The organism is Nonomuraea sp. ATR24 (assembly GCF_041950485.1).
Classification (GTDB): domain Bacteria; phylum Actinomycetota; class Actinomycetes; order Streptosporangiales; family Streptosporangiaceae; genus Nonomuraea; species Nonomuraea ceibae.
Genome location: NZ_JBGNUU010000021.1, coordinates 54,540 through 109,976, shown reverse-complemented (window position 1 = coordinate 109,976; position 55,437 = coordinate 54,540). Strand labels below are relative to the sequence as shown.

General features: G+C 73.5%; 54 protein-coding genes and 1 pseudogene (2 of these 55 running past the window's edge). 24 read left to right on the top strand and 31 right to left on the bottom strand.

The annotated features are described in order from the left end of the window. On the top strand, positions 1-1,063 hold the 3' portion of the coding sequence (locus ACBI99_RS36800; RefSeq protein ID WP_357585914.1) for a SpoIIE family protein phosphatase. 656 nt of this gene lie to the left of the window's left edge; only the last 1,063 of its 1,719 coding nucleotides appear in the window; the start codon falls outside the window, past its left edge; its stop codon occupies positions 1,061-1,063. An 89-nt stretch (positions 1,064-1,152) separates the two neighbouring features. Further along, positions 1,153-1,692: a DUF892 family protein gene (locus ACBI99_RS36795; RefSeq protein WP_219503665.1), complete on the top strand. Its 540-nt coding sequence runs from the start codon at positions 1,153-1,155 to the stop codon at positions 1,690-1,692. Between the two features lie 10 nt (positions 1,693-1,702). On the opposite strand, the gene ACBI99_RS36790 is transcribed toward ACBI99_RS36795, so the two are convergent. Beyond that, the gene (locus ACBI99_RS36790) at positions 1,703-2,320 is read right to left on the bottom strand and encodes a TetR/AcrR family transcriptional regulator (RefSeq protein WP_375074582.1); all 618 of its coding nucleotides are present in this window, start codon (positions 2,318-2,320) and stop codon (positions 1,703-1,705) included. A 109-nt stretch (positions 2,321-2,429) separates the two neighbouring features. Between ACBI99_RS36790 and ACBI99_RS36785 the strand changes: the two genes are divergently transcribed. Further along, on the top strand, positions 2,430-3,032 hold the full coding sequence (locus ACBI99_RS36785) for an NAD(P)H-dependent oxidoreductase (RefSeq protein WP_357585910.1): 603 nt from the start codon (positions 2,430-2,432) through the stop codon (positions 3,030-3,032). Positions 3,033-3,140: 108 nt separating this feature from the next. After that, positions 3,141-3,407, top strand: a pseudogene (locus ACBI99_RS36780) (LLM class flavin-dependent oxidoreductase); the annotation flags it as partial. A gap of 108 nt (positions 3,408-3,515) precedes the next feature. Here the strand turns inward: ACBI99_RS36780 and ACBI99_RS36775 are convergent. From ACBI99_RS36775 to ACBI99_RS36765, 3 genes are all read right to left on the bottom strand, one after another. Beyond that, complete coding sequence (locus ACBI99_RS36775) at positions 3,516-4,304, bottom strand: hypothetical protein (RefSeq protein WP_375074581.1); 789 nt, start codon at positions 4,302-4,304, stop codon at positions 3,516-3,518. 127 nt (positions 4,305-4,431) lie between these two features. Further along, a complete protein-coding gene (locus tag ACBI99_RS36770) occupies positions 4,432-5,004 on the bottom strand; it encodes a DUF6461 domain-containing protein (RefSeq protein ID WP_375074580.1) in 573 nt (190 codons plus the stop codon). A 39-nt stretch (positions 5,005-5,043) separates the two neighbouring features. Then, complete coding sequence (locus ACBI99_RS36765) at positions 5,044-6,303, bottom strand: 5'-nucleotidase C-terminal domain-containing protein (RefSeq protein WP_375074579.1); 1,260 nt, start codon at positions 6,301-6,303, stop codon at positions 5,044-5,046. A 7-nt stretch (positions 6,304-6,310) separates the two neighbouring features. Between ACBI99_RS36765 and ACBI99_RS36760 the strand changes: the two genes are divergently transcribed. The 3 genes from ACBI99_RS36760 to ACBI99_RS36750 all read left to right on the top strand — a co-directional run bounded on the left by ACBI99_RS36760 (position 6,311) and on the right by ACBI99_RS36750 (position 9,269). Beyond that, entirely contained in the window at positions 6,311-6,529 is a 219-nt protein-coding gene (locus ACBI99_RS36760) for a hypothetical protein (protein ID WP_375074578.1), read from the top strand. A 176-nt stretch (positions 6,530-6,705) separates the two neighbouring features. After that, the gene (locus tag ACBI99_RS36755; protein ID WP_219503636.1) at positions 6,706-7,848 is read left to right on the top strand and encodes a serine hydrolase domain-containing protein; all 1,143 of its coding nucleotides are present in this window, start codon (positions 6,706-6,708) and stop codon (positions 7,846-7,848) included. 11 nt (positions 7,849-7,859) lie between these two features. Further along, positions 7,860-9,269: an MFS transporter gene (locus ACBI99_RS36750; protein WP_375074577.1), complete on the top strand. Its 1,410-nt coding sequence runs from the start codon at positions 7,860-7,862 to the stop codon at positions 9,267-9,269. Between the two features lie 27 nt (positions 9,270-9,296). Here the strand turns inward: ACBI99_RS36750 and ACBI99_RS36745 are convergent, their stop codons facing one another. Further along, positions 9,297-9,578: a hypothetical protein gene (locus tag ACBI99_RS36745; protein ID WP_375074576.1), complete on the bottom strand. Its 282-nt coding sequence runs from the start codon at positions 9,576-9,578 to the stop codon at positions 9,297-9,299. 103 nt (positions 9,579-9,681) lie between these two features. Beyond that, positions 9,682-12,864 carry a DUF6493 family protein gene (locus ACBI99_RS36740; protein ID WP_375074575.1) on the bottom strand — a complete coding sequence of 1,061 codons (3,183 nt, stop codon included), beginning with the start codon at positions 12,862-12,864 and terminating at the stop codon, positions 9,682-9,684. Between the two features lie 217 nt (positions 12,865-13,081). Between ACBI99_RS36740 and ACBI99_RS36735 the strand changes: the two genes are divergently transcribed. After that, complete coding sequence (locus ACBI99_RS36735) at positions 13,082-13,963, top strand: hypothetical protein (RefSeq protein ID WP_375074574.1); 882 nt, start codon at positions 13,082-13,084, stop codon at positions 13,961-13,963. 121 nt (positions 13,964-14,084) lie between these two features. Here ACBI99_RS36735 and ACBI99_RS36730 read toward each other — a convergent pair whose 3' ends face one another. Further along, positions 14,085-14,510, bottom strand: a complete 426-nt coding sequence (locus ACBI99_RS36730; protein ID WP_357585890.1) for a MarR family transcriptional regulator — start codon at positions 14,508-14,510, stop codon at positions 14,085-14,087. Between the two features lie 112 nt (positions 14,511-14,622). Between ACBI99_RS36730 and ACBI99_RS36725 the strand changes: the two genes are divergently transcribed. Then, on the top strand, positions 14,623-15,501 hold the full coding sequence (locus ACBI99_RS36725; protein WP_375074573.1) for an MBL fold metallo-hydrolase: 879 nt from the start codon (positions 14,623-14,625) through the stop codon (positions 15,499-15,501). A gap of 49 nt (positions 15,502-15,550) precedes the next feature. Here ACBI99_RS36725 and ACBI99_RS36720 read toward each other — a convergent pair whose 3' ends face one another. Beyond that, on the bottom strand, positions 15,551-15,928 hold the full coding sequence (locus ACBI99_RS36720) for a hypothetical protein (protein ID WP_375074572.1): 378 nt from the start codon (positions 15,926-15,928) through the stop codon (positions 15,551-15,553). Between the two features lie 73 nt (positions 15,929-16,001). Continuing rightward, positions 16,002-16,373 carry a DUF1622 domain-containing protein gene (locus ACBI99_RS36715; RefSeq protein ID WP_308126223.1) on the bottom strand — a complete coding sequence of 124 codons (372 nt, stop codon included), beginning with the start codon at positions 16,371-16,373 and terminating at the stop codon, positions 16,002-16,004. 140 nt (positions 16,374-16,513) lie between these two features. Here ACBI99_RS36715 and ACBI99_RS36710 point away from each other — a divergent pair, with 140 nt between their 5' ends. Then, complete coding sequence (locus tag ACBI99_RS36710) at positions 16,514-17,146, top strand: DUF1345 domain-containing protein (protein ID WP_357585886.1); 633 nt, start codon at positions 16,514-16,516, stop codon at positions 17,144-17,146. Positions 17,147-17,155: 9 nt separating this feature from the next. Here the strand turns inward: ACBI99_RS36710 and ACBI99_RS36705 are convergent, their stop codons facing one another. Further along, positions 17,156-17,722 carry a helix-turn-helix domain-containing protein gene (locus tag ACBI99_RS36705; protein WP_357585884.1) on the bottom strand — a complete coding sequence of 189 codons (567 nt, stop codon included), beginning with the start codon at positions 17,720-17,722 and terminating at the stop codon, positions 17,156-17,158. A gap of 106 nt (positions 17,723-17,828) precedes the next feature. Here ACBI99_RS36705 and ACBI99_RS36700 point away from each other — a divergent pair, with 106 nt between their 5' ends. Together ACBI99_RS36700 and ACBI99_RS36695 are read left to right on the top strand one after the other, a co-directional pair. Continuing rightward, positions 17,829-18,659, top strand: coding sequence for an SDR family NAD(P)-dependent oxidoreductase (locus ACBI99_RS36700; RefSeq protein ID WP_375074571.1), 831 nt, complete (start codon positions 17,829-17,831; stop codon positions 18,657-18,659). Positions 18,660-18,684: 25 nt separating this feature from the next. Next, entirely contained in the window at positions 18,685-19,587 is a 903-nt protein-coding gene (locus ACBI99_RS36695) for an SDR family NAD(P)-dependent oxidoreductase (protein ID WP_375074570.1), read from the top strand. Between the two features lie 35 nt (positions 19,588-19,622). Here the strand turns inward: ACBI99_RS36695 and ACBI99_RS36690 are convergent, their stop codons facing one another. Then, a complete protein-coding gene (locus ACBI99_RS36690; protein WP_357585878.1) occupies positions 19,623-20,087 on the bottom strand; it encodes a MarR family transcriptional regulator in 465 nt (154 codons plus the stop codon). A gap of 85 nt (positions 20,088-20,172) precedes the next feature. On the opposite strand from ACBI99_RS36690, the gene ACBI99_RS36685 reads away from it, so the two are divergent. The 3 genes from ACBI99_RS36685 to ACBI99_RS36675 all read left to right on the top strand — a co-directional run bounded on the left by ACBI99_RS36685 (position 20,173) and on the right by ACBI99_RS36675 (position 25,258). Continuing rightward, complete coding sequence (locus tag ACBI99_RS36685) at positions 20,173-21,714, top strand: amidohydrolase family protein (RefSeq protein ID WP_219518340.1); 1,542 nt, start codon at positions 20,173-20,175, stop codon at positions 21,712-21,714. A 151-nt stretch (positions 21,715-21,865) separates the two neighbouring features. Then, complete coding sequence (locus tag ACBI99_RS36680) at positions 21,866-24,196, top strand: polysaccharide lyase 8 family protein (RefSeq protein ID WP_375074569.1); 2,331 nt, start codon at positions 21,866-21,868, stop codon at positions 24,194-24,196. A gap of 81 nt (positions 24,197-24,277) precedes the next feature. After that, the gene (locus tag ACBI99_RS36675; RefSeq protein ID WP_375074568.1) at positions 24,278-25,258 is read left to right on the top strand and encodes a glycosyltransferase family 2 protein; all 981 of its coding nucleotides are present in this window, start codon (positions 24,278-24,280) and stop codon (positions 25,256-25,258) included. Here the strand turns inward: ACBI99_RS36675 and ACBI99_RS36670 are convergent. The 8 genes from ACBI99_RS36670 to ACBI99_RS36635 form a co-directional block, all read right to left on the bottom strand. Next, entirely contained in the window at positions 25,239-26,483 is a 1,245-nt protein-coding gene (locus ACBI99_RS36670) for a glycosyltransferase family 4 protein (protein WP_375074567.1), read from the bottom strand. The genes ACBI99_RS36675 and ACBI99_RS36670 overlap by 20 nt on opposite strands. Then, entirely contained in the window at positions 26,480-27,748 is a 1,269-nt protein-coding gene (locus ACBI99_RS36665; RefSeq protein ID WP_375074566.1) for a hypothetical protein, read from the bottom strand. The genes ACBI99_RS36670 and ACBI99_RS36665 overlap by 4 nt, the downstream gene beginning before the upstream one ends. Then, positions 27,736-28,488 carry an NTP transferase domain-containing protein gene (locus ACBI99_RS36660; protein ID WP_375074565.1) on the bottom strand — a complete coding sequence of 251 codons (753 nt, stop codon included), beginning with the start codon at positions 28,486-28,488 and terminating at the stop codon, positions 27,736-27,738. The genes ACBI99_RS36665 and ACBI99_RS36660 overlap by 13 nt, the downstream gene beginning before the upstream one ends. Further along, entirely contained in the window at positions 28,481-29,203 is a 723-nt protein-coding gene (locus tag ACBI99_RS36655; RefSeq protein ID WP_375074564.1) for an HAD family hydrolase, read from the bottom strand. The genes ACBI99_RS36660 and ACBI99_RS36655 overlap by 8 nt, the downstream gene beginning before the upstream one ends. A gap of 7 nt (positions 29,204-29,210) precedes the next feature. After that, positions 29,211-30,341, bottom strand: a complete 1,131-nt coding sequence (locus ACBI99_RS36650; RefSeq protein ID WP_375074563.1) for a 2-phospho-L-lactate transferase CofD family protein — start codon at positions 30,339-30,341, stop codon at positions 29,211-29,213. After that, complete coding sequence (locus ACBI99_RS36645; RefSeq protein ID WP_219514768.1) at positions 30,341-31,096, bottom strand: glycosyltransferase family 2 protein; 756 nt, start codon at positions 31,094-31,096, stop codon at positions 30,341-30,343. Before ACBI99_RS36645 ends, ACBI99_RS36650 begins: the two co-directional genes overlap by 1 nt. A gap of 30 nt (positions 31,097-31,126) precedes the next feature. Continuing rightward, positions 31,127-31,735 (bottom strand): hypothetical protein, encoded by a 609-nt coding sequence (locus ACBI99_RS36640; protein WP_308126123.1) that lies wholly within the window; start codon positions 31,733-31,735, stop codon positions 31,127-31,129. A 246-nt stretch (positions 31,736-31,981) separates the two neighbouring features. After that, positions 31,982-33,586: an ABC-F family ATP-binding cassette domain-containing protein gene (locus tag ACBI99_RS36635; protein WP_375074562.1), complete on the bottom strand. Its 1,605-nt coding sequence runs from the start codon at positions 33,584-33,586 to the stop codon at positions 31,982-31,984. 321 nt (positions 33,587-33,907) lie between these two features. Between ACBI99_RS36635 and ACBI99_RS36630 the strand changes: the two genes are divergently transcribed. Beyond that, the gene (locus tag ACBI99_RS36630; RefSeq protein ID WP_375074561.1) at positions 33,908-36,919 is read left to right on the top strand and encodes an alpha-mannosidase; all 3,012 of its coding nucleotides are present in this window, start codon (positions 33,908-33,910) and stop codon (positions 36,917-36,919) included. Here the strand turns inward: ACBI99_RS36630 and ACBI99_RS36625 are convergent, their stop codons facing one another. Continuing rightward, entirely contained in the window at positions 36,920-37,501 is a 582-nt protein-coding gene (locus ACBI99_RS36625; RefSeq protein WP_219514773.1) for a TetR/AcrR family transcriptional regulator, read from the bottom strand. It abuts the gene before it with no gap. A gap of 100 nt (positions 37,502-37,601) precedes the next feature. On the opposite strand from ACBI99_RS36625, the gene ACBI99_RS36620 reads away from it, so the two are divergent. Beyond that, complete coding sequence (locus tag ACBI99_RS36620; protein WP_375074560.1) at positions 37,602-38,768, top strand: MFS transporter; 1,167 nt, start codon at positions 37,602-37,604, stop codon at positions 38,766-38,768. Positions 38,769-38,793: 25 nt separating this feature from the next. Here ACBI99_RS36620 and ACBI99_RS36615 read toward each other — a convergent pair whose 3' ends face one another. Further along, on the bottom strand, positions 38,794-39,630 hold the full coding sequence (locus tag ACBI99_RS36615; protein WP_375074559.1) for an SDR family oxidoreductase: 837 nt from the start codon (positions 39,628-39,630) through the stop codon (positions 38,794-38,796). Between the two features lie 442 nt (positions 39,631-40,072). On the opposite strand from ACBI99_RS36615, the gene ACBI99_RS36610 reads away from it, so the two are divergent. The 3 genes from ACBI99_RS36610 (at position 40,073) to ACBI99_RS36600 (ending at position 41,941) form a co-directional block, all read left to right on the top strand. Next, a complete protein-coding gene (locus ACBI99_RS36610; protein WP_375074558.1) occupies positions 40,073-41,050 on the top strand; it encodes a hypothetical protein in 978 nt (325 codons plus the stop codon). Between the two features lie 76 nt (positions 41,051-41,126). Then, positions 41,127-41,267 carry a hypothetical protein gene (locus tag ACBI99_RS36605; protein WP_219514781.1) on the top strand — a complete coding sequence of 47 codons (141 nt, stop codon included), beginning with the start codon at positions 41,127-41,129 and terminating at the stop codon, positions 41,265-41,267. A 56-nt stretch (positions 41,268-41,323) separates the two neighbouring features. Next, positions 41,324-41,941 carry a GNAT family N-acetyltransferase gene (locus tag ACBI99_RS36600; RefSeq protein WP_375074557.1) on the top strand — a complete coding sequence of 206 codons (618 nt, stop codon included), beginning with the start codon at positions 41,324-41,326 and terminating at the stop codon, positions 41,939-41,941. Positions 41,942-41,953: 12 nt separating this feature from the next. Here the strand turns inward: ACBI99_RS36600 and egtD are convergent, their stop codons facing one another. The 6 genes from egtD to ACBI99_RS36570 all read right to left on the bottom strand — a co-directional run bounded on the left by egtD (position 41,954) and on the right by ACBI99_RS36570 (position 47,934). Beyond that, entirely contained in the window at positions 41,954-42,949 is a 996-nt protein-coding gene (egtD, locus tag ACBI99_RS36595) for an L-histidine N(alpha)-methyltransferase (RefSeq protein ID WP_375074556.1), read from the bottom strand. Then, positions 42,934-43,689, bottom strand: a complete 756-nt coding sequence (gene egtC / locus ACBI99_RS36590) for an ergothioneine biosynthesis protein EgtC (RefSeq protein ID WP_357585850.1) — start codon at positions 43,687-43,689, stop codon at positions 42,934-42,936. The genes egtD and egtC overlap by 16 nt, the downstream gene beginning before the upstream one ends. Further along, positions 43,690-44,997: an ergothioneine biosynthesis protein EgtB gene (gene egtB / locus ACBI99_RS36585; protein WP_219514797.1), complete on the bottom strand. Its 1,308-nt coding sequence runs from the start codon at positions 44,995-44,997 to the stop codon at positions 43,690-43,692. Then, the gene (gene egtA / locus ACBI99_RS36580; protein WP_375074555.1) at positions 44,994-46,175 is read right to left on the bottom strand and encodes an ergothioneine biosynthesis glutamate--cysteine ligase EgtA; all 1,182 of its coding nucleotides are present in this window, start codon (positions 46,173-46,175) and stop codon (positions 44,994-44,996) included. The genes egtB and egtA overlap by 4 nt, the downstream gene beginning before the upstream one ends. 94 nt (positions 46,176-46,269) lie before the next feature. Next, entirely contained in the window at positions 46,270-46,680 is a 411-nt protein-coding gene (locus ACBI99_RS36575; RefSeq protein WP_357585844.1) for a hypothetical protein, read from the bottom strand. 108 nt (positions 46,681-46,788) lie between these two features. Continuing rightward, a complete protein-coding gene (locus ACBI99_RS36570) occupies positions 46,789-47,934 on the bottom strand; it encodes an amidase domain-containing protein (RefSeq protein ID WP_219514810.1) in 1,146 nt (381 codons plus the stop codon). A gap of 280 nt (positions 47,935-48,214) precedes the next feature. On the opposite strand from ACBI99_RS36570, the gene ACBI99_RS36565 reads away from it, so the two are divergent. Then, positions 48,215-49,108, top strand: coding sequence for an LLM class flavin-dependent oxidoreductase (locus ACBI99_RS36565; RefSeq protein ID WP_375074554.1), 894 nt, complete (start codon positions 48,215-48,217; stop codon positions 49,106-49,108). A gap of 81 nt (positions 49,109-49,189) precedes the next feature. Further along, positions 49,190-50,140: an endo alpha-1,4 polygalactosaminidase gene (locus ACBI99_RS36560; RefSeq protein WP_375074553.1), complete on the top strand. Its 951-nt coding sequence runs from the start codon at positions 49,190-49,192 to the stop codon at positions 50,138-50,140. Here the strand turns inward: ACBI99_RS36560 and ACBI99_RS36555 are convergent. Together ACBI99_RS36555 and ACBI99_RS36550 are read right to left on the bottom strand one after the other, a co-directional pair. Further along, positions 50,109-51,119 carry a BtrH N-terminal domain-containing protein gene (locus tag ACBI99_RS36555; RefSeq protein WP_219514815.1) on the bottom strand — a complete coding sequence of 337 codons (1,011 nt, stop codon included), beginning with the start codon at positions 51,117-51,119 and terminating at the stop codon, positions 50,109-50,111. The two genes, ACBI99_RS36560 and ACBI99_RS36555, sit on opposite strands and share 32 nt — an antisense overlap. A gap of 64 nt (positions 51,120-51,183) precedes the next feature. Next, positions 51,184-51,816: a TetR/AcrR family transcriptional regulator gene (locus ACBI99_RS36550; RefSeq protein WP_375074552.1), complete on the bottom strand. Its 633-nt coding sequence runs from the start codon at positions 51,814-51,816 to the stop codon at positions 51,184-51,186. A 74-nt stretch (positions 51,817-51,890) separates the two neighbouring features. Here ACBI99_RS36550 and ACBI99_RS36545 point away from each other — a divergent pair, with 74 nt between their 5' ends. Beyond that, complete coding sequence (locus ACBI99_RS36545; RefSeq protein ID WP_219514826.1) at positions 51,891-52,814, top strand: RNA polymerase sigma factor; 924 nt, start codon at positions 51,891-51,893, stop codon at positions 52,812-52,814. On the opposite strand, the gene ACBI99_RS36540 is transcribed toward ACBI99_RS36545, so the two are convergent. Beyond that, entirely contained in the window at positions 52,802-54,151 is a 1,350-nt protein-coding gene (locus ACBI99_RS36540; protein WP_219514831.1) for an FAD-binding oxidoreductase, read from the bottom strand. The genes ACBI99_RS36545 and ACBI99_RS36540 overlap by 13 nt on opposite strands. Before the next feature lie 216 nt (positions 54,152-54,367). Between ACBI99_RS36540 and ACBI99_RS36535 the strand changes: the two genes are divergently transcribed. Further along, on the top strand, positions 54,368-55,273 hold the full coding sequence (locus tag ACBI99_RS36535; protein ID WP_375074551.1) for an RNA polymerase sigma-70 factor: 906 nt from the start codon (positions 54,368-54,370) through the stop codon (positions 55,271-55,273). Between the two features lies 1 nt (position 55,274). On the opposite strand, the gene ACBI99_RS36530 is transcribed toward ACBI99_RS36535, so the two are convergent. After that, positions 55,275-55,437, bottom strand: partial view of a discoidin domain-containing protein gene (locus tag ACBI99_RS36530; RefSeq protein ID WP_375074550.1) — the 3' portion only. Its footprint extends 1,628 nt past the window's final position; only the last 163 of its 1,791 coding nucleotides appear in the window; its start codon lies off the right edge, out of view; it ends in the stop codon at positions 55,275-55,277.

Below are 55,437 nucleotides of genomic sequence, written 5' to 3'. Positions count from 1 at the left end.
GCGGCACCGCAGGGACCTCGAAGTCCCGATGCCGCCGGTGCCGCAGGAGTCGTCCATGCCGCTGTCGCGGGCGCTGCGCGGGGTAACGGCCGCGCTCATCGGTCCGAGCACCTACCAGGGGGAGCCCGACTCCGACGTCGCGGTCATGCAGCGGAAGCTCTTCCAGGCCACGGGCATGCACTCGGCGTGCATCGCCCCGATGCGCACCGTACGTGAGGTCGTCGGCGCCATGACCCTGGGCCGCTCCGAGCGGCCCGCCCCGTTCACCGGCGCCGACCTGGTCCTGCTGGAGGACATCGCGCGCCGCGCCGGCATCGCTCTGGACAACGCCCGCCTGTACGAGCGGCAGCGCCGCGTCGCCGAGACCATGCAGCGCCACCTGCTGCCGCAGCTGCCCCGGGTGCCCGGCCTGGAGCTGGACGCCTGCTACCTGCCCGCCCCGCACGCCTCCGACGTGGGCGGCGACTGGTACGACGCGTTCGCCCTGCCCGACGGGGCGATCGGCCTGGTGATCGGCGACGTGGTCGGCCACGACCTGGACGCCGCGGCGGGCATGGCGCAGGTCTGCAACATGCTGCGCGCCTACGCCGCCGACCTGGAGGAGAGTCCCAGCAAGATCCTGAACCGGCTCGACCAGGCGGTGAGCCGCATCGCCGAGACCACGATGGCCACCGTCGTCTTCGCCCGGGTCGAGCCCCTGGACGGCGGCTGGCGCCTGCGCTGGTCCAGCGCCGGGCACCCGCCGCCCCTGCTGATCGAGTCCGACGGCCGCTCCCGCTATCTGGAGGAGGCGGGCGGCCTGCTGCTCGGCACCGGCATCGGCACCGAGCGCCAGGACGCCGTCCTCGACCTGCCGCCCCGCGCCACCCTGCTGTTCTACACCGACGGCCTGATCGAGTCGCCCGGCCACAGCCTCGACGAGGGCATGGACCGCCTGCGGCAGCACGCCGTCTCCCTCTCCCACCACCCGCTGCCCGGCCTGTGCGACCTGCTCCTGGCCGCCGTGCGCCCCGCCAACAACGAGGACGACGTCGCCATGCTGGCCCTGCGCACGCCGGGCTGAATCCCGGCCGGCACGTGTCGCAACCCAGGTGGAGGCCCCGGCGAAGTTACCTTCGAACCGAGAAGGCACCGGGGGAAACGGGGAAGCACATGACGCAGACGGATGACTTCGTACTGGATGTCACCAGAATTCGTGACCAGGTACGCCAGAAGATGGACGAGGGGCCGATCACGCAGACGTTCGGCCATGACCCGAGCAAGGTCGTCGAGGTCCTCAACGACGTGATCGCCACCGAGGTGGTGTGCTGGCTCCGCTACACCAGGCATGCCATCTCCGCCAAGGGCATCGACCGCGCGCAGGTGGCGGAGGAGTTCACCGAGCACGCCAAGGAGGAGCTCAACCACGCCCTGCGCGCGGCCGAGCGCGTGAGCCAGCTCGGCGGCGAGCCCGATCTCGACCCGGCCAAGCTGGTCCAGCGCTCGCACACCGACTACCAGGTCCCTGAGGACACCGACCTGCGGGCCCTGCTGCAGGCCAATCTCTGGGCCGAACGCATCGTCATCTCCACCTACCAGGAGATCATCCGCTGGCTCGGCGACGGCGACCCGACCACCCGCCGGCTCATGGAGTCGATCCTGGAAGAGGAGGAGGAGCACGCCGACGACCTCACGGACCTGCTCGGGGTCTAGCCGCGCCCGCTCATTCGGGGCGGGCGCGCAGGTGGCCGTACAGGAAGGCGCGGACGCCGGCGGTGACGGTCCGGGTGATCTCGGCGTCGGTGGGCTCGGCGCCCCGGTAGGACGGATCGTGGACGGAGATCAGGAGCAGCAGGTGGACGGCTGCCCGGTCGGGGTCCTCGGCGTGCAGGAGCCCCTGCTCGCTCCAGCGCCGCAGGTGGGCGGCCAGCGCCCGGCGCACCCGTAGCGGCCCGGTTTCCTGCCAGGCGTCGATCGCGGCCTGGGGGATGTGCCCGGCTTCGGCGTTGATCTGCCGGACCAGGGCGAAGTGCCCGGCCTGCCCGTCGCCGGTGGGCGCGGTGAGCTCGCGGCCGAAGTCGACGAGGTCGGCCTCCAGGTCGGTGATCTTGCGCAGGTGGCGGTCGATGACGGCGATCTGGGCGTCGGCCGCCCGGGCGGCGCTGTCCTGGATGACGGCCTGGAACAGTTCGGCCTTGTCGGTGAAGTGGTTGTAGATCGTGCGCGTGGACACCCCGGCCGCGCGGGCGATCGTGTCGATGCCGGCACGGGTGTAGCCGTCGCGGGCGAACACTGTCAGCGCACCGGCCAGGATCGCCCTGCGCTTGTCTTCCCGGGTCATCCGGAACCCTTCCCAAAGTGCAATACACGTTTTACTTTTTGCCATGCCCGTTGTACTTTACCGGAGGTTCGGCCACCGGACCGCCATACCGGAGCATGAGGAGACAGACGTGATCAGGATCGCCGTCGTCGTCGGCAGCACCCGCCCCCACCGCCGCACCGCCGTCGCCGCCCGCTGGGTCGCCGAGGCCGTCGCCCACCACCCCGCCGTCGCGGCGGGCGAGGCCGCCTTCGAGGTCGTGGACCTCGCCGAGTACGACCTGCCGGTGCTGGACGAGCCGGCGCCCGCCCTGTTCGGCGACTACCGGCACCCGCACACGCACCGCTGGGCCCAGACCGTCGCCTCCTTCGACGGGTTCGTGTTCGTCACCCCGGAGTACAACCACTCCGCCCCCGCCGCGCTGAAGAACGCCATCGACTTCCTGTACGCCGAATGGGCCGACAAGGCGGCCGGCTTCGTCAGCCACGGCGTGCACGGCGGCGTACGCGCGGTCGAGCACCTGCGGCAGGTCATGACCGAGCTCGGCGCGGCCAACGTGCGCACCCAGGTGGCGCTGTCGGCGTTCACCGACTTCGAGACCACCGCCCCTACCGACCCCGGCGTGATCACCCCCGGCCCGCACCAGGAGTCCACGCTGATGGAGCTGCTGGACGAGGTCATCGCCTGGTCCGGAGCGCTCAGGACCCTGCGCGCACCGGCCACGGCGGCCTGACCTGCTCCCTGACCGGCTCCCCGGCCGCGCGTCCTCCGCGAAGCGGGCGCAGGGCGGGGCTAGGATCCCGGCTGAGATCATCCGTCGCCGCGGAAGGCGGGCCGTCCGATGCGCTGGGGGCTGTACCTGCCGCCCTTCGGGGAACTGGCCGATCCGCGGGTGCTGGCCGAGCTGGGGGCCCAGGCGGAGGCGGCCGGGTTCGACGGGGTGTTCCTCTGGGATCACGTGGTGCGGCCCGAGCATCCCGGGCTGGAGGTGGGCGACGCGTGGATCGGGCTGGCGGCGATCGCGGCGGCGACCCGCCGGGTGATCATCGGGACCAGGATCACGCCGCTGTCGCGGCGCAGGCCCCAGGTCGTGGCGCGGCAGGGGGTGGCGCTCGACCAGCTCAGCGGCGGGCGGTTCGTGCTGGGGGTGGGCCTCGGGTCCCGAGCATCACCCGCCAGCTCGCCCCCGTGTAGGCCCGCCGCCCGTGCCGTCAGGTCAGCAGCCCACCCTCCGGCTGCTCAGCGCGATGTCGTCGAGCCACACGTCGTAGCCGGAGGGGTCCGGGTCCGCCTGGTAGAGCTGCCAGCCCAGCTTGACCGTGTCGAAGCGGGGGAAGACGAAGTCCACCGGGTTGCCGCCGTGCTCCCGGGTGGACACGGTGAGCTCCGGCTTGGCCACCCCGTCGAACCAGAGCGAGACGCGGTTGTCGCCGGCGTCCAGGTGCCACTCGACGCACGTCCATCTCCCGGCGACGGAGGGCGCGGTGGTCCGCCAGTTCGTCCAGTCCCCGGTGGGGCCGCCGTCCGCGCCGACGCCCCAGTACGCGGCTCCTCCGTGGGGCGGCGGCGCGTACTGGCCGCCGAGCGGGCGGACGATCTCCGGCCCGTCGCCGGTCGCCTCGACCAGCGTGTAGTGCGCCCAGTCGGGCGCGGCCGGGAACGCGGCGACCCGCAGCCGCACGCGCCCGTAGAAGCTGTTGCCCGGCGCGGCGAAGTCGTCCACCTTCAGGAACGCACGGCCGTTGCCCTCGGTGTGCACCCGCAGCACCTTCTGCCCCCACCGCCCGGCGCGCTCGACGGTGAGCGTGCCGTGCCTGGTGTCGATCCCCCAGCGGAGACTGCTCGCGCCGCCGACGGGCATGGCCTGGAAGTCCTCGCAAAACAGCAGGTCCGCCTTCGCGCACGTCCGCGCGTCCGGGTGGGCCGAGGCGGAGGCGGCCACCAGGGCGGCCGTCAGCGGCACCATCGACAAGGACACAACGGCGCGGGCCGGCCAGCTACGCACGAGGACTCCCTTTGACGCGGATGTGGGGCGAGCGGGAGTAAAGTACGCCATCCGGCGCCCCGAAGCGGGCGCCCCACGACCGCCCCGGGCAACGGCCCTGGTGACGAGGCCGCAGCCGGAGAAACTTTCAGCGGCCGGGCAGAGTGGGACGCTCCTGGCGGATCCACTCCTGATCCAGTCGCACCCCGCTCTCCGACTCGATGACCGCCAGGCAGACCGCGTGGCGGTACCGGGCATCCTGGGCGTCGTCGTCGAGGTCGTAGGCGTGGAACAGCCCGGCGTACGGGGCCATCGGCCCCAGCCCGGCGGTCCAGCCCTCCCGGGACTCGTACGGGTCCCAGCCGCCGATCACCTCGCCGTCGGCCCAGAGGAGCATCGTGAAGTCGGCGTTGACGTCCCAGCTGGCCACCCAGACGCGGGCACCGGCGCTGAGCGGCTCCATCAGCTCAGGCAGCAGGCCGGCGAAGCCTCCGATCTGGAGGATCGCGACACAGTCCGCCGCCTGGCCGAGCGACAGGGCCTCGTCGGCCGCGTCCAGCGCAGGCATCCGGCGCAGCTCGTCGGGGCGGCCACCGAGCCTGGTGACCGCCTCCTCCACGGTGAGCGTTCCGGTCAGGGGCTGGACCACGATCCAGCAGACGTCGTCGGGCAGGACGGTTTGGGCGATCTCGGTGTAAAGGGCGATGAGCTCCGCGGCCATGGTCTCTCCTGTCCCTCTGACGGTCTCCGGTGAGACGGGTTAGCCGCGGATGGTGACGCGGTCGCCCTTGGGGGCGCGGACCGGTGAGTGGTCGGCGAAGTACGACGCCAGCGCGCCCCGGTCGTCGGGGCCGTTGTGGGCGACGCTGTTGTCGGGCCACCTCCACTGCGGGAAGCCCTCCCAGCCGCCGGCCAGGATGTAGTTGGCGGCGACCTTGATCACCTGCGTGTCGGTCACCGGCGCGCCGTTCAGCGTGAGCGCCGTGACCTCCCCGTTCGCCAGCGTGTAGCGCAGCCCGGCGGACGGGGTCAGCACGCCACGCTCCTTGTTCGCGTGGCCCAGGAGCCACTTGAGCTGGGAGCCGTTCATGGACCAGGTGTCGACGTGGAGGCCGTTCGGCTGCGTGGCGTACAGCTGCTCGTACGTGACGGGCCCCTTCTTGATCTCGGCGCCGGGCGAGCGGACCGCGTACTTGCTGACCAGGGCGATCTGCGCGCCGGACACGGGCTGGACCGCTTCGAGCATGGCGTCGGCCACCAGCTCGGCCACCGGGCCGCCGCCCCAGCTGTCGCGCTTGATGTCGTCGGCGGCGACGCCGATCTGCTTGCTGCCCTTCGGCCCGGCGCACTCGAAGTAGTAGATGATGTTCGTCCTGAGCCGGTCGGCCTGGTTGAACTCGATCTGCAGCGAGTACGTGGTCGACTCCTGGTCCAGGCTCAGCGTCTCCAGCACGGCGTTGTGGACCGGGCCGTGGTCGGCCGGGACGTCGAGCTTCTTCCACTCCTTGGCGCCGACGAGGCGGTACTGGATCGACTGCGCGCCCGCGGGAATGCCTTCGAGCCGCCCGTGGAGCTTGAAGGTCAGGGGGCACTTGGACGCGGTGGTGCGCTCGAAGGCGATGCGGGCCTTGCCCACCAGGTTCGGGAGCGGGCTCTCGGTGCCGGTCGGGGTGGGGGCCGGGCTCGGGGCAGGGCTCGACGTGGGCGCAGGCGTGGCCGTGGGGGTCGGCGCCGCCGTGGCCGTCTCGTACTCGGCGGAGGTCTTCACGCTGTGCCAGACGTCGCCGATGTACGTGTCGCCGCCGGTGCAGGTGACGGCGAACGGCGCCTTCCCGGAGGTCTTCCTCGCCGGGCCGAGCACCCGGACGGCGCCCCAGCCGGAGGCGTCGCCGCTGACCTTGAGCGACGTGGACAGCCGGACGGTCTTGATCCCCTTGCCGCCGACCCGGTACGTCCTGACCTTGCTCCTGTCGCCGTCGCTGAAGGTCCACTGATACTTCAGCGCGACGGGGGCCTTCACTTTCACCGTGGTGGACATCGTCACGGTCACCGGGCAGGCGCCCGTCTGCGTTTTCGGCGTCGCGAAAACGGGCCCGAACACTATCGATTTCGGCGCGGCCGGCGCACTGGTGGCGAACACTCCGGAAGCCAGGGTGACCACGGCCGCGACCGCGCCGATCCGGCGTCCGGCTCTGGTTAAGAGTTTCACAGGATTCCTCTCATTGATCATGACTGGAGAATCCTGACAGAGGTTTATCACTACGAAATAACAATGGCGTTCGGACGAAATTGAGTCTTGTTTGGTTTAACAATTTCGGAGCCAATCACGTGCGATAGCGCGCCGCGAGCCGGGGCGGCTCGGTCACCTTTGCCGCGCGCCGTCCGTCATGCCGGGGACTGAACACCTACGAAAGGTTCTGGCATGAGCAACACGGACGTTCACGGAACGGTCGCGGACGGCTTCGAGCAGGTGCGGGAGACGTTCGCCCGGGTCGTGGCCGAGCATGACATCCCCGCGCAGCTCGCCGCTTACGCGCACGGCCGGCAGGTGGTGGATCTGTGGGCCGGGGACGACGAGGCGGGTGGCGACGCGCTGACCGCGGTCTACTCCTCCACCAAGGGAGCCGCGTCGCTGGTGGCGGCGCTGCTGGTGCAGGAGGGGGTCCTGGACCTGGACGAGCCGGTGGCCGCGCGGTGGCCGGAGTTCGCCGCCGCCGGGAAGGGCGGGATCACGCTGCGGGACGTGCTGACGCACCGTTCCGGCGTGATCGGCGTGGACGGCGGGCTGTCGGCGGCCGAGCTGGCCGACGACGCGGTGATCGCGCAACGCCTGGCCGGGCAGCGCCCGTACTGGCGGCCGGGCTCGGCCTACGGCTACGGCGGGTTCGTCACGTTCGCGCTGGTGAACGAGGTGATCCGGCGGGCGACCGGCCGGTCGTTGCAGCAGGTCTACGAGGAGCGCGTGCGGGCCCCGTACGGGCTGGACCTCTACCTGGGGCTGCCCGAGGAGCAGGAGAGCCGGTTCCGGCCGATCGAGTGGTGGACCGCCACGCCCGAGCAGGAGGCCGCGTTCTGGTCGAACGTGCCGGGGCCGCACAGCATCCTCGGCATCGGGTACGGGCTCAACAGCACGCCGCCGCTGGACCAGGCCGCCTTCGTCAACACCCGCGCGGTGCGCGCGAACGGCCAGGCGTCGGCCGGCGGGGTGGGCAGCGCCCGCGGCCTGGCCGGGCTGTACGCGGCGGCGATGTGGGGGCTGAACGGCCGGCCGCCGCTGCTCAAGCCGGACACGATCGGCGCGTTCGCCCAGCTCCACTCCGTCGGCGCCGACCTGGTCCGCGGCGACCAGGGCAACTACGCGGTCGGCTTCCAGGCCAAGGGCCTGCGGTACGGGTTCCTCAGCGCGAACGCGTTCGGCCACGACGGCTCGGCGGGCTCGGAGTCCTTCGCCGACCCGATGAACGGCATCGCCTTCGGCTACACGCGCCGCCGCTTCGGCTTCGGCTGGTCCTACCCCGAACATGATCTGCTCGCCGCCGCGCTTCACCGCGCCGTCACCGCCTGAGGTCCCGAGAAATGACTACGCGAACCGCCCCCCGGACCGAGACGCGCGGCCTGGCCCTGCTGGTCATCGCCGCCGCGCAACTGCTGATGGTGATGGACGGCACCATCGTGACCGTGGGCCTGCCCGTCATCGGGGCCGGGCTCGGCATCGCCGAGACGGACCTCGACTGGGTGCTCACCTCCTACGCCCTGGCCTTCGGCGGCCTGCTGCTGGCCGGCGGGCGCGCCGGTGACCTGTTCGGGCGGCGCAGGCTGTTCCGCGCCGGACTGGTCGTGTTCCTGGCCGCCTCCCTGCTGGGCGGCCTGGCCGGCAACGCCGCCGTGCTGATCGCCGCCCGGGTGCTGCAGGGCGTCGGCGCCGCGATCGTCGCCCCGGCGGCGCTGTCCCTGCTCACCGACACCTTCCCCGCCGGGCCGGAGCGCAACAAGGCGCTCGGCGTCTACGGCGCGATGGGCGGCCTGGGCTCCGTCGCCGGCCTGCTGCTCGGCGGCGCGCTGACGGAGTATCTGGGCTGGCGCTGGATCATGTTCGTCAACGTGCCCATCGCGCTGCTGGTCCTGGCCGGCACGTTCGCCCTGATGCCGGGCACCCGCGAGCGCGGCGGCCTCGACCTGCCCGGCGCGGCCACCGTGACGCTCGCCCTCGGCTCCCTGGTGTACGCGATCAACCGGGCCGGCTCCCACGGCGTCGGCGACGGGCTCACCCTCGCCTTCGCCGCGGCCACCGCCGCGCTGCTGGCCGCGTTCGTGCTCATCCAGCGCAAGGCCCGCGCCCCGATGCTGCCCCCGGGCGTGCTCGCCGACCGGGGCAGGCTCGGCGCCAACCTGGTCATGCTGCTCATGGGCGCCGGGCAGCTGGCCACGTTCTACTTCCTCACCCTCTACATGCAGGCGATCAACCAGTACTCGCCCATGATCACCGGGCTGGCTTACCTGCCGTTCGCGATCGGCATCGGTCTCGGCTCCGGCGTCGCCGGGCCCCGGTTGCAGGCCCGTGCGTCCACGCGGACGGTCCTGATCATCGGGATGGCGGTGGCCGCCGTGGCGATGGGCTGGTTCAGCCTGCTGACCCCTGGCCAGAACCCGCTCCTGGTGCTCCTGCCCGCCCAGCTCGTCGCCGGGATCGGCCTGGGCATCGGCTTCGTCGCCGCCACCATCGGCGGCGTCCACGGCGTCACCGCGAGCCATTCGGGCATCGCCTCCGGCCTGGTCAACACCAGCCAGCAGATCGGCGGCGCCCTCGGCCTGGCCGTCCTGGCCGGCGTCGCCGTCGCCGCGACCGCGAGCCGGCCCGCGGGCACTCCCCTGCACGACGCGCTGACCAGCGGCTACACGGCCGGGATGCTCGGCGCGGGCGGCTTCTACCTGGCCGCCATCCTCACCGCCGCTCTCCTCCTCCGGCCCCGTACCGTGCCGGACTGAAGCGCCGTGCCGGAAGGCGCCGGGACGTCAGGACGTCAGGGTGCAGTTGTCGGCGCCGAGCTGGCTGTTCCACAGGAACGTCCACCCGCAGTCGTACGTCCCGGCCGCCTCACCGAAGCGGATCGTGACGCTCGTGCCGCTGTGGCCGTCGCACCCGTATCCCGACACTTCGTAGTATCCGCCGCCGGTCGGCGTGCGGCCCCCCGAGAAGCAGACGGCGTCAGCGGCCGCCGCCTGGCCGGGGACGGCCCCCAGCGCCACGGCGAGGGCCGCCGCGCCCAGGACGGCCGCCAGGCTGGCTGATCGCATGGTGGTGCTCCTTTCCCTGTCCGCCATTCCTGTTCCGCCAGGAACGGTAGTCAGCCGGGAGCGGCCCGCCCAGAGGCATCCGTCTCCAGTGCGCGTGGATTCGTCACAGTCCGGGCGTGGCCCCGGTGAGCTGGGCGTGCAGGCGCCTGCACTCGTGGACGATGCGGGTCGTACGGCGGCTGCGCGCGTAGGCGCCGACGACCGGGATCTCCCCGCGCGCACCGGTCCAGCGGGCCACGTCGGCAGCGAAGGCGACAAGCTCGACGTGGGTCACGGAGGTGCGGCCCCCGCCGGGCAGCATCCCGGGCAACAGGGTGGTCAGGATGCGCCACACCTCGTGATGGCCCCCCGCCTCCGCCAGCTCGGTGAGGGCCGCGATGGCAGAGCGGGTCTCCTGCCAGGTGCGGCGCAGCACCAGCGCGAGCTGCCGGCCGAGCGCCTCGGCGGGCAGCACGCCCCTCGCCGCCATGCGCAGGATCGACGGGATCAGGCCGGGCACACCCTCGGCGAGGAGGAAGGCGAGGATCACCGCCGTGGACTCACCCGCCGGGCCGTCGGCGAGCTCCAGTCCGGTGACCTCCTCCGGAGTGATCCTCCTGCTCCAGCGGTCACGCAGCAGGAAGGGCAGCAGGTTGACGGCCACGATCTCGCGGTGCGAGGGCAGCATGGCGGGCCAGCCCCTCAGCGTGCCGCTGGACTCGTCGACGCTCCGGTCGGCGGGTGGGCGCAGCAGCACCTCGTCGATCAGCCGGTGCCCGGTCGGGGCCGTCACCCGCAGCACGGGCCGGAGCCTGACCTCGGAGAAGTGCCGAGGTTCGCCGTCGCCGAACTCGACCATGGATGCCCCGGCCAGATGGCGCCACACGTGGCCGCACGCGGGATCGGCCAGGCCGTCGCCGGCGAGCCAGCGGGCGGCCGAGCGGGCCGCGGCCGAGCCGACCTTGGCGGCCCGCTCGGCCGCGGCCGGATGGCTGCCCCGGGGCAGCCGCAGCAGCGCCTGGGCCAGGTCGGCCGGCAGTGGCTCCACTCCGGCCGCGGCGCAGGTCTCCAGCCGGTCGACCAGCACGTCAGGGTCGAGGTGGCCGTTCATCCAGGTCGGCGTGGCCAGCAGCACCGGCGGGAGGGCGTCGTCACGGAGGGCCTCGGCGACCTCCACGTAACGGTGCAGCAGGAATTCGTGGAACGGGGAGACGTGACCGTGGGGCAGCCGGTTGCGCCGCCGCCACTCCTCCTCCTCGGACAGCTCAGGAGGCATGACCGAGCGCAGCCGGGGCGGGAAGAAGTCGACGCTCACCCCCACGAGCGGCTCGTCCGGGGCCGGCGGGGGCACCTGCTCACCCGCCCGCATCGCCGCGATCCGGGCGGGGTCCACGCCGAGCTCGGCCATGCGCTCGTAGGCGTCGTCGAGCACGAAGGACGGCATGGCCTCACCGGAGTCGTCGTACAGGACGCCGGGTCTCCCCCGCACCGACCGCGAGCGGCCGGACGGTCCCTCGAAGCTCTCCTCGCCGACGCGGGCGGGCGGGTCGTTCAGGCGGACGCGGCCGTCGGCGAACGGGATCGGCCGGCCGTCCTCGTGGGCCACGGCCTTGCCGGGGCCGTCGTCGCTGGTCCAGGTGATGGTGAAGACGCGCGGCGGGGCGTCGTCCGCGAGGTGGCGGCCGGGCCGCTGGGAGCTCATGGACATCCTCATGGACGGCGGCTCCGGCTCGGGCTCCTCGCCACGGGTGAGGACGCGTACCCCCACGGAGAAGCCGGCGCTGTCCCAGTATTTCTCCGGCCCGATCGGGGGCGGCTCCGGCACGCTGCCGGGGCTGACGAGCTCGGCGGACAGCACCCAACGCCAGTCGCCGGGATTGAGGCGTACGTCCCTGGAGCGCCAGTGGCCCTGGTGCCTCACGACATAGGGCTGGAGCTCACGGCGCAGTTTCGCCCGGTCCGCGGCGGCGCCCGCGACGAAGGCCGCCAGCCAGCGCTCCTCGTCGATCCACCCCTCGTGCCGACCGGGAAAGATCGACGGCTCGGGGAACGGCCGCGCCTCCGGCGGCTCGGGCAGCGGCGGGAACTCCTTGCGCGTCTGCGGCTCCTCGGCCGGGATCTCCCCGCCGAACCGCTCGGCCACCCTCACGGCCAGATCGGCGGACAGGTCGGCGGGCAGGTGGCGGACGGCGTCGAGGATCGTCTCGGCATGGGCGGCGAACAGGCCGGCGTGCTTCAGCGTCAGCTCGGCCGCGCGGTTGCGCACGTCGAAGGAGGCGTGCGCGTAGGCCGTGGTCAGCGCGGTGACGAACCCGGCGGCGGACTCGGGCTCGGCCAGGAGCGCCTGGTCGAGCCAGCGCAGGCCGGTGGTGGCGAGCTTGGACTCGGCCCGGAACGTGAGCGCGTCGACCGCCTCCGCCAGGTCGGCGCGGTCGAGCGGCATCGCCCGCCGCACCTGAACCACGGCCAGCTCGGCAACCGTGCCCGGGGCCGACGGCAGCAAGCGCAGGTAGTCGCGCAGGCGGGGCGCGGTCTCGGCGGGCGTGGGGTCGAGAAGCGTGTGCAGCCGGACGAAGAACCGCAGGTCCTGCGCATCGCCGCCGCGCAGGAAGCGGCTCACGCAACCGTCGAGCGCCTGGTCCCGGGGCAGTTCGCGGGCGGCGGCGGCCAGCCAGCGGGTCGGCCGGGGCTCCAGCCGTTCCTCCCGCAGGGCACGGCCCGCGCCCTCGGCGGTGAAGATGCGGGGCAGCAGCGCGGGGGTCAGTGGGTCGCCGGTCACGCCCGGCGCGGTCAGCCAGGCGGCCACCAGCGGGTCGTGGCCGGGCGGCGCGGCACCGGAGTCGCGCAGCAGCGCCACGGCCAGCGGCGCGATGCGGTCGGCGGGGCGGCGGATCCGCTGGGCCAGCCGGACCGCGACCTCGCTCCGCCACGGCGCGGGGCGGCAGGCCGCAACCCGGCACACGCCGGCGACGTCGAGGGCGTCGGCCCAGCGGCGGTTGACGTCGCGGCTGGTCATCCACGCGACGGCGGCCGCCGGGCCGGTGATGAGGCCGACGCCGGCCAGCAGCAGCGCCCCGGCCAGCCGGTCGAGCATGTCACCGACCTCCCAGGAGATCATCTCCTCGAGGTCGCCGGAATGGCGGGCGCGCAGCCGTTCGGTGCGGGCGGCGCGCAGTTCCTTGACCAGACCGGGCAGCCGCCCGGCCGGCTCGGCGCGCTCCTCCTCGGTGAGCGCGGCCAGCCGGTCGGCCAGGCGGGTGACGTCGTTGCGCGTGATCAGGTCACGGATCTCCGTCCAGACGGTCATCGGGAGCCGCCCGGGGTGCGTCCCTGGTGGAAGCGGGGGGAGGGCGCGGCGTTGGGGTACGCCCGCGTCGCTGCAGTCATGGCCGGGACGGTAGATCATCGCACCGACAAACCCGCGCGGCCTCGTTAAGATCATCCGCATTCGCACCTTCTCGCGCGTCCGGCGCCACCGCTTCGGGCGTCCGGCCGCCGCCGCAGTCACGCTCTACCTGGCCGCCGTGGCCGCCGCCGCGGTGGTCTCGGTCGTGTCCGGCGACCACCGGGCGGTGTCGGTGGCCGCGACGGGCCTGCCGTGGCCGCCCGTCCCGCGGGAGTTCCGGCTGCCGCTGCTCCTGGGGAGCTGCGGGGTCAACGCGTGGATGCTGTGGCAGATCCTACGCGGCCCCGCGCTGCCGACCGCCGCGCAGCCGCCGGCCGGCGTGGTGTGGCCGCGGCGTCTGCTGTACGTGGGCGTCGCCGGTGACCTGGTGCTCTGGGAGCTCCTCGACGAGTTGCCCGGCCCCGTGGACCACGTGGCGAGCGGAGCCGTCTGGACGGCCACCGCGATCCTGCTGGTCCGGGTCATGCGAGGCGTCTCGCCGGGCTTCCGGGTGGCCGCCGTCACCCTCGGCCTGGCCGGGGCGCTGGCGCCGCCGCTGTGGCTCCTCCTGGACGCCGCCGATGCGCGGCCGGCGGGCCTGGCGGCAGCCGGCTGCTGCGTGGCGATGATCCTCGCCGGGCAGCGCCGCGACGGGCGGTGGAGCGGCCTCACGGTCGGCATCGGCTGGGTCGCACTGCTCTTCTGGCCCGTCTCTCACCTGTCCGCGCTCGCTCTCCCGGGTGGCGAGCTGTTGTTCCACTACCCGTGGCTCGGGTCGATCCCGCTCGGCGCGTGCCACACGGTGTGGCTGGCGCGCACGGCGCACGAGCTGGCCGCACCCACCGTGGGGAGCGCGCCCGGGATCACGACGGGCCGCGTGCCCCGGCTGTTCGCCGCCACGGTGCTGGCGCTGCCGCTCGTCGTGGTCGGGGCCGAGGCGGGCGCCCGGTACGGCTTCACCGGCCCCGGTGCGGGCTGCCGTGAGCGGATCGGGCCCTACGCGGGCAGTCCCGGGCGCTAGCGGCTGCGCGTCCACGCGCGCACGCGGGAACGGGACGAGGACGATCCCGGCGCTCCGGTCGAGGATCACCTGCTCGTCGCCTTCCCGGACCGGTCACCGGGGAAGCTCGTCCGCTGACCGGTCAGGCGACGACGGCGCGGGCCAGAAGGCGTTGCAGGGCGTCCTGCTCCTCGGCGGACAGCGGCGCCAGCGGGGACTCCTCGGCGAGCAGGCCCAGCAGGCGCTCGCGCAGCTCGGCGCCCGAGGGCGTCAGGACGAGCTGCTTGGCGCGGCGGTTGCCGGGGTGCGGATGGCGTTCGAGGTGGCCCTGTTCTTCGAGGCGGTCGGCGACGAACGTGGCGTTGGAGGGCTCGCAGCTCATGCGTTCGGCGAGCTCGCGCAGGGTCATGGGGCCGGTGAGCTCGCGCAGCGCGACGCCCTGCGAGGCGGTCAGTCCGAGGGTGGCCGCGCGGACCCGGACGTGCGCCTCGATCTGCTTGGCCAGGCCGCTGATCAGGCCGCACAGCTCGCGGTCGGCCTGGGCCTGCGTCTCGGGGTCGCCGGTCATGGCGCAACTCTACTACAACTCGAATGATTGTAATTAGAACCGTTCTAGTTGTAACTTTCTGTCGGCGCCGCCGTCCAGGGCGGCGTTCCCCCTGAGCACCGAGGCAGGAATCATGGTGACGACGACCGCTTTCGACCGCGCACGGCTGAGCCGCGCGCCCCGCGTCCGCTCGCTCGACCTGGGCGGCCTGACGGTCACGTACGTGCCGGACGGGCTGGTCCGGCTCAAGCCGGGCGGCTGGCTGCCCGCCGCCACCGATGCCGACTGGGCCCGCCACCGCGACCACCTCGACGGCGACGGCCTCCTCGTCGCGGGCATCGGCGCCCTGCTCGTCGAGCGCGGCGACCGCGCGATGCTCGTCGACGCCGGATTCGGGCCCGAGTCCCGCCCCGACGACCCGGACAACCCGCTGCTGGGCAAGCTGTACGGCGGCGGCCTGCTCGACAGCCTGCGCGGCCTGGGCCGCGACCCGGAGCGGATCGAGGCCGTCGCCATCACCCACCTGCACAGCGACCATCTGGGCTGGGCCTGGAGCAACGCGCCCGGCCGGGACGCGCCTCCGTTCGCGCACGCCGCCCACCTGGTCGCGGCGCCGGAATGGGCGCGGCGCGACCTCGCCGGCGACCCCAGGCTCGCCGTCCTGGAACCCCGGGTGCGCCCGGTCGAGGACGGCGAGGAGATCTTCCCCGGCGTCCGCGCCTCGTTCGCCCCCGGGCACACCGTCGGGCACACCGCCTACACGATCACCGGGAGCGACCGGCGGCTCATCGCGTTCGGCGACGCCCTGCACGCGCCCGTCCAGGTCACCCACCCCGAATGGTCGTGCGGGATCGACCACGACCCCGTCGAGTCCGCCCGGCACCGCCGCCGCCTCGTCGAGGAGCTGAGCCGCCCCGGCACGATCGGCTACGGCGGCCACTTCGCCGACGTGGTCTTCGGCCGGGCCGAGCCGGGCCCCGGCGGCCGGTTCGGCTGGGTCCCCGTCGCCTGACACGCCGCCTCGGCCGGGTCCCCGTCGCCTGACCCGCCGCCCGGGCGGGTCAGCCTCCGACGAGCGGGACGAGCTTGATGAACGACACCACCGGGTCGGCGGTGAGGTCGACGACCTCGGCCAGGTCCTCGATCTGGCGGTCCCCGATCAGCAGCACGAACCCGTTGCGCAGGAAGGCCCGCTCGGCGGCGTCCGCCTGCTTCTCCCAGTCGAGCCGGCGTGGCCCGTTCAGCTCCGTCTCGGCCGCCGACGGGCGGACCAGGCCGGTGAAGCGGGCCTCCGGGCGGGCGTTGTGCCGGGCGACCTCCTCCCTGACGCGCAGCCGCAGCAGCTCCCGGGCCGGGATGCTCTCCGGCAGGCCGGGCAGCTCGAACTCGGCCAGCGGTCTCCCGGCTGCCGTCTCGTCGCGAAAGGTGACCGTCGCCATCCCGCAGCTCCATGCGTCGAGGGAACCTTGCGAGATCATCGATATCAGCCGGGGCCGACAGGAACGGGCCCGCTCACGTCCCGGGGTCCCGTGGCGGTGACGGGTTGCGCCACGGCCAGTGGCCCTCCAGCTCGACCTGGAGGGAGAGGCTGAGGAAGGTCCGCACGAGGACGACGGCGGCCAGGACGCCCACCGACTGGAACGTGGGCGCGATGGCCACGGTCTTGATGATGTCGGCGGCGACCAGCAGCTCCAGGCCGAGCAGGATGGTCCGCCCGACGGCACGGCGGTAGGCGGGGTAGGCGGTGGCGGCCCGCTGGCGCGCCGCGCGCCGCCAGAAGGAGACGCTGGCGATGACCGTCCCGGCCACGATGACGAGCACGCCGAGCAGGTCGAGCAGCGTGCCGGACGCCTCGATGAACTGCTTGACCGGCTGCAGCTCCACGATCTCCCCCGTCGTTCACGCGCCATCGTACGGACGAGGAGGCGGCGGATCCGGGTGCCGTCGCGCCTTGGGGCGCAAATTCGCGGTCAAGCCGCGGCACCCCGGCTGACCTGCGACGATGCGGGCTAGAGTGGTGACGCATGAGCATCTGGTTGCCGCTGGGGGCCGTGCGCCGGCTCGCGGGCGCGGTGGTCATCGGGGTGGCGGCGGGCGTCGCCGTCGGGGTGCCGGCCGACGCCCCGCTGGGGATCCTGGCCGGCATCGCCGTGACGGAGCTGCTCTTCGTGCTGGCGGGCTGGGCGGTGATGTGGCCGATGGACGCGGCGGCCACGCACCGCAACGCGCGGCGCGAGGACTTCCTGCCCATCGTGGAGGAGATCGTCGTGGTCACGGTGGCGCTGTGCGGGCTGGTCGCGATCGTGCTGCTGCTCGTGCGCGGGGAGCCCGACGCCGGCCACGCCGCCGCCGCGACCGCGCTGTTCGGCGTCTTCCTGGCGTGGGCGGCGCTGCATCTGATGTACGCGGCCCGCTACGCGTACGTGTACTACACGGCGTCGGGCGGGATCGACTTCAACTCGGAGCAGCCGCCGGCCTACCGGGACTTCTTCTACTTCAGCTACAACCTCGGCATGACCTATCAGGTGTCGGACACCGACGTGTCGAGCTCGGCCATCCGCTCGATCGTGCTGCGGCACACGCTGCTGTCGTACGTGTTCGGCACCAGCATCCTGGCCACCGCGATCAACCTCGTCATGGGCATGGTGACAAGCTGAGAGTCAGGGTCAGGGGCGCAGGCCGTCGAGGACGAGCGCCAGGTAGCGGCGCCAGGGCTGCGTGCCGCCGGTGGACGGCAGGTCCATGACGGAGTCGATCATCGTCACGATGGGCGCGATGTCGTCCACCGTGAGGTCGGCGCGGATCGTGCCCTGCTCCCGGGCTCGGGCGATGAGCAGGCCGCAGGACTCCGCGATGCCCTCGCGGGCGCGGGCGATCTGCTCGCTGTCGCCGGCGCCCTGCCGCATCAGCTCACGCAGCCCCCGGTCGGTCGCGGCCAGCTCCAGCGCGTGTTCGAGGAACGCGGTGAGCGCCCGGCCGGCGTCCTGGCCGGTCAGGGCGTCGCGCGCCGTGGCGCGCAGCTCGTCGAGCTTGCCCGCGTAGACGGCCTCGGCCAGGACCTCCTTGTTGGGGAAGCGCCGGTAGACGGTGCCGACGCCGAGCCCCGCGTGGTGGGCGACGTCGTTGAGCGTGGCCTGCAGTCCGCGCGCGGCGAACACCTCCCGTGCCGCCGCCAGCGTGCGCCGCCGGTTGTGCTCGGCGTCGCGGCGCAGTGGCGGTGTCTCTTCGCTCATGGCATCCCGTCCGTCGGCTAACTGGATACATTATATCCGCTTCGTGTTAGGCTGCCGAACATAAGCGGATATGTCGTATCCACTTCCGAGCGGAAGCAGGTGAAGCATGCAGACCGTGGTCATCACCGGAGGCACCGACGGGCTCGGCAAGGGGCTGGCCCTCCACTACCTCCGGCAGGGCGCCCACGTGATCGCCGTCGGCAGCACCCCGGAGAAGGGCCGGGCCCTGCTCGCCGAGGCCGCGGCCCTGCCGGCCGGGCGGGCCGCCTTCGTCCGCGCCGACCTGACCTCGGTGGCCGCCACCCGGGACCTGGTGAACCGGCTGACCGGCGAGCACCCGGTCGTGGACAAGCTCGTCCTCTGCGCCCAGCGCTACCGGCTCTTCGGCGGCCGGGCGGTCACCCCGGAGGGCTTCGAGCACAGCTTCGCGCTCGCCTACCTCAGCCGTTACGTGCTGAGCCACGGCCTGCACGACGCGCTGCGGGCCGCCCCGCGCCCGGTGATCATGAACGTGGGCACGCCCGGGGTGCCGCTGGGCCGGATCCACTGGGACGACCTGCAACTCGCGCGCCGCTACAGCGGGGCCAGGGCGACCCTGCAGTCCTTCCGGGCCAACGACCTGCTCGGGGTCGCGTTCGGCGTCCGTCATGCCGGGGGCGGCGTCCCGTACGTCGGCTACAACCCCGGCGTGGTCTCCACCGGCATGCCCGCGAGCCTGCCGCAGCCGCTGCGGGCGGTGGCGAAGGCGTTCTTCACGCTGTTCGCCACCTCGGTGCCGAAGGCGATCGCGCCCATGACGGCGCTGCTGGACGACCCTCCGGGCGAGCCCTTCACCGCGCACTGGCAGAGGCGCCGGCTGTCGCCGGACGGCCGGGCCTTCGACCGGCAGGACGCGCTGCGCCTGCACGACCTCACCCGCGACCTGATCGCGGCCTGACGCCGCCCTACCGAGGAGGACACCGATGGCACCGAACGACCTGACGGGGAAGACCGCGCTGATCACCGGCAGCACCGGCGGGATCGGCCTGGAGACGGCACGCGGCCTGGCCGCGCGGGGAGCGTCCGTCATCCTGGTCGGGCTCGACGAGGGCCGCGCCCGGCGGGCCGAGCGCGAGGTGCGCGCCGGGGCCGGGCACGACCGGGTGACCGCGCTCACCGCCGACGTCACGACCCTCGACGGGCTGGTCCGGCTCGCGGCCGGGGTCGCCGAGCGCTGCGACGCGCTCGACGTGCTGGTCAACAACGTGGGCGTGAACACGCCGCGCCGGGAGCTGACCGCCGACGGCGTGGAGAAGATGTTCGCCGCGCACGTCCTGGCCCCCTTCACCCTCACCCACCTGCTGCTGCCCCGGCTGCGGCGGGCCGGCCGGGCCCGGGTCGTCAACCTGACGGGCGGCATCCCCGGCGGCCCCGTCGACCACGGCAACCTCCAGGGCGAGCGCCGTCTCCTCGGGTGGACGTTCAGCCACTACAACCACACCAAGACGATGACGATGGCGCTGACGGCCCGGCTCGCCCGGGAGCTGGACGGGACGGGGGTGACGGCCAACGTGGTCTATCCGGGGCACGGCTACACGCCGATGAACCGGTCGACGCCGATCGCCGCCTTCCCGGTCCTCTACCGGCCGATCGCGCCACTGGTGCTGAAGGTGATCGCGCCGCTGTTCCTGTCGGACCTGACCCGCTCGGCCCGCTCCAGCGTCCACGCCGCGGCGAGCCGGGAGGTCGAGGGCGTCACCGGCGCGTACTTCGACGACCGGTGCCGCCGCAAGCCGCTGCCGGCGAGCGCGCTCGACGAGCGCAACCAGCGCGCGGTGTGGGACCTGTGCGTCCGGCTGAGCGCGGACGCGCTCGCCCAGCCCTGACCCGGGCCCGGTCCCCGTCGCCGCCGTCGCCGCCGTCACGGGCGGGGCGGCCGGTCGGCCTCCAGGCTGTCGAGGACCTTGGCGGCCAGGGCGGCGAACCGGTCGAGCTCCTCCGGCGTGAGACGGTCGACGAACAGGCGGCGGACCTCCTCGGCGTGCCCCGGCGCGGCCTTCCGGAGCGCGGCGAGCCCGTCCTCGGTGAGCACGGCCTCGATGCCGCGCGAGCCGCACGGCTCCCGGACGACCAGGCCCCGCCCGCTCATCCGGGTGAGCTGGTGGTGCATGCGGCTCTTCTCCCAGCCGGCCACGCGGGCGAGCTCGTAGGAGCGCATGCGCCTGCCGGGCGCCTCCGAGAGCAGCGCGAGCACGGTGTAGTCGGCGTTGGACAGGCCGCCGACGGCCTGGAGCTGCTGCTCGATGCGGGCCCGCAGCAGCTCCACCATCCGGAACGAGGTCCGCCACGCGCGGAGTTCGCGTTCGGTCAATCCCAGCTGCGCCATGACGTCCACCCTACCAGTGAGTTGACATGTCCACTCGATGACGTACGCTCCGGTTGATACATCAACTCACTGTTGGAGCAGCCTTATGACGAGCCGGAAGAACCACGTCGGGCGGCGCGCCTTCCTGAAGACCTCGGCCGCGGTGGCGGGCACGGGCCTGCTGGCCGCGTCCCCCGCCTCCGCCGCCGAGCCGCCGCCGCCGAAGGACAGCGGCCGCCGGGGGCGCCGCTATGTCGTCCGGGGCGGGGCCGTGATGTCGATGGACCCGGCGGTGGGCGACTTCGAGACCGCCGACGTCCTGGTCGAAGGCGAGAGGATCGCCGCGGTCGCGCGCCGCGTCGACGCGCCCGGCGCGGACGTGATCGACGCGCGCGGGCGCATCGTCATGCCGGGGTTCGTCGACACGCACCACCATCTGTTCGAGACGGCCGAGCGCGCGTTCCTGGCCAACGGCCTGCTGCTGGACGACGGCTCGGGCTCGCCGAGCGCCCGGCCCAACTACGGCGAGCACATCCTGCAAGGGTTCGCGCGGGTCTACCGGCCGCAGGACGTGTACGTCAACGCGCTGTTCGGCGGGCTCTCGCAGCTCGACGCGGGGGTCACCACGGTCCTCGACGTCTCGCAGATCCACCACTCCCCCGAGCACTCCGACGCGGCGGTCCAGGCGCTGATCGACACCGGGCGGCGGGCCGCGTTCGGCTACTTCGAGGGCGACGGCCGCCCCGGCGCCCGCTACCCGGAGGACGCCCGCCGCATCCGGGAGCGCTGGTTCCCCTCCGACGACCAGCTCGTGACCCTGGTCATGGGCGGCGAGCTGCACCTCGGCCGGGAGACGTACACCCGGTCCTGGGCGATCGCCCGCGAGCTCGGCGTGCGGATCGCCGCTCATTCGGTGGGCTCGTGGGGGATGCGGCCGGTCTTCGACGAGATCGCCGCGGGCACCGCCGGGGTGCGGGTCGGGCCGGACAACCTCTTCATCCACATGACCGGCATGTCCGACCGGACGTGGAAGACGTTCCGGGACGCGGGCGCGCAGGTCTCGCTCGCCTTCCCGATCGAGATGGTGATGCGGCACGGCACCCCGCCGATCCTCAAGATGCAGGAGCTCGGCATGGAGCCCTCGCTGAGCTCCGACGTCGAGACGACGATGGCCGCCGACCCGTTCACGCTCATGCGCTCGGCCATGATCATGCAGCGGATGGTCGTCAACCAGCTCGTCCTGGACCAGGGCGACCTCGTGCCGCCCGGCAACTGGCCGACCCCGGCCGAGGGCACGCCGGAGCTGCTCACGGTCCGCGACGTGCTGCGTTACGCCACCGTCAACGGCGCGGCGCACCTCGGGCTCGGCGCGCGCACGGGCACGCTCACGCCCGGCAAGCAGGCCGACCTCGTGCTGCTCGACGCCACGGCGCTCAACGTCGCCCCGCTCAACAGCGTGCCCGGCGCGGTCGTGTCGCTGATGGACCGCACCAACGTGGAGACCGTGATCGTCGCCGGCCGGGTCCGCAAGTGGCGGGGGCGGCTGCTCGGCGCGGACCTGGGCCGGCTGCGCCGCGAGCTCGAAGCGTCACGCGACCACCTCTTCCGGGCGGCCGGCGTACCGCAGGACCTGTTCGCATACAGCTGAGCCCGGCACGGGCGGCCCGGAAGGCGGCGGTCGGACACCAGGTGATCGAGGCTGATGTCAGGGCAGGGGAGGTCGCGGAGCCGGAAGGCCGCTCCCCTGTCGACATATGATCCTTTCGTTTGGTATTTGGCCCGATTGTCGGAAGGCGCCCATGTCCCACCCCCTCAGCCGGCGGGCCGCCCTGCTGGGCGCCGCGGCCGTGGCCGGAGTCGCCCTCTGGGACGAACCGGCCAGTGGGGCGGCACGGCGGGCCGCGTTCGACGCCGCGCGCGAGCGGTGGGTGAGCCTGCTGGCCGGCGGGCGGTTCGACGCCGACTACGCCGCCGAGACGCGGGCCGTCGAGGGTTCGGCCAAAGCGGTGCTGCGCAAGCTGAAGCCGTCGGGCGGCCGCCGCCCCAGCCTCTGGCCCGACCTGCCGCTGGACGACCCCCGCACGGGCAACTTCAACCGCGCCTACAACCGCATGCGCACGCTGGCGCTGGGCTGGGCCACGCCGGGCACCGCCATGCACCGGGACGAGCGGGTCGCCGAGACCGCGGTCAGGGCGCTGGACTTCCTGTACGAGCACGCCTACCACGAGGGGCTCGACCGGCGGGGCAGCAACTGGTTCTGGTGGGAGATCGGCGTGCCGCGCTCGCTGACCGACACCTGCGCCCTGCTGTACGACGGCCTGCCCGGCGACCGGCTGAGGCGCTGGCTGCGGCCGGTGCGGCGATGGTGCCCCGACCCGGAGCGGCGCGTCAGCCATCCCGGCGTCGTGGAGACCGGCGCCAACCGGGCGGGCAAGGCGATGGCGGTGGCGATGCGCGGCCTGCTCACCCACGACGCGCGCCTGGTCAGGCGGGCCAAGGACGCGGTCTCCGACCTGTTGCGGACGACCCGGGGCCCGGGTGACGGCTTCTACCGTGACGGGTCGTTCATCCAGCACGACGTGTACCCGTACAACGGCAGCTACGGCGTGGACTACCTGGAGAGCGTGGCCAAGCTGATCGCCATGCTGGCCCGCTCCCCCTGGGAGATCCCCGACATCGGGAACGTCTACGACATCGTGGACCGCTCCTTCGTGCCGTTCGTCGTCGACGGGCTGATGATGGACTGCGTGCGCGGCCGGGCGATCTCGCGGCAGGGCCACCGCGACTACCACGCGGGCCAGAAGACCGTCGAGGCCGTCCTCACCCTGCTGGAGGCGGCCCCCGAACGTCACGCCCGGCGCTGGAAGCCGCTGGTGAAGGGCTGGCTGACGCGCAACCGGGCGATCCCGTACGAGTCGCTCGCGCCGCTGGCGAGCATCGCCAAGGCCCGCGCCCTGCTGGAGGACCCGTCGGTGCCGGTCGGCCCGCGCCTGACGGGCACGTACGTGTTCGCCGACATGGACCGGGTCGTGCACCACCGCCCCACCTGGGCGTTCGCGATCGCGATGAGCTCGGAGCGGATCGGCGCGGCCGAGGCCATGAACCGGGAGAACCTGCGCGGCTGGTACACCGGCGACGGCATGACGTACCTCTACACCGACGACCTCACGCACTGGAACGACGAGCTGTGGCCGACGATCGACCCGTACCGGCTGCCGGGCACGACGGTCGACAGGCGCAGGCGCGGCGAGCTGCGGCACGGCGAGCGCCGCCTGCCGCCGACGCCGTGGGCGGGCGGGGTGGCGCTCGACGGCGAGTACGGCGTGGCGGCGATGAAGCTGGTCGCCAAGGGCTCCTCGCTGCGGGCCAAGAAGGCGTGGTTCCTGCTGGACGACGCGGTCGTCGCGCTCGGCACGGGCATCGCCGCCTCCGACGGCCGCCGCGTCGAGACCGTCGTGGAGAACCGCAACACCCACGACCGCCATCCGCCGCTGACCCGGGGCGACGGCTGGGTGCACCTGGCCGGTGTGGGCGGTTACGCGCTGCTCGACGGCGCGAAGCCGAAGGTGGTCCGGGAGAAGCGCACCGGCCGCTGGCGCGACATCGACAGGGGCGCCACCACGGGCGGCGACGGCACCCCGCTCACCCGGCACTACACGACGATCGTGATCGACCACGGCGAGGACCCGGACAGGGCGCGGTACGCCTACGCCGTGCTGCCCGGCGCCCGCGTCACGCAGACCGCGGCCTACCGGGGCCGGGTGGAGGTCCTGGCCAACTCCGGGTCGGTGCAGGCGATCGCCCGCGACGACCTGCTCGCCGCCGTCTTCTGGCGAGCGGCGACGGTCGAGACCCCGTACGGGCCGCTGAAGGCCGACGGTCCGTGCGCGCTGGTGCTCCGCCGCGACCACGACCGGCTGCGGCTCGCGGTCTCGGACCCGTCGCGGAGCGCCGACGAGGTGCGGATCACGCTGCCGTGGGAGGTGCGTTCGGTCGCGGAGGCCGACCGGGGCGTGCGCAGGGCCGGGAAGTCGGTCAAGGTGGAGCTGCGCGGCGCCCGAGGCCACACCCGTACGGCGGCGCTGCGGCTGCGCGTCGCCGGGCAGCACTTCCCGCCTGACAAGTCCTGACAGATCACACATAACCAGGACGTACGCGGCGGCCCCTGTGCCATCCTTGATCGACAGTCGCGTCCCGGCCGGGGAGCCACCATGACCACCGTGTCCCTGATCGTGCCCTGCTACAACGCTGCCAAGACCCTGCGCCTGTGCCTGGAGGCCGTGCTCGCGCAGACCCGGCTGCCCGACGAGATCGTCGTCGTCGACGACGCCAGCACCGACGGCTCGGCCGAGCTGGCCGAGGAGCTCGGCTGCCGGGTCGTGCGGATGCCCGTCAACCGCGGCGTGTCGGCCGCCCGCAACACCGGCGCCGACGCCACCACCGGCGACGTGATCTTCTACCTGGACTCCGACGTGGCGCTGCGGCCCGACGCCGTCGCCAACGCGCTGGCGATCCTCGACGGCGACCCGGACGTGGGCTGCGTGCACGGCGTGTACGACACCGAGCCGCTCATCGACGACGGCCCCGCCGAGTGGTACCGCATCCTGCACGCCGTCCACTGGCGGCGCCGCCACCTGGGCGAGGTCAACAGCGTCGTGTTCGCGCTGGCCGCCATCCGCCGCGACGTCCTGCTCGGCGCCGGCCGCTTCGACGAGAGCCTGCGCGACTGCGAGGACGTCGAGTACAGCAGCCGCCTGGCCGTCCGCAGCCGGATCGTGCTCACCGACACCGTGGTCGGCAGGCACGACGACGGCAGCGACCTGCTGCCGATCCTCGGCGAGCAGTGGCGGCGCGCGCTGCCGCTGATCCCGCTCGCGCTGGCCACCAGCCGGCGCGGCGCAGCCAAGCCCGAGCACGCCAACCGGCCCACGGGCATCCTGGCCTGCGCGCTCGCGCTGGCGTGCCTGCCGCTCGGCCTGCTGTCGCCCGCGCTGCTCGCCGTGCCCGCCGCGCTGGTGGCCGGGTTCGTGCTGGCCGACGTGGAGCTGGTCCGGTTCGTGCACGGCAGGCGCGGCCCGGCGTTCACCGCGTACTTCATGGGCGTGCACCTGGCCGTGCACGTGGTGCTCGTGACCGGGCTGGCCGTCGGGTCGCTGCGGGTGCTGCCGGGGCTCAGGAAGAGGTACGCGTGAGCCGCCCGAGCGCGGCCTCGTAGCACGCCACGGTCTCGCGGGCGGCCCGCTCCCAGCTCAGGCCCTCGCTCACCAGCCGCCTGCCGCGCTCGGCCAGCTCCCCGGCGAGCCGCGCGTCGGTCATGACCGCCAGCACGCCGCGCGCGATGTCGGCCGGATCACCGGCGCGGACGAACCGGCACGCCGGCCGGTCCGGGTCGCCGAGGAAGATCCGCGAGAACCCGTCGCCCAGCACCACCGGCCTGCCCAGCGCCATCGCCTCGGTCGCCACCAGCCCGAACGGCTCGAACAGCGACGGGAACACGCACGCGTCGGCCATCGCGTAGAACTCCAGCAGCTCCCGCCCGCCGACGAACCGGCCCGGGGCCAGCACGCTCAGGCCCGACGCGGCGGCGATCCGCTCGACGCCCGCCACGTCTCCCTCGCCCACCAGCACCAGCCGCACGCCCGGCAGCCCGGCGGCGATCTCCGGCAGCGCCTCCAGGAGCTGGTAGACGCCCTTCTGCCGTTCGATCCGGCCGACGAACAGCAGCACCGGATCGCCCGCCGCGATCCCCAGCCGCATCCGCAGGCCCGCCGCCGCCTCATCCAGGCCGGCCCGGTCGAAGCCCGGATCGGCGACCAGGTGCTCGAACGTGCCGCCCAGCGGCACCACGTCGATCGGCGTGCGGTCCCACCCGGCCGCCACGAGCTGGTCGCGCACCTCCGGCGTGGCCACCACCACCCGGCGCGAGATCCGCGCCAGCCACCGCTCCAGCGCCGCGAACAGGCCCAGCGGGTCCGGGATGCTGCGCTGCTCGGCGACCCCGTACTCGGTCGTGTGGACGTGCAGCACGACCGGCAGCCGCAGCGCGTAGTGGCACAGCAGCGCAGCCAGGAAGTTCGTCGAGTCGTGCACCGCGACCAGGTCGGGGCGCGCCGACCGGCGCAGCCGCAGGAAGTAGCGCCAGTTGCTCGCCACCACGGTCAGCGCCAGCAGCAGGAACTCCACGCCCTTGGTGCGGTTGAGCCGCCTGCGCCGGCCGATCGCGCCGAGGAGGCGGCCCAGCGGCCGGTGCACGGTGATGCCCGGCAGCCGCTCCTCGGCCGTCTGGCGGCCGTCGTTCAGCGTGAAGACGGCCAGCCGGTGCCCGCGCGCCAGGTACGGGGTGATCAGCTCGGCGTAGCGGCCCAGCCCGGCGGTGATGTTGGGCGGGAACTGGTTGACGATGTAGGCGATCCTCATCGTTCGGCCTCCGGGCGACGGTAGAGCCGCGCGGCCACGACGCCGACGACGGCCACGAGGATGACATTGGACAGCGCGAACGCCAGCAGCCCGCCGGTCAGCCCCCACCAGGCGATGCACGCCACCTGGACGGCCAGCGCCGCCGGCGACCCGGCCAGCAGGCAGCCGACGAGCACCCGCGCGCCGCGCACCCCGTCCATCTGCAGGGCGACGGCGTAGAGGTTGAACACCATGTGGGCGCCGATCCCGGCCGCCGACAGCGCCATGAGGCCGACGGCGTACGGGTACTCGGCCCCCATCAGCAGGAAGAACACTGTGCTCGCCGCGAACGCGAACACCGCCGTGGCGGCGCCGACCAGCGGGGCGATCCGGGCGATGCGCCGCATGACGGCGGGTTTGTCGCTGGTGGCGAGCGCGGGCAGCAGCACCAGTCCGATCCCGTCGGTGAACACCACGCCGAGCAGCCGCTTGGGGAAGCCGTTGTAGACGGAGTACACGCCGACGTCGGCCGGGGCCGACCAGTGGTTGAGGAAGATCACGTCCACGCCGAACAGCACCGAGGTGAGCGCGGCGATGGCCGTCACGTACGCGCCGTGCCGGTAGAGCGCCCTGGCCAGCGGCGCTGACCAGGCACGCGGCCGCACCCCGGCGGCGGCCACGGCGACGGCGGCCAGGAGCAGGTTGGTGGCGATCAGCGCCACCAGGTACGGCTCGGCGTCGCGCACGCCGAGCACGAGCAGGCAGAAGCCGGCCGCCGCCAGGTAGGCGAGCGCCACGCCGAGCTTGAGCCAGGCCACGAACGCGTAGCGGGCCAGCCCGCGCAGCAGGCTCTCGGTGAGCTGGTTGAGCGTCATCGACAGCGCCAGCGCCAGCGCGAACCCGAGCGTGCGGACGTCGACCCCGAGCAGGCCCGTCAGCAGCGGCGCGGCCAGCAGGCCCGCCGCCGCCAGCGCGACGCTCAGCGCCAGCGTGGCCAGCACCGCGGTGGTGACCAGCGCGGGCCGGTCGGCCGGGTCGGCGCGCGGCAGCTCCTGGAGCATGACGTAGTGCAGGCTGGTGAGCATGGCGACGGTGACGATCAGCGCGATCGTCAGCACGACGGTGAAGTGGCCGAACGCGGCGGCCCCGGCGCCCCGGGCGATGACGAGCGTGGTGGCGGCGGCGGTGCCGCTGGCCACCGTGCTCACCAGCGTGGGACCCGCCGCCCACCGGTGCCGGTCGAGCAGTCCGGCCAGGCGGGCGCGCGGCGTGGTCAGGTCGCCCACCGCGCGTGGGCCCGGCGGGCGAACTCCAGGTCGGCGGGCGTGTTGATGCCCCGCGCCTCGTCCGGGTCGGCCACCGGCACCACCCGCACCGGCCAGTCCAGGTCCTGGGCCAGGTGCGGCAGGAACGGCAGGAAGTTCACCTCGCCGGTCGCCGCGCCGCGCCCGGCCCCCGCCGCGTAGCGGGCCCACGCCTCCTCCAGCCCGGCGGTGGCCAGGCAGAACACGCCGATGTCGCTGAGCCCGCCCGGACGGCACCGGTCGCCCTCGCGTGACATCAGCACCCGGGTCAGCCCGGCGGGCCCGAACTCGTACTCCACGTACGGGTCGGCCATCGCCACCAGCGGGAGCGTCACCCCCGGGCCGGTGTGGGCGGCGGCCACGGCGCGGACGGTGACGGGCGACAGGTTCGCCTGGTCGCCCCAGACGACGAGGATCGCGTCGTGGCCGCGCCAGTGCGGGGCCGCGCCGAAGATCGCGTCGCCCATGCCGGTCGGCTCGGGCTGCACGCTCACCGACACCGCGCCGGTGGCGAGCTCGGCGGCGGCCAGCTCCCGGAACGGCCCCACCCCGTCCGGGGAGAGCACGACGTGGACGTGCGCCACGGACGGCCGCAGCCGCCGGTGGAGCAGGTGCCAGACGGTGACGCCGTCCGCGACCTCGATCATGATCTTGGGGATGGCCTGGCCCAGCCTGGTCCCCCGGCCGGCCGCCGGGATCACCGCGCAGATCCGGTCACTCACCGGCACTCACCTCCTGTTCGACGGCCTGATCTACGGCCTGTTCAACGACGGGCACGAGCTCGCGCAGACTGCGTACGGCCACCGCTCCCGGGGCCGGCGCGGCCGTGTGGACATGCAGCGTGACCAGCCCCGCGCCGGTCGCGGACGCCACCCCGTGCGCCGAGTCCTCCACCGCCACCGCGTCGGCCGCCTCGACGCCCCACAGGCGGCAGGCGTGGGCGTAGAACTCCGGGTCGGGCTTGGCCGAGGCGACGTCGTCGGCGGTGAGCACGCCGGCGAAGTGGCGGCCCAGCCCGCTCGCCGCGAGGACGCGCTCGACGGAGCCCCGGCTGCCGCTGGTCACCAGGTAGGCGGCCAGGCCCGCGCGGGCGAGCGCGCCGAGGAGCCGGTGCGCGCCGGGGAAGACCTCGACCCGGCCCGCCGCCACCTGCTCGCGGTAGCGGAGCTGCTTGCGCCGGGCCAGCTCGGCGGCCACGTCCGGGTCGGCGACCAGCCGGGCGGCCACCTCGGCGGTGCTCGCCCCGGCATGCGCGGCGTAGCGGAAGGAGGCCAGCGCGGCGGGCGCGAGCTCGGCGATCGCCTGCCGGAACGCGGCCTCATGGGCCGGGCCGGAGTCCACCAGCGTCCCGTCGAGGTCGCACAGCCAGACCCGCCGTCCGGTGACGGCGGCGCGCACGGCGGTGTTCATCGGGCTCATCGGGTTCATCGGGCTCATCGGGCGCTCATCCGGCCCGCGCCAGGCTCGTCCCGGCCCGCACCGCCGCCAGCGCCTCCACCGTGCGGGCGCCGCTGTGCGTGCCCGGCCTGCGCTCGTCCTCCAGGTCGGCCGCCACCCAGCGGGCTCCCGCCAGCCCGGCGCGGGGCGAGGGCGTCCGGCCGTGGCACAGCACGTGGGTGACGGTGCCGCGCTCGTTGCCCGGGTCGCCCAGGTACGTCAGCGTGCGGCCGACCAGGTCGGCGGCGGTCAGGCCCTGGCTGTCGTGGTCGTCGCGCAGGTTCACGACGAACACCTTGGCCGCCGCCCGGCTGCCCGCGATCGCCTCGGCGACGCCCGGCGTCAGGTAGCTCGGCAGCAGCGACGAGTGCGGCGTGCCCGGCCCGTACACGATGAGGTCGGTGTCGCGCAGCGCGGCCAGCGCGCGCGGGTTCGGCGTGATCGTGGCGGCCCGCCGGGCCAGCTCAGTGCCGGTGAGCGGGCCGCTGATCGGCTCCCTCAGGAGGAACAGCCCGGTGATCGGCTCGGCGCTCTGCGGGCCGACGATGTCGGCCTCGTCGGCCAGCAGCGTCCCGTCGGCCTTGACCGCCGCCAGGTAGGCGTTCTCGCCGCCGGTCACGTTCTCCAGGGCGACGGGCGAGCCGAACATCTCGGCGCAGGCGCGCACGGCCGCGTTGAAGTCGCGGTCCAGCCGCAGGTACGCCCCGGCGAGCACGAGGTTGCCGAGCGCGCAGTCGGCCAGGTCGAGCCCGTCCGGGCGGGCGGCCAGCCGGGCGGCGAACACCTTCAGGTCGCGCACGATCGGCTCCAGGCCGGGCCCGGCCGCCGCCAGCTCGTCGATCAGGCGGCCCAGGTCGGCCGGGGTGGCGCCGCCGGGCAGCCGGCGCTCCAGCAGGGCCAGGCGCGGGTCTCCGGCGTCGAGGTGGAGCAGCAGGTTCTTGCGGAAGTCCGACGGGCCGAGCATGCCCGGCAGGTAGCGGCGCAGCGCCCCGGTGGACAGCCCGTTGTCGTAGCCGTTGATCAGCAGGGTGAGCGCGGCGCCGGGCGTGGCGAGCAGCCGGCGGGCGATGCTGGCCGCGCCCCGGCCGCCGCCGAACATCGTGACCCGCCACGGGGCCTGCTGCTGCGGGCCGGCCATCAGCGCTCCTCGGCGGGCAGCGGCGCGCGCAGCACCCCGCGGCGTAACAGCCGGTGCCGGAAGCCGAGGTAGGCGACGAACAGGGCGCGGTCGAGCGCGCCGCGCGCGAACCGCCAGCCGCGCCGGCCGCCGCCGCGTGCGCGGTGCCGGATGGGGATCTCCACCCAGGTGTGGCCGAGCTCGGTGACGCGGGCGGTGATCTCGGTGGAGCAGTTCATGCCGCCGGATTCGAGCGGCACCGAGCGCAGCAGCGGGCCGCGTACCAGCTTGAAGATGGAGTTGAAGTCGCGGAAGCGGGTCCCGTGCAGGGCGTTGCTGACGGCGCCGCTGGCGGCCGACCCCCATCGGTAGGGGAGGCTGTCGGCCTTCCTGAGCCGGGCGCCGGAGAACGCCACGCCGTCGCCCGCCAGCGCGCGGGGCAGGAAGCGGTCCAGCTCGGCGATCGGGAACTGGCCGTCGGAGTCGAGCAGCACCACCCAGTCCAGGCGGGTCGCGGCGATCGCCGCCGCGATGGCGGCCCCGGCGCCCCGGTTGCGGCCGAACGTGACGACGACCAGCTCCGGCACGTCCTTGCGCAGGTCGCGCAGGATGGCGCCGGTGCCGTCGGAGCTGCCGTCGTCGCACACGACGATCTCCCACGCGCCCACCGCCGGATGGCCGCGCAGGTAGTCGCGCCACTCCCGGACGGAGGCCGCGATGTTGGCCGCCTCGTTGTAGGCGGGCGCCGCGACCGAGACGTCGATGGTGCGGGGCAAGGGTCACCTCCGTGAAGTCGTACGCCTGCCTCAGGGCCGGGGCGCGAGCAGGCGGCCGATCCAGCGGTCCAGGGGCAGCAGGTTGATCACCACGACGATCGGGACGTGCGCGAGCGTGAAGACGATCGCCGCGCCGAACGAGATGGGACCGCCGGTGAACAGGTTGATGTGCGGGGCGTCGATCAGCTCGGGGATCTCGACGGGGTTGACCACCTGCCACATGACGTCCAGGAACCCCGAGAACACGATGACGACGCCGCTGGCCATGATCTTCAGCGTGCGGCCGGGGCTGCCGCCGGCCAGCCGGTAGGCGGAGGCGACGGTGAGCACGATTCCCGGATAGAGCAGCAGATAGAGATGGGTGTAGAAGCTGTCGCCCTGGAGCCGTGCGCCGTCGCCGTAATAGAACCAGCTGACGCGCGGAATGAGATAGCCGGTGAAGAACAGGAACGGCACGCAGAGCAGCCAGTGCAGGCGCGGCGACACGTACGGGAAGAACGCGATCGCGACGCACAGGCAGACGAAGGCGGCGAGCCGGGCGACGAGGTCCCAGGTGTTGCCGATCTCGCGGGCGTGCGGGGTGGCGAGCCAGACGAACACGAAGCCGCCGGCGCCCACGGCCAGGGCGATCCACCACACGTGAGCTGCCCACCGGCGTGACGGGGGCCCGTCGTAGGCCGTCATTCGGATCGCGCGCCTCTCGTCAGACCTCCTCATGGGAGCGCTCCCACGAGCTTGCCAGTGCCCAGTATGGCACCGGCAAGCGGAATTCGGGGCGCAGATATCGGATATTAAGCATTCCGAAAATAGTCAGGCGTTGTCTGGAATTTCAGTAAACAGAGAAAATAGGAGGTAGTGGGGATATGGAACGGTCCGAGCGAGTCGTCACCCGGTCAGGTCGCGGCGTTGCCGCATGCGGCCCGCCGCGTCGAGCTCGACGACCGTCCCGGCGCCGATCCGCTCCAGGAACGCGACATCGTGGCTGACGACGAGCAGCGCGCCCCTGTAGGCGTCGAGCGCCTCGGCGAGCTGCTCGACGCTGGCGAGGTCGAGGTTGTTCGTCGGCTCGTCCAGGATCAGGAGCTGGGCGGGCGGCTCCGCCAGCAGGAGCCGCGCGAGCGCGACGCGGAACCGCTCGCCGCCCGACAGCGTGCGCACCGGGCGGTCGGCGCTGTCGCCCCGCAGCAGCAGCCGGGCGAGCTGGTTGCGGATCGTGCCCTGCGCCGCCCCGGGGGCGACCGCGCCCACGTTCGCCATCGCGCTCGCCTCGTCGTCGAGCCCGTCGAGCCGCTGCGGCAGGTAGCCGACCAGCTCGGTCAGCAGCCGCCCGTACGGCCTGCCGGGCACGGGCTCCGAGCCCCGGAGAAGCTGCTCGACCAGCGTCGACTTGCCGCTGCCGTTGGCCCCGACGAGCGCCACCCGCTCCGGCCCCTGGATCACCACGGTCAGGTCCCCGTCGTGCAGCTCGGCGATCCGCCGCCCGCGCGGCACGCCAGGATCGGGCAGCACCAGGCTGATGTGCTCCTCGTCGCGCACCCGCGCGTCGGCGGCGTCGGCCGCCGCCTGCGCGGCCTGCACCTTGTCGTCGAGCGTGGAGCGCAACGACCCGGCCGACGCCTGCGCCCGGCTGGCGCGGTTGCCCGCCAGGATGCGCGGGATGCCGCCGTCCTTCTGCGTCTTCTTCGCGGTGCGCTCCCTGCGCGCCAGCTTCGTCTCGGCCTCGATCCGCTGCCGCTTCTCGACCTTGAGCGCCTGCTGGGCCGACCGCGCCGCCTGGACCGCCGCCGCCTGCTCCTGCTCCCGGTGCTCCTTCCAGGCGCTGTACGGACCGCCGAAGGTGTCGAGGGAGCCGGCGTGCAGCTCGGCGGTGTGGTCCATGCGCTCCAGCAGTTCGAGGTCGTGGCTGACCACGACGAGCGTGCCCGGCCACTGGTCGACGAAGCCGGCGAGCTTGGCGCGGGTCGGCCGGTCGAGGTTGTTGGTGGGCTCGTCGAGCAGCGTGATCGGGGTGCGGCGGACGCGCAGCCCGGTGATGGCGATGAGCATCGCCTCCCCGCCGGAGACCTCGGCCACGCGGCGGCCGAGGTCCGCGGCGGTGAACCCGATCTGGTGCAGGGCCTCGTCGGCGCGGGACTCGATGTCCCAGTCGTCGCCGATCGTGTCGAAGTGGCGCTCGTCGACGTCGCCGGACTCGACGGCCCTGATCGCGGCGATGCCCTCGTCGATGCCGAGCAGCTCGGCGATCGTCGTGTCGTGCCGGAGCGTGAGCGTCTGCGGCAGGTAACCGACCTCGCCGGCGGTCTCGACGTGTCCCGAGGTCGGCTTCAGCAGGCCGGCGATCAGGCGCAGCAGCGTCGACTTCCCGGCCCCGTTGCGGCCGATCAGGCCGGTGCGCCCGGCGCCGAACGTGCCGTTGACGCCCGAGAGCGCGACGGCGCCGTCCGGCCACTCGAAGGACAGGTCGCGGAAGGTGATGACAGACTTGGACATGGGTGAAGTGCTCTTCCCGTCAGCTACGGAGGGGATTCGCGCGTTCGCGGGCACGAATCGGGGACCGGAACCGGTGCGAGCGTGCCGGAGAGCCCGGACGCGGCGGGTCGACACCCCACAGGGCGGACACACACTCCCGCGTCGGGAGAAACGGTCATGCACCGGCGCGGGCACCCGCCCTGCGCCGATGGAAGCCACCGGCAGCTCGGTGGCTAGATTCTGTCGACCTCGATCTCCATGACGGCCATGCTAACCCATGCGGTCACCCTGCCCGCCGGGGACCGTACGCGCCGAGCCCCGTCACCCCACCGAGGAGTTCCCATGCATGACGACCGCGCGCTGGTCGAAGCCCGGCTCAAGCGGGTGCTCGACGAGCGCATCCGCCCCGCGGTGTACCCGGAGTCCGTGCCCCTGGACGTGGCCGTGTGGCACGCGCCCGGCGAGCCCGTGAGCGTGGCCGAGGGGCTGGCCGCCGTCCCCGCCCCGATCGCCGCCGGCGACGCCTGGGGCGCGCCGTGGGGCACGAGCTGGTTCACCGTCACCGGCACCGTGCCCGCGGCCTGGCGCGGCCGCATCGTGGAGGCCGTCCTCGACCTGGGCTTCGACGAGAACATGCCCGGCTTCCAGTGCGAGGGGCTCGTCCACCTGCCCGACGGCAGCCCGGTCAAGGGGCTCAACCCGCGCAACCAGTGGGTGCGCGTCGCCGCGCCCGCGCGGGGCGGCGAGAGCGTGCGGCTGCACGTCGAGGCCGCCTCCAACCCGGTCATCCTCGGCCACCCCCTGTTCCGGCCCACCGCGCTCGGCGACCGGGACACCGCCGGGACCGCGCCGCTGTACCGGCTGGGCCGCATGGACCTGGCGGTCTTCGACCGGACCGTGTGGGACCTCGTCCTCGACCTGGAGGTGCTGGGCGAGCTGATGGCGGAGCTGCCGGTGGACGGCGCCCGCCGCTGGGACGTGCTGCGTGCCGTGGACCGCGCCCTGGACCGGATCGACCTCCAGGACGTCAACGCCACGGCCGCCGCCGCCCGCGCCGAGCTGGCCGGGGTGCTCGCCGTGCCGGCCGCGCCGTCCGCGCACCGGATCAGCGCCGTCGGGCACGCCCACATCGACTCGGCCTGGCTGTGGCCGCTGCGCGAGACCGTCCGCAAGGTCGCCCGCACCGCCGCGAACATGACCGCGCTGCTGGCCGACGAGCCCGGCTTCGTCTTCGCCATGTCGCAGGCCCAGCAGTGGGCCTGGATCAAGGAGCACCGGCCGCAGGTGTGGGCCCAGGTCGTCAAGGCGGTGGCCGAGGGGCGGTTCGTCCCAGCAGGCGGCATGTGGGTGGAGTCCGACACGAACATGCCCGGCTCGGAGGCGATGGCCCGGCAGTTCGTCCACGGCAAGCGCTTCTTCATCGACGAGTTCGGCATCGACAACGAGGAGGCCTGGCTGCCCGACACGTTCGGCTTCGCCGCCGGGCTCCCCCAGATCATCAAGGCCGCCGGGGCCAGGCGCCTGCTCACGCAGAAGATCTCGTGGAGCCGGGTCAACAGGTTCCCGCACCACACGTTCCTGTGGGAGGGCATCGACGGCACGCGGATCTTCACGCACTTCCCGCCGGTCGACACCTACAACTGCTCGATGAAGGGCGGCGAGCTGGCCCACGCCGCGCGTAACTTCCGCGAGAAGGGCGCGGCCCGCCACTCCCTGGCGCCCACCGGCTGGGGCGACGGCGGGGGCGGCACCACGCGCGAGATGGTCGGCAAGGCGGCCCGCCTGCGCGACCTGGAGGGCTCCCCCACCGTCACCTGGGAGACCCCGGCCGCGTTCTTCGCCAGGGCCGAGGCCGACTACCCGGACCCGCCCGTGTGGGTGGGCGAGCTCTACCTGGAGCTGCACCGCGCCACGCTGACCAGCCAGGCCGGGACCAAGCAGGGCAACCGGCTGTGCGAGGCGCTGCTGCGCGAGGCCGAGCTGTGGGCGGCCACCGCCGCCGTCCGCACCGGGGCGCCGTACCCGTACGAGCAGCTCGACCGCGTGTGGAAGACGGTGCTGCTGCACCAGTTCCACGACATCCTGCCCGGCTCGTCCATCGCCTGGGTGCACCGCGAGGCGCGCGACACGTACGCGAGGCTGGCGCGCGAGCTGGAGGGGATCGTGCTGGCGGCGCAGCGGGCGCTGGCGGGCGACGCCCCGGCGGGCGGGCGGCTGGTGTTCAACGCGGCCCCGCACGCCCGGCGCGGCGTGCCGGCGGGCGGCGCGGCCCCGGCCGAGCCCGCGCCGGCCGTGACCGTGCGCCCGCGCGACGGCGGCGGGTACGTGCTCGACGACGGGCTGGTCCGGGCCGAGATCGACGGGCGCGGCCTGATCGTCTCCGCCTACGACCACCGCGCCCGCCGCGAGAGCCTGCCGCCCGGCGACGCCGCCGCCCTGCTCCAGCTCCACCAGGACCTGCCCAACAGGTGGGACGCCTGGGACGTGGACGAGTTCTACCGCAACACCGTCACCGACCTGACCTCCGTGGACGACCTCACGGCCGACGGCCGGGCCGTCCGCGTCACCCGGTCCTTCGGCTCCTCCTCCGTCACCCAGACGTACACGCTGGCCGCGGGCCGGATCGAGGTGCGGACCGAGGTGGACTGGCACGAGACGGAGAAGTTCCTCAAGATGGCCTTCCCGCTCGACGTGCGCGCCGACCGCTACGCCGCCGAGACCCAGTACGGCCATGTCCAGCGCCCCACGCACACGAACACGAGCTGGGAGGCGGCCAGGTTCGAGGCGTGCAACCACCGGTTCGTCCACGTGGAGGAGCCCGGCTGGGGAGCGGCGGTGGTGACCGCGTCCACGTACGGGCACGACGTGACCCGGGCGGTGCGCGACGACGGCGGCACGACCACGACGGTGCGGGTGTCGCTGCTGCGCGCGCCGCGCTTCCCCGACCCGGAGACCGACCAGGGGGCGCACGCCTTCGTCCACGCGCTGGTGCCGGGCGCGGCGATCGGCGACGCGGTGCGCGAGGGCTACTTCCTCACGCTGCCCGAGCGCGAGCTGCCCGGCGACGTCCCGGTGGCGCCGCTCGTCACGGCCGGCGACGACGCCGTGGTGGTCACCGCGGTGAAGCTGGCCGACGACGGCAGCGGCGACGTGGTCGTCCGCTTCCACGAGTCGCGCGGCGGCCGGGCGGCGACGACGCTCAGGGCCGGGTTCCCGGTCGGCACGGTGACGGCGACGGACCTGCTGGAGCGGCCGCTGCGCGAGCTGCCGCACGAGTTGCCGCACGAGGACGGGGCCGTCGCGCTGACGCTGCGCCCGTTCGAGCTGGTCACGCTGCGCCTGACCCGCCGCTGATCAGCGGTCGGCGGCGGAGATCGTCCTGATGGCGTAGTCGATGGCCGTGGCGAGGCGCCGGGGGTCGTGCCCGGCGCGTTCGCGCAGGCGCAGCCCGAGCACGGTGGTGAACAGCAGCTCCACGGCGGCCTCGACGTCCAGCGCGGCGGGCAGGTCGCCGTCGTGGACGCCGCGCCGCAGCAGGGACGCCAGGGTCTCGCGGGTGACGTCGAAGGCGGCCTCGGTCTTCTGCCGCACGCCGGGGTCGGTGGTGCCGAGCTCGGCGGCCGTGTTGACGACGAAGCAGCCCCGGCCGGCGTCGTGGCCGACCATCCAGTGGAGCCAGTCGCGCAGGACCTCGACGCTCGCGCCGGGCGCGTTGAGCCGCTCCTCGGCCTGCGTGGACTCGGTGGCCCGGTAGTGGTCGAGCGTGCGCAGGAACAGCGCGCGCTTGTCGGTGAAGGTGCGGTAGAGGCTGCTCTGCTTGAGGTCGAGCTCGGCGCCGAGGTCGCGGACCGACGTGGCGTTGTAGCCGCGACGCCAGAACAGGTCCGTGGCCTTGGCGATCACCTCTTGCTCGTCGAACTCCCTGGGTCGCGCCATGGCCGTCATCCTACCCCGTGTTGTGGAGCGATCGCTCCCGTATTAGGGTCTGCGGTCATATGGGAGCGATCGCTCCCAAATGAGGAGAGGAAGACCCGACATGACCGTGACGCGCACGGCGAGGAGCTGGACCGCGGTGTCCGCGGTGTCCCTCGGCACGTTCCTGCTGGTGACGGCCGAACAACTGCCGATCGGGCTGCTCGCCCCCGTCGGATCGGCGCTGGCGGTGTCCGAGGGCGCGGCGGGCCTGATGGTCACGGTGCCGAGCGTCGTCGCCGCCGTCGCGGCCCCGGTGGTGCCGCTGCTCGTCGGCCGGATGGACCGCAGGCTCCTGCTGGTCGCCCTGATGGGGCTCATGACGGCGGCCAACCTGGCCTCCGCGCTGGCCCCCGGCTACCCGCTCCTGATCGCCTCCCGGGTGCTGGTCGGCGTGGCGATCGGCGGGTTCTGGGCCGTCGCCGGCGGCCTGGCCGTACGGCTCGTGCCCGCGCCGCTCGTGCCCCGGGCCACGGCCGTCATCTTCGGCGGCGTCGCGGCCGCCAACGTCTTCGGCGTCCCCATCGGCACCGTGATCGGCGGGCTGGCGAACTGGCGGATCGCCTTCGGCGCGCTGAGCGCGCTCGCGCTGGTCGTGCTCGTCGCCCTGCTGGCCGTGCTGCCGCCGCTCGCCGCCGCGCGGCCCGTCGGGCTCCGGCGGCTGGCCGGCCAGTTCCGCAACCCGGGCGTCCGCGCCGGCATCCTGGCCACCTTCCTGATCGTGACCGGGCACTTCGCCGCCTACACGTTCGTCACCCCGGTGCTGCGGGACCTGTCGGGCATCGACGCGCGGTTCGTCGGGCCGCTGCTGTTCGCCTTCGGCGTCGCCGGCGTCGTGGGCAACTTCGTCGCCGGGGCCGCCGTGGCCGGGCGGCCGCGCCGGACGATCCTGGCCATCGCCGCCGCCCTGGGGACGACCGTGCTGCTCTACCCGGTGGCCGGGGCCGGCGCGGTGGGCGGGGTGGCGCTGCTCCTCGCCTGGGGCCTGTCCTACGGCGGCGTCTCCACCAGCCTCCAGACGTGGATGATCAAGGCGGCACCGGAGGCGGTCGAGGAGGCCACCGCCCTGTGGGTGGCGGTGTTCAACCTCGCGATCGGGCTCGGCGCGCTGGCGGGCGGCACGATCGTCGACGCGCTGCCGCTCCAGGGCGTCCTCTGGCTCGCCGCCGCCCTCGTCCTGGCCGCGGGGGCGACGATGTGGCGCGCCCGGCCGGGTGAGGCACGGGCCTGAGGCGTTCCCAGGGGGCGCGGCCGGGTCAGGAGTCGCCACCGGGCGCGGGGACGGCGTGCTCGGCGGCGCGGCTGACCTGCTCCCAGGCGCTCCAGGTGTCCATCCGCCGCCGCGAGATGTCGAAGGCCAGGTCGTACACCATGCTGCCGAGCAGCAGCCGCAGCGGCGGGTCGTCGCTGTCGACGAGCTTGAGCAGCGCCTCGGCGGCCAGCCTCGGCTCGCTGTCGATCGAGCCCTCGGCCCACTGCTTCTCCAGCTCGGCGCGGAGCGGGCCGTACTCCGGCTTCGGCGCGGTCGCCGTCATGCTGGTGTAGAGGTCGGTCCAGTAGCCGCCGGGCTGGACGATGCTGACCTTGACCCCGAAGGCCCCCGCCTCCATCGCCAGCGCCTCGCTCATGCCCTCCAGCGCGAACTTGCTCGCGCTGTAGAGGCCGGTGCTGGGGAAGCCGCCCAGGGCGGCGATACTGGAGACCTGCACGATGTGGCCGGACCCCTGGGCGCGCAGGTGCGGCATGACCGCCTGGCAGACCCACATCGCCCCGAAGAGGTTGACGTCGAGCTGGGCCCGCGCCTCGGCCTCGGTGAACTCCTCGACCATGCCCGAGGACATGATCCCGGCGTTGTTGACCACGATGTCGAGCCCGCCGAAGTGCGCGGCGGCCGTGTCCACGGCGGCGAACACGGCATCGCGGTCGGTCACGTCCAGCGGCAGGGCGAGCACCCGGTCGCCGAAGCGGTCGTCGAAGTCCTGCCGGGCGATGGTGCGGGCGGCGGCGGCCACCCGGTCGCCGCGCTCCAGGGCGGCGAGGGCGAATGCGCGGCCGAGGCCGCGGCTGGCTCCGGTGATGAACCAGGTGCGCATGTACGGGACTCCGATCGGTCAGCGACGAGACGGTTCGTCTCGCCTTCGATGTGATGACTGTAAGGGCCATCGGATCCGTCGTCAAGACGAACCGTCTCGTCTTGTCGCGATTCCCGCCTCCCAGGGATTTGACGGCCACGCGGGAGCGGCTGATGATCGACACATGCTTTCGCGCGCGGCGGTCGCCATGTCGGGGTTACTCGTGCTGGCGTGCCTGGGCGGGTGCGGGGAGCAGCCCGGCTCCGGGCGCGTCACCCTCCTGCCCGCCGCCGCGCAGGACGGGGCCGCACAGGATGGGGCCGGGCTCCCCAGCGCGCCGCCCACTCCCCCGACCGGGCCCACGGGCCCCTCGGGCACACCGCACCTCGCGGCGTCCCCTTCCGAAGCGCCCTCGATACGGCCCTCCGGGTCGCCCCCGGTACGGCCCTCCGGGTCGCCGCCGATGTCGTCCCCGATGACGCCGCCGGGCAAGCCGGCCCTCGTGTCGTCGCTGGCCGAGGCGTCGGCGACCGGTGCGGCGCTGCCGGTGACGGGGCCGCCGCGCTTCTTCGTCGCCGCCAACCTGCCGGCCGCCCGCTTCCCGGAGGGGTCCAAGGAGGCGGTCATCACGCCGGTGCCCCCGTCCGTCCACGACGCCGCCACCGGCAGGTTCATCGCGGCGGTGCCGCTCCCGCCGGGGGTCGAGTCGTCGTGGAAGCTGGGGGCTGCGGCGCCCGACAACCGGACGTTCCTGTTCTCCGGCACCAGCCCGGCGGGCACCCGCTTCTTCCGGGTCCGGCTCGGCGACGACGGCCGGCCCGGCGCGCCCGAGCTGGTGCCGGACACCGGGGCGCGCGTGCCCGGGGTCGTGCCAGCGCTGGCGCTGAGCCACGACGGGAGCCGGTTCGCGTTCGCCGACCTGGTGCCCGGCGGGAGCGTCGTGTCCGTCGTGGAGGTCACCACGGGCAGGCGGCGCGACTGGCACTCCGGCGACGCCTTGGTGACCGGCCTGTCGTGGGCGCCGGACGGGCGTAGCCTCGCCGTCGTGTCGTCGCCCCAGGGGCTCGGCGTCCTGGACCTGACCAGCCCGGAGACGGATCTGTTCGCCGCCACCCGGATTCTCAGACCGGCGTCGGGCGTGCCGCCCATGACGTCGGTGGCGTACACCCCCGACGGCGCCGCGCTGGTCTACGCCGTCGGCTACGCGGTCGAGCGCATCCCCGCCGACGGCGGGGTCCCGGCGCTGCTCGCCAAGCCGGAGCCGCCCAAGGGCGCCTCGCTCGCCATGCGGTTCGACGTCGACGGCACCGGCCGCCACCTGCTCTTCACGCACGCCTGGCGGATGCACCGGCTGGACCTGCGCGACGGCACGACCAGCTCGGTCCGCATCGACCGCGGCGACCTCCCGCGCGGCAGCGTGTCGCCGGACGCCGCCTGGTAGCAACCCGGCGACCGCGCTGGGCGCGTACGTCACGGCCAGGCAGGCGGACGGCGAGCTCGTCGCCGCCGAGCCCGCCGTGGTCATCGGGGTGCTCCAGTGCGTGCTGGTGGTGCCGATGTTCGCCGACCGGCTCGGCGACCCCGATCTCCAGACCAGGGTCCTCGACCTGCTCATCGACCTGGTCACCGCGGGCCTCACCCCGCGTCCCGCCGATTGACGGCGTCCCGGCGGCGATGGCATGATCTGCGCCCCTGACCCGGAAAGGGAGACCCCATGCGGCTCGACGTCCCCGTGCTGGCCGGTGACCTCGTACGGCTGGAGCCGCTCGACACGCGGCACGTGGCCGGCCTGGCGGAGGCCGCCGAGGAGGAGCGGTCGTCGTACGGGTTCACGCTGGTGCCGCGGGCGGCGGAGATGGCCGGTTACGTGGCGGCCCAGCTCGGCCGCGCCGGGCTGACCCCGTTCGGGCAGGTACGGGTCGCCGACGGCAGGCCGGTGGGATGCACCGGGCTGTGGGATCCGCGCGGCTGGCCGGACCGGCCCGGGCTGCGCGCGATCGAGATCGGGTTCACCTGGCTGGCCGCCTCGGCGCAGGGCACCGGGATCAACGCCGAGGCCAAGCTGCTGCTGATGACGTACGCCTTCGAGACGCTCGGCGTCGCCCGCGTCGACCTCAAGACCGACGCCCGCAACGCCCGCTGCCGCCGGGCCCTCGAACGGCTCGGCATCCCGTTCGAGGGCGTGCTGCGCTCCTGGTCGGTGTCGTGGGCGCCGGGCGAGGAGGGCAGGTTGCGCGACTCGGCGATGTTCGCCGCGACCGCCGAGGACTGGCCCGGCGTCAAGGCGGCCCTGCGCGCCCACCTCACCGCGACCCGCCCGCCCCGGCCGTGAGCTGACCTGCCCTCAGCCTGCCGGACGCGCGGCCTCCGGGGAGGGGACGGCGAGGCAGAGGGCGAAGTCGCCGGGCAGGTCCGTCCACCAGCGGACCGGGTCGAACCCGGCCAGGCGCAGCTCCTCGCGCACCTCGCCGCGGCGGAACTTGTCCGAGATCTCGGTGTCGATCTCCTCCCCGGCGGCGAAGCGCACCTCCAGGTCGAGGTCGCGGATGAGGACCTGCTGGTCGGTGCTGGCGCGCAGCCGCCTGCGGACGCACTCGGCGTCCGGGTCCCACAGGGAGACGTGCTCGTACAGGTCGGGAACGAAGTCGGCGTCCAGCTCCCGGTTGATGACGTGCAGCAGGTTGCGGTTGAACTCGGCGCTGAGGCCGAGAGCGTCGTCGTAGGCGGCGTCCAGCCGGTCGGGGTCCATCACCAGGTCCAGTCCGAGCAGCAGGGCGTCGCCGGGGCGCATGGCGGTGCGCAGGCGGGAGTAGAAGGACAGCCGTTCGACGGGCGACATGTTGCCGGCGGTCGAGCCGAGGAAGGCGACGAGCCGCCGGCCCTCGTCCGGCAGGACGCCCAGGTCGCCCTCGAAGTCGGCGACGATGGCCCGTACCGAGAGGCCGGGGTAGTCGGCGCCGATCCGGCGGGCGGCGTCGGCGAGGAAGTCGCCGCTGACGTCGACCGGGACGTAGCTGCGCAGGTGCCCGGCGTCGCCGAGCGCGTCGAGGAGCAGCCGGGTCTTCTCCCCTGATCCGGCGCCGAGCTCGATCAGGGTGTCGGCGCCGGTGAGCGCGGCCAGCTCGGCGGCCCTGGCGGTCAGGATGGAGCGTTCGGCGCGGGTGAGGTGATACTCGCCCAGCCGGGTGATCTGCTCGAACAGTTCGCTGCCGCGCTCGTCGTACCCCCATTTGGGCGGCACGCTCCTGACGGGCCCGGTGAGCCCGTCGCGGACGTCGCGGCGCAGCGACTCGACGAGGTCGCGGGCGGTCAGGTGGCGCTCGATCACAGGTTGAGGCATGAGGTCTCCTGAAGTGGTCGGACGGTGACTCCGGCGCTGCCGGCGGTGACGAGCGATCCGTCGGGGATCTCCGTCCAGCCGGGGCCGTCGTCGTACGGTTCGGACGCGATGAGCACGGCCTGGCCGGTCCGGCGCAGGTAGAGGCCGTCGCCGCAGGCGGTGGCCGCCAGCCGGACGCCGTCCGTGGCGAGCAGGTTGTAGCGGCCGGGCGCGAGGCCGCGGGCGTAGGCGGTGACGGCGGCGAGGGCGTCGTCGAGCGGCCGTCCCTGCCGCCACAGCCGGACGGCCAGGCCGAACAGGGGCGCGGAGTCGACCGGCGCGCGGGCGTCGGGCGCCTGGCGTCCGGCCTCGCGGCACAGCCGTTCCTCCACGGCGGCGTAGCCGGTGACGGCGCCGGTGTGGCTGAACAGCCAGCGGTCGCTGGTGAAGGGCTGGGCGCAGGACTCGTCGACGGGGAAGCCGGGGGTGGCGTCGCGGACGGCGGCCACGACGCAGGTGGAGGACACGACCTGGGCCACGTCGGTGAAGGAGGCGTCGGCCCACATCGGCATGGCGCGGCGGTAGCGGACCGGGTTGTCGCGGCCGGGGTGGTACCAGCCCACGCCGAACCCGTCGGCGTTCACCCGGCCGTGGCGTTGCCTGCGCGGAGCGTACGACTGGGTGAGCAGGGAGTGCGGCGGCGCGTACAGCAGCTCGTGCAGCCCGATGGGCGGCCCGAGGTAGGCGAGGTGGCGGCACATTCAGCCGGCGTCCCTCGCGCAGCGGAACCCGCAGAAGATCTGCCTGCGGATCGGGTAGTCCCAGTTGCGGAACGTGCCGCGCGCCACCGTGGGGTGGGTGGCCCAGGAGCCGCCGCGCAGCACCTTGTACTCAGCGCCGAAGAACACCTGGGAGTACTCCTTGTACGGGAACACGCGGAAGCCGGGGTAGCCGGTGAAGTCGGTGGACGTCCACTCCCACACGTCGCCGATCATCTGGCGGCAGCCGTGGGCGGACGCGCCCGCGGGGTAGGAGCCGGCCGGGGCCGGGCCGAGCCGCCGCTGCCCCAGGTTGGCGTGGTGGTCGCCGGGTTCGCCGTCGCCCCAGGGGAAGCGGCGGGAGGCGCCGGTGGCGGGGTCGTGGCGGGCGGCCTTCTCCCATTCGGCCTCGGTGGGCAGCCGTTTGCCCGCCCAGCGGGCGTAGGCGTCGGCCTCGTACCAGCAGACGTGCTGGACCGGCTCGTCGGGCGGCAGCGGCTCGATCCGGCCGAAGCGGCGGCGCACCCACTGGCCGCCGGTCCGCTGCCAGAACGCCGGGGCGCGTTTGCCGGTCCTGGCGAGCCGGCTCCGGCCCTTCTCGTGCCACCAGCGGGGCTGCTCGTAGCCTCCCGCGTCGATGAAGGCCAGATATTCGGCGTTGGTCACGGGATGGGCGTCGATCCAGTACGGGGGCAGGTCCACCTGGTGGGCGGGCCGTTCGTTGTCGTAGGCCCAGGGGTCGTCGGTGGTGCCCATCTCGAACGGGCCGCCGGGCACGAGCACCTCCGGCGCCTCGGGGGCGAGGAAGGGGGCGGCCTGGCCGGGGACCTCCAGCACGGGGGCGCCCTGGCGGAGCTGGTGGGTGGCGAGCATGGTCTCGTCGTGCTGGTGCTCGTGCTGGATGACCATCCCGTACGCGAATCCGCCGGTCAGCAGCGGGCTGTCGGGGGTCAGGCGGACGCGTTCGAGCGAGCCGAGCACGCGCGAGCGCACCTCGTCGAGGTAGGTCCTGGCCTCGGCCGGGGGCAGCAGCGGCAGCGTCACCCGGTCGGCGCGCGGGTGTTCGAACGCGTCGTACAGGTGGTCGAGGTCGGGCCGCAGCGGGTCGTCGGCGGCGGCGGCGCGCACCAGCCACTGCTCCTCGTAGTTGCCGATGTGGGCGAGGTCCCACACCAGCGGCGACATCAGCGGGGAGTGCTGGGCCACCAGCTCCGGCGACTCCAGGACGTCCACGGTCAGCCCCAGGCTGCGCCGCCGGGCCGACGTCAGTTCGACGGCGACGCGTTCCTTGATCCGGTCTTCCTCGGTCACGTGCGCACCTCGCTGATGAGATCGTCGGCCGGGCACCGGCCGGGTTCGACGTATCGTTCGATGTAGCGGTCGACCAGCGACGCCAGCGCGGGCTCGGCGTGCCGCAGCGCGTCGCGGGCGGCGGTGAAGGAGCCGAGCGCGGCGGCGGCGAGCGCCCGGTCGGCCAGCCCCTGGCGGGCCGCCTGGGTCCACCGGCCGGGCGGGAGCTGCTCCACGGCCTCGGCGCACCGGTCGGCGGCCACGGGGTCGTCGGCCAGCGTGGCGGCGACGGCGACGGGCACCGGCCACCACGGCTCCGGGAGCGCGTCGATCATCCGCAGCTCCAGCCAGCCGCGCGGCCGGATCGGGGGGAACAGCGTGCTCAGGTGGAAGGTCAGGTCGTCCAGGGTGGGGCCGCCGTCGAGCCCGTCGCGCAGCCAGTCGCGGAAGCGCAGCCCGGGGTTCACCTTCCAGGGACCGTCGTTCCTGCGGACGGCCATGACGCGGCCGTCGAGCGCGTAGCGCGCCCACGCGGTCCACGGGTCGCCGCCGCCGGAGGCGACCGGGGTGACCCGCGAGGGGTCGAGCGCCTGCCAGATGGCCTGCCGGGTGGAGCGCCAGCCCGTCAGCCGTCCCCGCCACAGCGGGGAGTTGGCGAACGCGGCCAGCAGCACGGGGCCCAGCCGGTGCAGCAGCCGCCAGCGCGCCCGCGCCTGCTCCTCGTCGTGGCCGATGTCCAGGCACACCTGGAGGGAGGCGGTGGAGCACATCATGGCGCGCCCGGCCGGTCCGAAGCTGTCGAAGTACGACTCCATGGCGACGTAGCGCTGGTCGGTGAGCTGCCGCCGGGCGACGGGACGCGGGTCCAGGGCGCAGCCGTCGCGGGTCAGCCCCGCGTCGGCCAGGTGGCGGTCGAGGTGGCGCAGGTCGGCGGCGAGCGCGTGGTGCGCGGCGGCGGGGCCGGGCCTGGCGGGGGTGCTCAGTTCGAGCTGGCCCCCGGGTTCGTAGGTGACGAGGCTGCCTTCGGGCAGCGGGTGGGCCGCCTCGACGGCGGCCGCCAGGCGGCGCAGCGGGACGCGGGTCCCGGCCGCGCCGAGGTCGTGGATCAGCCATTCGGCCTCGACTCCGACCAGTCCGGGCGGGCCGGTCTTGAAGCAGATGCCGCGGACGTGTTCGTGTACGGCGTTCTCGTCGAGCATCGGCACTCCCTTCCATCACTGCAGGCGGCACGGGTCGCTCTGGGATGCTCCCTTCCCGCTGCTTGGGTTCCTTTCACCCAGCAGTCAGGAAATGTCAGGAATATCGCGATGTGTCGGATGTGGGGCGGCTCGACGGGGCCTGTCCCAGCACGACGCACCAGGACTCCTCGCATCGGGTGACCGTCAGCCGCTCCCGGTACGCCCCCCGGGCGCCGCGCCCGGCCAGGCGGGCGTTGACGACGTCGGGGCTGATGTCGTCGGCGAGGTCGGCCGACGTGAGACGGATCTCCTGGCCGCCGTGCGCGGCGAGCCGCCGGGCGATGTCGCCGCGCGCGTCGTTGCCCGGCGGCGCCAGCCGCGCCAGCGCCGCGGAGTCGGCGGCGTTGAGCCCGGCGATGTACGCGTCGACCGCGGCCCTCGGCGTGGACGCGCCGTGCCCGGCGCCCGCCGCGCATCCGGCGGCCAGAATCGCCAGCGCGACAATGGCGCCACGACGGGATGCCATTCGGGACCCACCTCCTGATTCCGGCATTGATCGGCGATATTCTTCCATGTTCAGGAGATTCTTCTCCGGGGCGAGCATAATTCTGGAAATGGGTCCCGGGAGCGGCGATCAGGTGCGGTGCGCGTAGTACCAGGCGTCGGGGTTGGCGGCCAGGAAGCTGCTCAGCGGTTTGTTGTGCGTGTTGTTGGAGTGATAGGTCAGATAGAGCTCGCCGTCGCTCGACCGGTCGGTCACGAACAGCGAGTGGCTGATGTTGTCGTCACGGTCGAAGTCGACCTGGAGGACGTCCGTGGTCAGCATGTCCCAGACATTGCCCAGGTACGTGGTCCTGGCCGACTCATGCTGGGCGAACCAGTACCAGTTCTCGGCGGCCGGCCAGGTGTAGCTGGTGGTCCAGGTGTAGTCGCCGTAGAACCAGTTGGCGTTGTCGGAGCGGCTGTCGGGCCAGGAGCCGACCTCGGTCCAGCCTCCGGCGGTGACGATCTGGGAGATGAAGTTGGTGCAGTCGCCGCCGACCCCGCCGTAGGTGCGGTAGTCAGGGTTGTAGGTGTCCCAGTAGGTGTTGGCGTAGTTCAGCATGGCCGTGTAATCCCAGGCCAGGGCCGCCTCGGTGGACCGGGCGAGCTTGTCCGGGGCCACGGCGGCGCCCTTGCGGGGCCGGTCGACGGACGACGGCTCGCGGCCGGCGGGCGCGGTGGCCTTCGGGGAGGTCTTCGGCGCGCGTGCCGCCTGCGGCTGGGTGTCGGGGGCGAGCTCGCCCGCCGCCAGCTCGGGCCGGGCGTCGCGCATCACCCACTGGGCGCCCTGCCGCTCGAACACGAACCGGTGGTTCAGCGCGTACTCCTCGAACGCGGGGGCGTCGGCGAGGGGGCGGGCGAAGTACAGCTTGGTGCGCTCGGCCACCCGCAGCTCGACGGTCTCGCCGTCCCGTGTGGTGGCGACCTCGGCGACCTGGACGTCCGCCTGCTTGTGCCCGCCGTTGGCCTCGCGCAGCAGCCGCCTGCGCTCGTCGATCGCGGCGGCCTCCCGCGTCAGCCGGTCGGCGAGCGCGCCGGTCGAGGGCACCGAGGTGAGGGTGCGGGCGGGGGCGTCGCTGACCAGCCGCGTCGCGCGGTCCTGCAGATATTGGCGGGCGATCTCCGCGAACTGCGGCTCCTCGGCGGAGGAGGCCCCGGCGGGCGCCGCCGCCATGGTGAGCGCCGTCGCCGAGGCGGCGACGAAAGCCTTGACGCTGCGTAATAATGTGATGCGCATGTGTGCCTTTCTGTCGACGTACGGCATTCCCCGATCGGGAGAGCGCCTGGTTCGATTTCGGGGAACACGAGGAAGATCACATCTCGCACCGACAATGGAACACTTCGCATAATGGCGAGTCAAGCGTTCAGTCAGGTTAATCGCTTCACCGAATTCCGATATGCAGAGTTTTTTCGGGGGCCTAATTCCCGCCCCCGGCGGCCCGGCGCGAGGCCCCGGCGCGCATTGAGCTTTTCAGCGGATGAGCCGCCCCGGGACGCCGGTGTACGGTGCGATGACCATGAGCGAACATGTCTTCGGGGTCTCGCTGACCCCCACCTATGACGTCTCTCTCACCCACGAGGTGACCGACGCCGCCGAGCGGAGCGGGCTCGACCTCGTCGGCGTCCAGGACCATCCGTACGTGGGGCAGTTCCTGGACGCGGTCGCGCTCGCCGGGCACCTGCTGACCCGCACGACGCGCCTGCGCGTGTTCCCCGACGTGGCCAACCTGCCGCTGCGCCCGCCCGCCATGCTCGCCCGGACGGCGGCGACGCTGAACGTGCTGTCCGGCGGCCGGTTCGAGCTGGGCCTCGGCAGCGGCGGCTACTGGGACGCCATCACCACGATGGGCGTGCCCAGGCGCTCGCCCGGCGAGGCGCTGGCGGCGCTCGAGGAAGCGGTCACGATCATGCGCGGGCTGTGGACGCCCGGGCAGCGCGTCGCCTTCGCCGGTGACCACTACCGGGTGGACGGGGTCGAAGGCGGCTCGGCGGGCACGCCGCCGGTCGGCGTGTGGATCGGCGCGCAGGCGCCGCGCAGCCTCGCGCTCACCGGCCGCGTCGGTGACGGCTGGGCGGCGCCGATCCCCTCCTACCTGCCGTACGAGCGGTGGCCCGAGTGCAACCGGATCGTCGACAGGGCCGCCGGGGAGGCCGGCCGCGACCCCGCGTCGATCATGCGCATGGCCCAGCTCGTCGGCACCGTCGAGGCGGGCGGGGACGGCGGCCCGAAGCTGACGACCGGCGCCGACCCGTTGCGCGCCGGGGCGAAGGGCTGGGCCGCCGAGCTGGTCAGGCTCGCCACGGAGCAGCCGTTCACCGCCTTCGTGTTCTGGCCGGAGCGGCAGAGCGTGGAGCAGGTCCGGCGCTTCGCCGAGGAGGTCGTCCCGCTCGTGAAGGCCGGCCTCGCCTGACCCCGGTGTCCGGCATGACCGCGTTTCCTCTTCCCGTGGGCCCGTATGATCTTGGTCGGTCTCACGAAAGAGGTGACGAGCTTGGTCAGCACCCGAGCGCTCCTGACGCGCTTGACCACGTCCGCCGTGCTCGCGACGGCGAGCGTCGCGGCCTTCGCCCCGCCGGCCGCCGCCTCCGCTGACGCGGGGATCTGGCGTCCGCCGCTGGAGAGCCGCTGGCAGTACCAGCTCGAAGGCAACCCCCGCCACAAGGCCACCGGCGGCATCGACGTCGACATCTGCGTCAAGCCGCAGAGCGGCGGCGCCTGCGTGCGGCCGACGGTCTTCGACATCGACCTGTACGTGGACGGCGACGTGGCGGGCGACAACTCCACCGTCAACACCGCCGCCGTCAAGGCCATCCACGCGCGCGGCGCCAAGGCCGTCTGCTACGTCGACGCCGGGTCGATCGAGGACTACCGGCCCGATTACAAGCAGTTCGCCGACTGGCACAAGCGCAACGGCGGCTCCCTGCTGGGCAAGCCGTTCAGCGAGGACTTCCCGGACGAGCGCTGGGCCAACATCAACAACGACAGGGGCCAGCGCGACTTCCTGCTCAAGATGATGGAGGCCCGGGTCGCCAAGTGCGCGCAGGCCGGGTTCGACGGCGTGGAGTTCGACGTCGTCAACGCCCACGAGGAGGGCCGCGCGGTCACCGGCTGGAACATCAGCGCCGCAACCCAGCTCACCTACAACCGCGCGCTGGCCGCCATCGCGCACAAGCACGGCCTGGCGGCGGCCCTGAAGAACAACCTCAGCCAGGCCGCCGAGCTGGAGCCGTACTTCGACTTCGCGGTCAACGAGTCGTGCTTCTCCTACGACGAGTGCGGGGAGCTGAAGCCGTTCGTCAAGGCGGGCAAGCCGGTCTTCCACGTGGAGTACGGGCTGTCGCCGGCGTCGTTCTGCCGCAAGGCGGTGGCCGCCTCGTTCAACTCGATCAAGAAGGCGGCCGACCTGTCGCTCAAGGACCGGCCGTACCAGCCCTGCCGGTGACCTCGCGCAGCGCGAGCATGGCGTCGCGCTCGATGCGGGAGAGGTCGAGGAGGAGGGCGCCGGCCTGTTCGAGGCGGGCCGCGTCGCGCTGCTCCCCGGCCTCGGCGATGCGCGCGGCGACCTCGGTCCACAGGGTGGCGGCCTCGGCGTAGAGCCGGTGGCCGGTCCGCAGGCGGCCGTCGCCGACGGACGCGGCGGCCTCGGCGAGGAAGTCGCGGTAGAGGGCGCGGAACAGGGCCCCGCCGGTGCCGGCCTTCTCCATGAGCAGGGCGGCATGCGGCAGGTCGCGCCCGGGCTCGGCGGTGCGGCGCAGCCAGCCCGGCACCTGGCGGGCGGCCTTCTCGATGCCCCGGTGGCCGAGGTTGGCGATGGGGGCGGCGAGAAAGGCGTCGGCGCAGGCCCTGATCGCGGGGACGATCCCGTCCCGCCAGGAGGGCGCGCCCGCCGGCGCGGTGATGGTGAAGGACCGGTGCCTGGCGGTCATCGGGCCGCGTTCGGCGCGCGCCGCCGCCAGCGATTCCAGGCCGGTGCGGACGGCGCCGCCCTGCTGGGCGGTGTCGATCAGGTGGGCCTGCCGCTCGTCGTAGCCGTACATGGCGACGACGTGACCGCCGAAGTGCACCTTCGTCCGGAAGTAGTCCAGGTGGTAGCTGTCGAGCTGGAGGCCGACCGGCTGCCCGGCGTCGATCGGCGCGGACACGTTCGCCCAGGCGCGGCGCGGTGAGGCGGTCTCCTTGACCTCCAGGGTCAGGCCGAGCCTGGCGGCCAGGTTCCGGGTGAGCTCGAAGGGCCTGATGCGCCCGCCGAGGAACGGGAACGGCATGTTCCTGGCGTCCCAGTAGACGAAGGACAGGCCCGAGCCGAGCCCGAACAGCATCGGCTCGGACAGGTCGATCCCCTGGTGGCGCAGCAGCACCCCGAGCGCCGTGGTCTCGCAGTGCTGCATGCCGCGGGCCTCGACCCCTGCGACAACGGTCATATGCGGGTTCTCCTTCACAACCGGCAGCATGGGGTCTCCCCCGGGGGGAGAGTCCAGCCGGGCATCAGCGCACCGCGTAGTGGCCGAACGACGGCTCCATCAGGTCGAACACCTCGCGCGCGGACTCGGTCACGATCTCGGCGATGCGCGCGTTGTCCAGCCCGTCGAGCGTGAGCTCCATGATCTGGCCGAGCAGCACCCGGTACGGGCTCGCGATGGCCGCCGCCACCAGCCGGGACACCGGGCCGGTGTCGCCCGTCTCCTCGGCGAGCGCGCGGGCCAGGGCCTCCTCCCGCTGCTCCATCAGCTCGCGCAGCCGCGCCACCAGCGTCGGCGACTCCACGATCATCCGCCCGAACCCGCCGTGGGTGAACCCGAGCATCGGGTCGTGCCGGGCGGCGGCGTCGAGGAAGACCCGCCGGAGCGCGGCGAGCGCCGACTCGCCCGGCTCCCGGCCCGCCACGATCTCGGCCAGCGCGGCCACGAACCGCTCATGGTGGTCGAAGGCCATGTCCTCCTTGCGCGGGAAGTAGTTGGTGACGGTCTTCTTGGCCACCCGCGCCGCGTCGGCGATCTCGGCGATCGTCGTCTCCTCGAAGCCCTGCTCGATGAAGAGGCGGGTGGCCTGGTCGGAGATCTCCTGGCGGGTCTCCTGCTTCTTCTGCTCCCGCAGGCCGAAGATTTTTACGTCGGACATAAATTTCCTCTTGACGATGAAATGCCTTCAACGTAATCTTACCACTGTCGCAAGTTTACTTCCAGGAGGCCCGTATGACAGCAGCCGCCACCACCGATCAGGTCAAGGACTACCTCAAGAACATCGGCAGGGTCCGGCTGCTCGACGCCCAGCAGGAGGTCGCGCTCGGCGAGCGCATCGAGGCCGGACTGTTCGCCCAGGAACGCCTCGACCGCGACGGCGACGCGCTGTCCCCGCAGGACCGCGCCGACCTGGAGTGGATCGCCGCCGACGGCCGCCTGGCCAAGGACCGGATGATCGAGGCCAACCTGCGCCTGGTCGTGTCCATCGCCAAGCGCCAGACCGGGCGCGGCCTGCCCTTCCTGGACCTGATCCAGGAGGGCAACCTGGGGCTGATGCGGGCGGTGGAGAAGTTCGACCACCGGCTCGGGCTGAAGTTCTCCACCTACGCCACCTGGTGGATCAAGCAGGCCGTCGGCCGGGCGCTGGCCGACCAGTCGCGGACGATCCGCGTCCCCGTCCACATGACCGAGCTGATCAACAAGGTCGCGCGGGCCCGGCGCGAGCTGTTCCAGTCGCTCGGCAGGGAGCCGTCCGACGAGGAGATCGCCGAGCAGGTCGAGCTGACGGCGGAGCGGGTCGAGGAGATCCGCGGCTACGCCCGCGAGCCCGTCTCGCTGAGCACGCCGCTCGGCGAGGAGGGCGACACCGAGCTCGGCGACCTCATCGAGGACGCCGGGGCGCTCGACCCCACCGACGCCGTCGGCCTCGACCTGCTGCGCGACCAGCTCAGGCAGATCCTGGACGGCCTCACCGAGAGGGAGGCCGGCGTGATCGCGCTGCGCTTCGGCCTGGCCGACGGCGAGCCGAAGACCCTGGACGAGATCGGCAAGGTCTACGGCGTCACCCGGGAGCGCATCCGGCAGATCGAGGCCAAGACGATGAGCAAGCTGCGCCACCCGGGCCGCGCCACGGCGCTGCGCGACTACCTCGTCTGATCGGGCCGCACGTTGTGGTTGCGGGAGAACAGGTTGCCGGGGTCGTAGCGCCGCTTGACCGCCGCCAGCCGCCCGTACGTCCGGTCCGGGTAGATCGCGGCCACGTCCTCCTCGGCGGCGGAGGCCAGGAAGGCGGCGTAGGCCCCGCCGACGTGCGGCCCGAGCTCGTCCCAGAGCGCGTCCAGGCCGGGCAGGGCGGCCTCGACGACCGGCTGCGGGCCCGCGACGGTGGTCACCACCATCACCTCCGCCTGCCGGTGGGCGTAGGCGGTGGCGTCCGCCGGCACGCGGGCCACCGCTCCGCCGACGGCGCGCACGGCGATGAACGGCGATCCCGGCCTGGCCGCGGCGCCGGCGAGGACGCGCAGCACCTCCGACAGCGACGCCCCGCCGGCGAACCCGTTGCGGGTGACCAGCCGGATGCCCGGCGGCGGGGTGAGCCCCTCCACCAGCGTGTCGGCGTACGGCCTGAGCGTGACGTCGTCGGCGATGACGGTGCCGAGCGCCCGGATCGGGTCGAGGGCCCGCGCGGCGAGGGCCGGGTCGTCGCCGTCGACGGCGACGCGGACCTCGACCGGCGCGTCCGGGCCGCCCGCGAGCGGGCTGGCGAGCTCCACGATGGAGGTCAGCTCCTCGGGGGCGGTGCGCAGGTGGTCGGCCCATCCCTGGAGGACGGCGGCCGCCTCCGCCGGAGGAAAGGCGATCTTGCCGTAGAAGACCTCCGTCGTCGGGTGGGCGGCGAACTCGAAGGCGGTCACGACGCCGAAGTTGCCGCCGCCGCCCCGGATGGCCCAGAACAGCTCCGGATGCTCTTCGGCGCCGGTCCGCACGATCTGCCCGTCGGCGGTGACCACCTCGGCGGCGACCAGGTTGTCCAGCGCGAGGCCGCGCTTTCTGACCTTCCACCCGATGCCGCCCGCCAGCGTCAGCCCGCCGACGCCGACGCTCCTGGTGTCGCCTGAGGAGATCGCCAGCCCGTGCGGGGCGAGCGCGTCCACGACCTGGCCCCAGGTGGCGCCGCCGCCGATGCGGACCAGGTGGCGGTCCTTGTCGACGACCTCGACGGCGTCGAGCCCGCTCAGGTCGAGCACGACGCCGCCGTCGTTGGTGCCGAAGCCCGCGAAGGCGTGGCCGCCGCCCCGCACCGACAGGACCAGCCCGGAGGCGGCGGCGAACGCGACACCGGCCCGCACGTCACCGGTGCTCTCGGGGCGCAACACGTAGGCGGGGCTGCCCGTGACCAGGACCGACCGGCTGGCCGCGGCGTATTCAGGCGCTCCGGGTTCGATGACGGGGCCGCCGAAGTCGCGGCGGAGGGTGTCGAGTGCTGCGTTCATGATGATCCTTTCGTCCGGTGAGGGCCGGCGGGCCAGGGCGGCGTTCCACGGGGGCCCGCTCGCCGGTCCAGGTGGTGACGAGCAGGAGATCCCGGCGGGCTGATCGTTGTGACAGCCCGGCGGATGTGACCTGTGTCACTGCGGGGAGGTGTCACACGGGCGTGGTGGCCGGGATCGTATGGACGCAGCACCGCACACGAACGGGCAGGGACAGTGATGAGCGAACGCAATGAGCAACCGACCGGCCGCACCGGCGCGGATCCCGCCACCGAGGCGTTCGTCGCCCACCGCAACCTGCTGTTCACGGTCGCGTACGAGATGCTGGGCTCGGCCGCCGACGCCGAGGACGTGCTTCAGGAGAGCTGGCTGCGCTGGGCGGGCGTCGATCTTGACACGGTCCGCGACCAGCGCGCCTACCTGGTGCGGATCGCCACCCGGCAGGCGCTGAAGCGGCTGCGCACGCTGGGCCGCCGCCGGGAGTCGTACGTCGGGCCGTGGCTGCCCGAGCCGTTGCTGACCGCGCCCGACGTGGCCGAGGACGTCGAGCTGGCCGACAGCGTCTCGATGGCGATGCTGCTGGTGCTGGAGACGCTTACGCCGACCGAGCGGGCGGTGTTCGTGCTTCGCGAGGTGTTCGACGTGGGCTACGACGAGATCGCCGACGCCGTCGGCAAGAGCGCGGCCGCCGTGCGGCAGATCGCCCACCGGGCCCGCTCCCACGTGGCCGCCCGCCGCCCGCGCGGCGACGCCTCGCCCGCCGAGATCCGGGGCGCGCTGGAGGCGTTCCGGCGCGCGGCCCGGACGGGCGACCTGCAGGGGCTGCTCGACATCCTCTCCCCCGACGTCGTCCTCCTGACCGACGGGGGCGGCGTCGTCCGGGCCTCCCTGACGCCCGTCGTGGGAGCCGAGGCGGTGTCCGGCCTGCTGGACCGCATCCCCGCGACGGCCACGCTGGACCTCGCGCAGGTCAACGGCCACCCCGCGCTGATCATCCGGGTCGACGGCCGCCTGGAGACCGTCATGGCGGTGCGCATCGACGACGGCCTGATCACCGGGCTCTACGCGGTGCGCAACCCCGCGAAGCTGGCGCACATGAAGCAGGAGAACCCGGTGAGCCGGTGAGTCAGCGCGCGACCTCGTACGGGATGATCTCGGCGATGGCGGTGGCGCCGCCCATGCCGTAGTCGGCGCGCAGCCGGATGTAGCGGGCGGAGACGCCGGTCAGGTCGACGTCGTTGGGCGCGGTCATCTTGGGCCATTCGACGCGCTTGACGTCGCGGAACGTC

Coding starts and splice junctions, on each gene's coding strand:
- ACBI99_RS36675 (WP_375074568.1), top strand. CDS start 24,278: ATGACCACCGTGTCCCTGATCGTGCCCTGCTACAACGCTGCCAAGACC.
- egtA (WP_375074555.1), bottom strand. CDS start 46,175: ATGCTCGACGAGAACGCCGTACACGAACACGTCCGCGGCATCTGCTTC.
- ACBI99_RS36720 (WP_375074572.1), bottom strand. CDS start 15,928: ATGGCGACGGTCACCTTTCGCGACGAGACGGCAGCCGGGAGACCGCTG.
- ACBI99_RS36545 (WP_219514826.1), top strand. CDS start 51,891: ATGACAGCAGCCGCCACCACCGATCAGGTCAAGGACTACCTCAAGAAC.
- ACBI99_RS36535 (WP_375074551.1), top strand. CDS start 54,368: ATGAGCGAACGCAATGAGCAACCGACCGGCCGCACCGGCGCGGATCCC.
- ACBI99_RS36630 (WP_375074561.1), top strand. CDS start 33,908: ATGCATGACGACCGCGCGCTGGTCGAAGCCCGGCTCAAGCGGGTGCTC.
- ACBI99_RS36690 (WP_357585878.1), bottom strand. CDS start 20,087: ATGGCGCAGCTGGGATTGACCGAACGCGAACTCCGCGCGTGGCGGACC.
- ACBI99_RS36655 (WP_375074564.1), bottom strand. CDS start 29,203: ATGAGCCCGATGAACCCGATGAGCCCGATGAACACCGCCGTGCGCGCC.
- ACBI99_RS36730 (WP_357585890.1), bottom strand. CDS start 14,510: ATGACCGGCGACCCCGAGACGCAGGCCCAGGCCGACCGCGAGCTGTGC.
- ACBI99_RS36555 (WP_219514815.1), bottom strand. CDS start 51,119: ATGACCGTTGTCGCAGGGGTCGAGGCCCGCGGCATGCAGCACTGCGAG.
- ACBI99_RS36700 (WP_375074571.1), top strand. CDS start 17,829: ATGCAGACCGTGGTCATCACCGGAGGCACCGACGGGCTCGGCAAGGGG.
- egtD (WP_375074556.1), bottom strand. CDS start 42,949: ATGCCTCAACCTGTGATCGAGCGCCACCTGACCGCCCGCGACCTCGTC.
- ACBI99_RS36650 (WP_375074563.1), bottom strand. CDS start 30,341: ATGGCCGGCCCGCAGCAGCAGGCCCCGTGGCGGGTCACGATGTTCGGC.
- ACBI99_RS36725 (WP_375074573.1), top strand. CDS start 14,623: ATGGTGACGACGACCGCTTTCGACCGCGCACGGCTGAGCCGCGCGCCC.
- ACBI99_RS36750 (WP_375074577.1), top strand. CDS start 7,860: ATGACTACGCGAACCGCCCCCCGGACCGAGACGCGCGGCCTGGCCCTG.
- ACBI99_RS36625 (WP_219514773.1), bottom strand. CDS start 37,501: ATGGCGCGACCCAGGGAGTTCGACGAGCAAGAGGTGATCGCCAAGGCC.
- ACBI99_RS36680 (WP_375074569.1), top strand. CDS start 21,866: ATGTCCCACCCCCTCAGCCGGCGGGCCGCCCTGCTGGGCGCCGCGGCC.
- ACBI99_RS36790 (WP_375074582.1), bottom strand. CDS start 2,320: ATGACCCGGGAAGACAAGCGCAGGGCGATCCTGGCCGGTGCGCTGACA.
- ACBI99_RS36695 (WP_375074570.1), top strand. CDS start 18,685: ATGGCACCGAACGACCTGACGGGGAAGACCGCGCTGATCACCGGCAGC.
- ACBI99_RS36705 (WP_357585884.1), bottom strand. CDS start 17,722: ATGAGCGAAGAGACACCGCCACTGCGCCGCGACGCCGAGCACAACCGG.
- ACBI99_RS36740 (WP_375074575.1), bottom strand. CDS start 12,864: ATGACCGTCTGGACGGAGATCCGTGACCTGATCACGCGCAACGACGTC.
- ACBI99_RS36610 (WP_375074558.1), top strand. CDS start 40,073: ATGTCGTCCCCGATGACGCCGCCGGGCAAGCCGGCCCTCGTGTCGTCG.
- ACBI99_RS36565 (WP_375074554.1), top strand. CDS start 48,215: ATGAGCGAACATGTCTTCGGGGTCTCGCTGACCCCCACCTATGACGTC.
- ACBI99_RS36615 (WP_375074559.1), bottom strand. CDS start 39,630: ATGCGCACCTGGTTCATCACCGGAGCCAGCCGCGGCCTCGGCCGCGCA.
- ACBI99_RS36550 (WP_375074552.1), bottom strand. CDS start 51,816: ATGTCCGACGTAAAAATCTTCGGCCTGCGGGAGCAGAAGAAGCAGGAG.
- ACBI99_RS36795 (WP_219503665.1), top strand. CDS start 1,153: ATGACGCAGACGGATGACTTCGTACTGGATGTCACCAGAATTCGTGAC.
- ACBI99_RS36575 (WP_357585844.1), bottom strand. CDS start 46,680: ATGGCATCCCGTCGTGGCGCCATTGTCGCGCTGGCGATTCTGGCCGCC.
- ACBI99_RS36685 (WP_219518340.1), top strand. CDS start 20,173: ATGACGAGCCGGAAGAACCACGTCGGGCGGCGCGCCTTCCTGAAGACC.
- ACBI99_RS36540 (WP_219514831.1), bottom strand. CDS start 54,151: ATGAACGCAGCACTCGACACCCTCCGCCGCGACTTCGGCGGCCCCGTC.
- ACBI99_RS36620 (WP_375074560.1), top strand. CDS start 37,602: ATGACCGTGACGCGCACGGCGAGGAGCTGGACCGCGGTGTCCGCGGTG.
- ACBI99_RS36755 (WP_219503636.1), top strand. CDS start 6,706: ATGAGCAACACGGACGTTCACGGAACGGTCGCGGACGGCTTCGAGCAG.
- egtC (WP_357585850.1), bottom strand. CDS start 43,689: ATGTGCCGCCACCTCGCCTACCTCGGGCCGCCCATCGGGCTGCACGAG.
- ACBI99_RS36570 (WP_219514810.1), bottom strand. CDS start 47,934: ATGCGCATCACATTATTACGCAGCGTCAAGGCTTTCGTCGCCGCCTCG.
- ACBI99_RS36635 (WP_375074562.1), bottom strand. CDS start 33,586: ATGTCCAAGTCTGTCATCACCTTCCGCGACCTGTCCTTCGAGTGGCCG.
- ACBI99_RS36710 (WP_357585886.1), top strand. CDS start 16,514: ATGAGCATCTGGTTGCCGCTGGGGGCCGTGCGCCGGCTCGCGGGCGCG.
- ACBI99_RS36770 (WP_375074580.1), bottom strand. CDS start 5,004: ATGGCCGCGGAGCTCATCGCCCTTTACACCGAGATCGCCCAAACCGTC.
- ACBI99_RS36600 (WP_375074557.1), top strand. CDS start 41,324: ATGCGGCTCGACGTCCCCGTGCTGGCCGGTGACCTCGTACGGCTGGAG.
- ACBI99_RS36670 (WP_375074567.1), bottom strand. CDS start 26,483: ATGAGGATCGCCTACATCGTCAACCAGTTCCCGCCCAACATCACCGCC.
- ACBI99_RS36745 (WP_375074576.1), bottom strand. CDS start 9,578: ATGCGATCAGCCAGCCTGGCGGCCGTCCTGGGCGCGGCGGCCCTCGCC.